This window comes from Rhodovarius sp., from assembly GCF_040399605.1.
Lineage (GTDB): Bacteria > Pseudomonadota > Alphaproteobacteria > Acetobacterales > Acetobacteraceae > Rhodovarius > Rhodovarius crocodyli_A.
In genome coordinates this window covers 1-53,978 of sequence record NZ_JBBARU010000005.1, presented here as the reverse complement: position 1 = coordinate 53,978, position 53,978 = coordinate 1, and the positions used below count along the sequence as shown (strand labels likewise).

Sequence of the window (53,978 nt, the reverse complement as noted above, 5' to 3'; positions counted from 1 at the left end):
TTGCGTCATCACCGGCCGCACCCAGGGCGGGCTGGAGGAGAGCGATGACGCGATCCGCGCCGTGGGCGGCAGTGCCAGCCTGGTGCCGCTCGACCTGATCGAGGGTGCGGAGCAGATCGATCTGCTGGGGCCCAGTATTGTTGAGCGGTTTGGGCGGCTGGATATTGTGGTCCATGCGGCGGGCTGGCTGGGCAAGCTCACGCCGGTTGCGCATATCGAGCCCAGGGATTTCATCACCTCCATGGCGGTCAATCTGACCGCGACATGGCGGTTGATTCGCAGTGTGGAGCCGCCTTTGCGCGCCGCCCCGGCCGGACGCGCGGTGGTGTTGACGGATCGGCGGGCGGCGGCGCCTTCGGCCTATTTCGGCCTTTACAGCGCCGCCAAGGCTGGGCAGCGCCATATGGTGCAATGCTGGGCCGAGGAATTGGCGCAGACCAATCTGCGGGTGAATTTGGCCGAGCCGGGCCCGGTAGGCACCAGACTGCGCCGGGCGGCCTATCCCGGTGAGGATCAGGCGGTGCTGCCCAGCCCCGCCGATGTGGCGCCGGCCATCGCTGCGCTGTGCCTGCCCGGCGAGATGCGGCAGGGCGCGATCATCGCCATCGGCTGATCACGGTTGCGGGCGCGGCGGGAATGATCCACACGCATCCAATGCCTCGCACCCCGCACATCAATTGGCAGAGCCTGGCCGAACAGGCCATGACGCATCGCCGCCGCGGCGATCATGCCGCCGCCATTGTCGCCTATCGGGCCGCTTTGGCACTGCCCGGCGCCCCGGCTGAGTTGCATTTCAACCTGGGCAATGCGCTGTGCCAGCAGGGAAGCTGGGCCGAGGCCGAGGCGCCGTTGGCCCAGGCATTGGCCGCCAACCCGGCACTGACCGTGGCCGCGCTGCAACTGGCACGCTGCCGGGCGCGGCTGGGCCGTTATGAGGCGGCGGCGGCCGGCTTTGCCGCCGTGCTGCGCGGCGAGCCGGGCAATTTCAACGCAGCGTTAGAGGGCGGCCATGCGCTGCGCCGGCTGGGCCGTGAGGCCGAGGCGTTGGGCTGCTATGCCATGGCGATCCAGGCTGCGCCGGCGCGCTGGGAGGGGCATTTGGCGATGGCCCGGGCGCTGGAGGAGGGCGGGCGCGCCGATGAGGGTGCGGCGCATTACCACCAGGCCCTGTCACTGGCCGGCGATGACAGGCCGCGCCGGCTGCATCTGCATATGACGCAATACCGGCTGGAGCGCGGCGCTGCCGCCCTGGCCTTGGAATCGCTGCGCCAGGCGATGCTCTGCGCCGCTTTGGAACAGCCACCGCCCAGCGCGGATGAGCGGGCGCTGATGCAGCTGGACCTTGCTGCCATCCTGCTGCGGCTGGGCTTGGGGGAAGAGGCGGAGCGGCGGCTGGGCGAGGCCAGTGAGGCTTCCGAGAACGAAGCCATTTTGGTGCGGGCGGCAGAATTGGCGCTGCGCCACAATCTCTGGCAGCAGGCGCTGACCATTTTGCGGCGCAATGTGGCGCTGCGGCCCGAGAATGGCTCGGCGCATTGGAACCTCGCCCATATGCTCTCCGAGGCCTGGTACATGGAGGAGGCGCTGGAGGCGCTCGCCCGGGCCGAGGCGCTGGCGCCACAGCCTGGCGCGGGGCCGATGCGCGCTTCCATCGCCTCCCGCCAGGGCGAGGCCGATACCGCCTTGCAGCTGTTTTTGGCGCAGGTGGAGGCGGGGGACACCGCCCTGGCCTCGGGTGCGGCGATGAGCGCGCTATATGCCGATAGTATCGATGCGGCCGAGGTGGCGGCGCTGCATCGGCGGCTCTTTGCCCGGCTGGGCGAGGGGGCGCGGGCGGTGGCCAGTTTTCGCAATGGCCGCGAGCCGGGGCGGCGCCTGCGCGTGGGCATGATCACGCCGGATCTGCACCACCAGCACCCGGTCAATATCTTCATGCAGCCGGTGCTGGCCCGCTGGGATGGGGCGGCGATGCCCATCAGCCTCTATTTCACTGGCATCAGCCATGATGAGGAAACCCGCCAGGCGCGCGGCCGGGTGGCGCATTGGGTGGAATGCGCGAGTTGGACGGATGGCCAATTGGCGCGGCGGATCGAGGCCGATGGCATCGATATTTTGATCGACCTCTCCGGCCATACCCAGCGCGGCAAGATGCCGCTTTTCGGCAATCGGGCAGCGCCGGTGCAGGTGACGTTTTTGGGGTATCCCGGCTCCACCGGCGTGCCGAATATCGATTGGATCATCACCGATTCCGTGGTGGCGCCGGAGGGTTCGGAGGGGTTGTTCAGCGAGCGGGTGATGCGGCTGCCAAACACCGTGTTCTGCTTCGCCCCGGCGCCCGATTCGTATTATCCCGATTTCGGCCCGGCGCATGCCGCGCGGCCGCTCACCTTTGGCTCCTTCAACAACCTGCCCAAGCTGACGCCGCGCACGCTGGGCCTCTGGGCGGAAATTTTGCATCGGCTGCCGCAATCGCGCCTGCTGGTGAAGGCGCCGAGCTTCCGCGACCCTGGCGCCATGGCCGGTTTTACCCGCCGCATGGCGGCACTGGGCATTGCCGCCGATCGGCTGGAACTGCGCGGCCCCACCGGCATGGCCGAGATGATGGCGGAATATGCTGACATCGATATCGCGCTCGACCCCGTGCCCTATAATGGCGGCACCACCACGCTGCAGGCGATGTGGATGGGGGCGCCGGTGCTGGCGCGGCGTGGTGAGGCTTTTGTCTCCCGCATGGGGGCGAGTTTCATGGCCGCCGCTGCCCTTAGCGATTGGGTGGCCGATAGCGATGCGGATTATGTCGAGACGGCGGTGCGCCATGGGTCGGACCGCGCGGGGCTTTTGGCGCTGAAGCAGGGCATGCGCGCGAGGCTGCTGGCCACGCCCGCATGGGATATTGACCGCTACACGCAGGACCTGCAGGCGGCGCTGCGCAAGATCTGGCAGGAATTCTGCGCCTCTACGGGGGGCTAGGCGGCGGGGCGGCAAGCCGCGATAGGGGGGGCATGAACTATCGTCACGCCTTTCATGCCGGCAATTTCGCTGATTGCATGAAGCACGCGCTGCTCGTGTGGCTGCTGCGCGCCATGCAGCAAAAACCCACGCCGCTTCGGGTATTGGACACTCATGCGGGGCGGGGGGTGTATCCGCTCGATTCGGAGGAGGCCCGCCGCAGCGGCGAATGGTGGGAGGGTGTGGGGCGGCTGATGGCGCTCGAGGATGGCCCGCTGGCGGATTATATTGGGCTGCTGCGGGCCTTGGGTATGCCGCAGCACTATCCGGGCAGCCCGGCGCTGATCCAGGCGCTGTTGCGGGCTGAGGATCATCTCGTGCTGAATGAACTCCATCCGGAGGATCATGCGGCGCTGCGCAAGACCATGCGCGGCACGCCGGCCCATATGCGCGATGCCTATGAATGCGCCCGGGCGCTGACCCCCTTCCCGGAGCGGAGGGGGTTGGTGCTGTTCGACCCGCCTTTTGAGGCGGGGGATGAGTTTGGCCGGCTGGCCCGGGGGATGGCTGAGGTTTGGGGGCGGGCGCGGGGGCATGTGCAGGCGGCGTGGTATCCCATCAAGCATATGGCGCCTGTGCTGGCCTTTCATGATGCCATTCGTGCCGCTGGTATTCGCGATGTGCTGGCGGCGGAATTGTGGCTGCGCGAGCCGCTGGATGCCTCGCGCCTCAATGGCTGCGGGCTGTTGGTGGTGAATGCGCCGTGGCGGTTTGAGGCCGAGGGCGGTGCCATTCTGGCGGCCTTGCTGGAGCGGCTGAGCGATGGTGAGGCGGGCTGCGGGGTGCGGATAGTGAGGGTTGCCGATGAGTAGGATTGCGGTGCTGGGTGCGGGGGCCTGGGGCACGGCGCTGGCGCTGCATGCGGCGCGGCAGGGCCATAATGTGGCGCTTTGGGCCCGCAGCGGGGCGGCGGAGATGGCGCTGAGCCGGCGCAATCCGCGGCTGCCTGATGCGGCGCTGCCGGCCAGTATGCGGCTGAGCGATTCGCCTGCCATGGCCATGGAGCGGGCCGATTTCGCCATTTTGGCGGTGCCGGTGCAGCATATGCGCGCGGCGCTGGCTGGGCTGCCGGCAATTCCGATGCTGGTGGCCTCCAAGGGGGTGGAAGCGGGCAGCGGGTTGTTTCCGACGGAAATTCTGGACCGGGCGGGGCTGGGGGTGATTTCGGGGCCGAATTTCGCGGCCGAGGTGGCCGCCGGATTGCCCGCCGCTGGCGTGCTGGCCAGCAGCGATGCGGGGCTGCGGCAGGCGGGGCTGGCGGCGCTGGGTGGGGCCACGCTCAGGCTCTATTCCAGCGAGGATGTGCTGGGGGTGCAGGCCGGCGGCGCGGCGAAGAATGTGCTGGCGATTGCCGCTGGCGCCGCCATGGGGGCGGGGCTGGGCGAGAATGCCCGTGCGGCGCTGATCACCCGGGGGCTGGCGGAGTTGGGAAGGCTGGTGCTGGCGCTGGGTGGCCGGGCGGAGACGGCATCGGGGCTTTCGGGCCTCGGCGATTTGTTGCTGACCGCCTGTTCCAGTACCAGCCGCAACACCGCGCTGGGCGAAAGGCTGGGCCGTGGCCTGAGCCTGGAGCAGGCGTTGGCGGAAAGCCGCGGCGTGGCGGAGGGCGTGGCCACTGCCCCTGCCCTGCTGCTGCGGGCGACAACATTGGGGGTGGATATGCCGATTTGTACTGCGGTGGCGGAGATTTTGGCCGGGCGGGCCTCGGTGCGTGAGGCGATGGTGGCGCTGCTCGCGCGGCCGTCTCGGGCGGAGTAGCGGGCATGCGGCGTCGTTGTTTTCTGTTTGCACTCGCGGCCCCGGCACTGGCGCAGCCACGGCCGGTGCTGGTGGCCTCCTTTTCGATTTTGGGCGATATGCTAGCCGAGGTGGCGCCACAGGGCGCCGATATCCGGGTGCTGGCCGGACCGAATGTGGATGCGCATCATTTTCAGCCCCGCCCCTCCCAGGCCGAGGCGCTGCGCGGCGCCACCCTGGCCTTACGCAATGGGCTGGGATTCGATGCCTGGTTTGACCGTGCGGCGCGTGGTGCGGGTTTTCGCGGGGTGATGGTGACGGCGAGTGAGGGCCTCACCGCCCGACAGGCGCCCAGCCATGCTGGCCATCGGCATGAGGGGCCGGACCCGCATGCCTGGCAGGATGTGAGCCTGGCACGGCATTATGTCCGGCAGATCGCCGCCGGGCTGGGGGCTGCGGGGCTGGCGGGGCGGGCCGAGGGGTATGATGCGCGGCTGGCCGCACTTGATGGCTGGATTCGCGCCGAGATCGCCCGGGTGCCGGAGGCGCGGCGGGTGGTGCTGACCAGCCATGATTCCTTTGGTTATTTCGGCGCGGCCTATGGGGTGCGTTTCCTGGCGCCCGTGGGGGTTTCGGCCAGTGCCGAGCCTTCTGCCCAAGCCGTGGCCCGGCTGATTCAGCAGGTTCGGGCGCAGAATGTCTCGGCGGTGTTCATGGAGAATATTGGCAACCCGGCCACGCTGCGCCGCCTGGCCAGCGAGGCGGGGGTGCAGGTGCGCGGAAGGCTTTACGCCGATGCGCTCTCAGCGCCCGATGGGGTGGCGGCGAGTTATGAGGCGATGATGCGGCATAATGTGGGGCTGCTGGTGGCGGGAATGTTGGGGTAGAGCATTTTCAAGCCTTGCGACGTCGCAAACCGACTCGGAAAATGCGGCAAAACAAATGCTAGAGCCGTCTCGCCGTCTTGGCTTGCGGTGAAGCGGCTCTGGCCACCCTCAGATGAATTGCCCGCGCAGAAAACCCAGCGCGGGGAGAGGTTTCCATTGCCGTGGCAGGTCTGTACGCTTGATCGGCGCCAGGGAGTAATGCGGCACGGGCTGCTCGTTGCGGCGCAGGAAATCGACATAGGCCTGCACCTGCTGGGTGCGCCAGGCCATATCGGCGGCGGCGGCGGCGTGGCTGCGAAACACCTCGGCCACGCGGTGGCGCTTGCCCATGGAGGCGACAACCGCCCAGAGCGTATCCTCGCCCCCGCTCTCGCGGCGATGCAGGCTGACCAGCTTGGCCGATGTCATATCCACAGGGCCATGCTGGGCCGGGGCGAGGGGAGAGGTCAAGCGGGATTGCCGCCAGCGCCGGTTGGGGTAAGCCTGTGGAAACCCTATGGAGCCCATCATGCTGACCGCGCGCGAAAACATCACCATCGGCTTTGCCCATGTGGCCTATAACTGCAAGGCGCGGCTGGCGCTGCGCAACACCTCCATGCGGGCGATTGAGGCGCGCAGCCAGGCCGAGTTGGAGGCCATGCTGCCGGAGATCGACGTGCTCAGCCTCTCGGGCATGTGGCGCAATGACATTCCCGCCCGGGCGCCAAAGCTGCGATTCGTGCAGTCGATGAGCGCGGGGACGGATCAGTATGATCGTGCGGTCTTCGCCGCCCATGGCATTCGCCTGGCCAGTGCCGCGGGGGTCAATGCCAAGGCGGTGAGTGAGCACGCCATGGCGCTGATGCTCGCCATGACCCGCCGGCTGGTGGAGGCGCGGGACAATCAGCAGCAAAAGACCTGGCGCGGGATGATGAGCGATTTCGAAAAGCGCGAGGATGAGTTGGCCGGCAAGACACTGCTGGTGGTGGGGATGGGGCGGATTGGTGGGCGGCTGATCCGCCTCGCCAAGGCGTTTGAGATGCGCGTCATTGGCGTGCGGGCCAATCCGGGCGCGGGCGCTGAGGGGGCGGATGAGGTGCATGGCATCGCAGCCCTGCCCACTTTGCTGCCCCAGGCCGATATGGTGGTGCTGGTCTGCCCGCTGACGGCGCAGACCACCGGGCTGATCGGTGCGGCCGCGCTGGCGGCGATGAAGCCCAGCGCCTATCTCATCAATTGCGCCCGTGGGAAGGTGTGTGATGAGGCGGCGCTGATTGCGGCGCTGAGCGCTGGCCAGATCAAGGGTGCGGCGCTGGATGTGACAGCGGAGGAGCCGCTGCCGGCAGCATCACCGCTCTGGACCCTGCCCAATGTCTTCATCACCCCACATACCGCAGGCGAGACCTGCGCCTATGAGGATAATGTGATCGATCTGCTGCTGGAGAATCTCGAGCGACTGTGGCGGGGTGAGACGGCGCTGGTCAACCAGATCGTGTGAGCCAGGCGCGGCCATCCTGCCGCGGCAGCTTATAGAGGTGCCGCCCGAATTGGGCGGCACCTGGGAGTATCGAGCCTGAAGGCGGCCGATCAATCGTCGCGGTGGACACGCTCCATACGCTCATGGCGCTCCTGCGCCTCGATGGAGAGGATGGCAACGGGGCGAGCCTCGAGGCGGCGCAGGCCGATGGGCTCGCCGGTCTCTTCGCAATAGCCATAGGAGCCATTGTCGATCCGATCGAGCGCCTGGTCGATCTTATTGATCAGTTTCCGGGCGCGGTCGCGGGTGCGCAATTCGAGCGCACGGTCGGTTTCGACACTGGCCCTGTCGGTCAGGTCGGCTTCGGTGATACCACCGGCTGAGAGGCTATTGAGAGTTTCCCCGGCTTCGCGGAGTAATTCGTGCCGCCAGCGCAGGAGCTTCTGCCGGAAATATTCCAGCTGAAGCGCGTTCATGAATTCTTCGTCTTCTTTTGGACGATAATCCGGCGGGATTGTAACCAACATGGAAGAACTTCCCCTGCCACAGACGAGTCTAGCCCGGCGCCAGCCCGTCTTCGGCGGGGCGCACCATAGTGCCCTGTCATGGAGAAGCCAAGGGCTTAGGCCTTACATGGCTGATTTTCGCGTAATTTTCACCAAGTGTATCGGGGTCTGCACGCAACATCATCTTGAATCATCGGGTTGATCCTCCCGTAGGATGCCACGCCGGGCAAGCTCGATTCGCGCCCGCAACGCCAGGGCGCGCAGGGCTTCGGCCAGGTCCGGGTCATCGCCATCCTCTCCTTCCAGCAATCCGGCCAGGGCGCGCATGACATCGGGGTTGGCTGTGCCGGCCAGCAAATCGCGCTGCAGCTCATCCAGCCCACGCAGCAGGGCCCGGCCACGGCGGCGCGCCACATGGTCACGCGGTGAGGCGGTGGCGGCGAGCACACCTGCCACTTCGATGCCCGGCACAGCGGCCGGGGCGATGGGCGCGGCAAGCTGCGATATGCGGAAGCCGCCAGCCGGGGCTGCGCCCTGCCCGGCGCCACGGGAGGCTTTCAGCGCCTGATAAGGTGCCGCCTGTCCCGTTCTGATCCGATGCTCCATCGCCATCTCTCCTGCCCTGCATCCATAATTGCCCAGCGGGGCCCGGCTATTTGCCCGGTTCCGGCAGATCCTGCCGGGCCCAGCGGCGCCAAAGCCTGGCACGCCATTTGCGATACCCATCAGCGCGGGGTTTGCCCCCGAAGCTGATCGGAACCGGGTGATGTTACTGGGAAATTCTTGCCGATTGCCGAAGATGGCCGCGCTGGCGGGGCTGCTATGCCTGCTCGCGGGGCTGGCTGCGGCGCAGCCGGTGCGCATCAAGGACATCGCCGATATCGAGGGTGTGCGCGACAACCAGCTCGTGGGTTACGGCCTTGTGGTCGGGCTGAATGGCACGGGTGACAGGCTGCGCACCGCCATCTTCACCCGCCAATCCCTGGTGGGGATGCTGGAGCGGCTGGGGGTGAATACCCGCGACAATGAGCAGCGGCTTGATACCCGCAATGTCGCCGCCGTGATGGTCACCACCAATCTGCCCGCCTTCGCCCAGCCTGGCAGCCGCATCGATGTGGCGGTGAGTGCGCTGGGCGATGCCACCAACCTCACCGGCGGCACGCTGCTGGTCACGCCCCTGCTGGGCGCGGATGGCGAGGTTTACGCCGTGGCCCAGGGTGCGGTGGCCACGGGTGCCATTGCCGCGCGCGGTGCCGGGGGCTCGGTCAACCGCGGCGTGCCGACCTCGGCGCGGATATCCTCGGGCGCCATTGTGGAGCGCGGCGTGCCATTCGCGCTGGCCGGGCGGGAGCAGATGCGCCTCTCGCTGCGCAACCCCGATCTGACCACGGCCCGGCGGATGGCGGCTGCCATCAACCGCGCCGCTGGCGATGGCACGGCGCGCGCCACTGACCCGCGCACGGTGCTTCTGGCGCTGCGCGGGCGCGAGGCGGTGAGCCTGCTGACCGATATCGAGCAATTGCGCGTGGAGCCCGACCAGGTGGCCCGGGTGATTGTCGAGGAGGCCTCAGGCACCATCGTGATGGGGGCCAATGTGCGGGTTTCCACGGTGGCCATCGCCCAGGGCAATTTGACCATTCGCGTCACTGAAACGCCGCAGGTCAGCCAGCCGGCAGCCCTCTCCAATGGCCAGACGGTGACGGTGCCGCGCACCCAGATCGAGGTGGATGACCAGGCCGAGCGGCGGCTGGGGGTGCTGAGTGGCGGCGTCACTCTGCAGGAATTGGTGCGCGGGCTGAACAGCCTCGGCGTTGGCCCGCGGGAGCTGATCACGATCCTGCAAAGCATCAAGGCGGCTGGCGCCTTGCAAGCCGAATTGGAACTCCGATGAGCATAGTGCCCATGGCCACCAACCTCGCCAGCGCGACGCCGCGGATGCGCCAGGCCGCGCAGCAATTCGAGGGCCAAGTGCTGGGGCTGCTGCTCCAGCCCATCTTTGCCAGCGCGAGCAATCCGCGCGGGGGGTTCGGCGGTGGTGCGGCCGAGGCGCAGTGGCGGCCCATGATGACCGAGGCCTATGCCAACCGCATGGCCCAGGCCGGCGGATTTGGCCTGCGCGACATGGTGCTCGCGCACATGATCCGCATCCAGGAAGCCCAACAGACCAACCAGGAGAATAACCGATGATGGACGCTGTGATTGAGGCAGGCACCCGCCTGGCCGAGGCGCTGCGGGCCGAGAATGAGGCGCTCGCCGCCCTCGATCTGGGCCGGGCCGCCACCATGGCCACCGCCAAGATGCAGGCCTCGGAGGCTTTGGCAGCCGCCACCGCCGCTGCGACCCGCAGCGGCATGAGGGCTGTGGGCGAAGAGCGTGGCACCACCGCCGCCCTGGCCGAGCGGCTGCAATCGCTGGGCTCGGAAAACCGGCGGCTGCTGGAACACGCCATCGCGCTGCAGAGCCGGGTGATCGAGACCATCGCCAGCGCCGCACTGCCACGCGCCGCAGCCCCGGGCTATGGCGCGATGGGCCGCGCGCGCATGCTGCGCCAGCCGCCGCCGCTGGCGATTTCTGCCCGCGCCTGATTCTGGCGGATTATTGCGCGCCCGCTTACGCGGTTGATGGGCGAGGCCCCTTCCTGTCGCCACATTCCACAGGCATAGGCAGGGCATGAATCACGGCGGCGACAGCGAATGGATGGCCTTGCTGGCGGGCGGCACTGCTGGCGGCAGCCTCGGCGCGCTGTTTGGCCCGATTCTCGCGCCCCCTGGCGCAGCCGATGGCTGCATGCTGGTGGGGCGGCTGGCGCAGACGCTGGATGGGCGCATCGCCACACGCGGTGGTGTGTCGCAATGGATCGGCGGTGCGGGTGATCTGCGCCACACCCATCGGCTGCGCGCCTTATGCGATGCGGTGGTGGTGGGCGGGGGCACGGTGGCGGCCGATGACCCGCTGCTGACCACGCGGCTGGTGCCCGGCCCCAATCCGCTGCGGGTGGTGCTGGATACCGAGGCGCGGCTGCCGGTTGGGCATAAGCTCTTTCAGGCTGGCCCGGCGACGCTGCTGGTGGTGGCGCAGGATCGCGCCCCTGGCCCCACCCCTGGCCCCACCCCTGGCCCCACCCCTGGCCCCACCCCTGGCCGACTGCATGGCTTGGCGGAGGTGTTGGCGCTGCCGCGCGGGGCCGATGGCGGGCTGGATCTGACGGCGCTGGTTGGCGCGCTGGCGGCGAGGGGGTGCCGGAAAATCTTTATCGAGGGCGGTGGTGTGACCGTCTCGCGCTTTCTCATGGCCGGCTTGCTGGACCGGCTGCATGTGACCATCGCGCCCATCATCCTGGGCTCCGGCCGCCCCGCCTTCGCCCTGCCCGAGGCGCAGAGCATTGCCGATGGGCTGCGCTTTGGCTGGACCATGCATGACATCGCCCCTGATATGCTCTGCGACATAGCGCTCAACCGCGCCCGGCCGCCGCTATGCCGATGAGCGCGCGCGCATTGTGGGTGGTAGCACCCGGCGAGGTGGCGCTGCGTGACACGCCGCTGCCCGAACGCGGGCCGGAGGATGTGCTGGTGCGGATGCTGGCCAGCGGTATTTCACGCGGGACGGAGCGGCTGGTGCTGCATCACCGCGTGCCCGTGAACCAGCATGCGGTGATGCGCGCCCCCTTGCAGGAGGGGGATTTCGCCGGGCCGGTGAAATATGGCTATTGCGCCGTGGGGATGGTGGAGGCGGGGCGGCTGGCCGGGCAGCGGGTTTTCGCCCTCGCCCCGCATCAGGCGCGTTTTGTCGCACCCATCGGCCTATGCGCGGTGCTGCCCGATGCGCTGCCCACCGCCCGCGCGGTGTTGGGCGCCAATATGGAAACCGCGCTGAATATTGTCTGGGATGCGCGGCCCCTGGCGGGTGAGCGTGCGCTGGTGGTGGGGGCTGGCGTGGTGGGGCTGCTCACCGCCTTTCTGCTGGCGCAAATCCCTGGGCTGGAGGTGGTGGTGACGGATCGTGACCTCTCACGTGCCGCGATTGCCGAGGCGATGGGCGCGCGCTTTGCCGCCCCGGATGCGGTGCCGGGCGAGCGGGAATTGATCATCCATGCCTCGGCCAGCGAGGCTGGCCTTTGCCTCGCCTTGGACCGGGCGGGGTTCGAGGGGCGGATCATTGAGGCCAGTTGGTTCGGTGCCACCCGCCCTGCCCTGCCGCTGGGCGAGAATTTTCACCAAAAACGGCTCGCGCTGATCTCCACCCAGGTGGGCAGCGTGGCGCCGGCCATGCGCGGCCGGCGCAGCCATGCCGAGCGCATGGCGCTGGCCCTGCGCCTGCTCTGCGATGCGCGGCTGGATGCGCTGCTGGAAGCCCCGGTGGCGTTTGATGATCTGCCGGCGCGCTATGCCGCGCTGCTGGACCAACCCGCCCTTTGCCCTGTCATTTCCTATGGAGAACCACTCTGATGTACAGCCTGACCGTTGTTGACCACATCATGGTCGCGCATAGCTTTCGTGGTGCCGAATTCGGCCCGGCCCAGCGGCTGCATGGCGCGACTTTTGTGGTGGAGGCCGAGTTTCGTGCGGCGACCATCGACCATTTGCACCTGCTGATCGATATCGGCCTGGCCAAGGATGAACTGCGGAAAATTCTCGCGGCGATGGATTATCGCAATCTTGATGCCGAGCCGGAATTCGCCGGCAAGAACACCACCACGGAATATCTGGCCTTTCACATTCATGGGCTGCTGGCCGCGGCCTGCCGGGATGGCCGCATGGGCCCAGGCGCGGGCCAGGTGCATGGCATCAAGGTGCTGCTGCGCGAGAGCCATATCGCCTGGGCCGCTTTTGAGGGGCCGGTTGCTTGAGCCTGGCCGGCAAGAGTCTGGCGCTGCTCGTCCCGGCGCCCTTCAGCACGCTTTCGGGCGGGTATTTGTATGACCGGCGCATGGTCGAAGGGCTGCGGGGCTTGGGGCATGCGGTGGAGGTGATCGAGCTGGCCGGGCAGCACCCGCTGGCCGATACCGCCGCCGAGGCTGCGGCCGGGGCGGCACTGGCGGCGGTGCCGGAGGAGAGCATTGTGGTGATCGATGGGCTGGGGCTGCCGGCCTTCGCGCCCTTGGCCGGGGAACTCAGCCGGCGGCGCGCCATTGGGCTCATCCACCACCCTACCGCGCTGGAAACCGGCCAGGATGCGGAGGCGCTGCGGGCGCGGGAAATGGCGCTGTTTCCGGCCATGGGGCGGCTCATCGCCACCTCGCGGCTGACTGCCGAGCGGCTGGTTGCGGATTTTGCCGTGCCGGCTGGCTCGGTTGGCGTGGTGGAGCCCGGCACCGATCCGGCTGGGCGCGCCCGGGGCGGTGAGAGTGGCGGCACGGTGGGTATTATCAGCGTGGGCACGCTCACCCCGCGCAAGGGGCATGATGTGCTGCTGCGCGCTTTGGCCCGGCTGACCGATCTGGATTGGCGGCTGAGCATTGTGGGCGGCGCGCGCGATGCCGTGCATGCCCATGGCCTGGCGGCGCTGGCTGAGGAGCTGGGCCTGGGGCAGCGCGTCACCTTCACCGGCGAATTGGATGGCGCGGCGCTGGAGGCCGCCTATGCGGCGGCCGATATCTTCGCCCTGGCCACCTGGTGGGAGGGCTATGGCATGGCCGCCGCCGAGGCCCTGGCGCGTGGCCTGCCCTGTGCCATCACCGAAGGTGGGGCGATTGCCGATGTGGTGCCCAAGCCCGCCTGCATCATAGCCGCACCGGGCGACCATAACTCGTTCAGCCGGGCGCTGCGCCGGGTGATTTTCGACCCAGCGCTGCGGGCGGAGATGGCCGAGGCGGCCTGGGCCGCCGGCCAGGCCCTGCCGCGCTGGGAAGACCGCGCGGCGAAATTCGCTGCCGAATTGGAGCTTGCGCATGGCTGAATATTTTTCCGGCGATTGGCTGGAGCTGCGCGAGCCGCATGATGCCGCGGCGCGCGATGAGATGCTGGCGGTGAAGCTCTCGGCGGCGCTGCCGGCGCGGCCGCGTATCATGGATTTGGGGGCGGGCACGGGCGCGCTGCTGCGCTGGCTCGGGCTTTATATCGGCCGGCCGCAGGCTTGGATTCTGGTCGATGCCGACCCGCAACTGATCGAGCGCGCCTTTGACACCATCGCCGAGCGGGCCGAGCAGATGGGCTGGAAGGTGACCAGCCCGGGGCGGGGCGTTCTTTTGGTGCATACCCCGCGCGGTGCCTGGCGGGTGGAGGGGCTGGTGGCTGATCTGCGCGACGCGCCGGCCAATCTGCCGCTGCACAGCGTGGATGCGGTGGTGAATACGGCGCTGTGCGATCTGGTGAGTGAGCCCTGGCTGGAGCGAATGGCGGCGGCCTGTGTGGCGCGCAAAATTCCCTTTTATGCCGCGCTGAATGTGACGGGCCCGGCGCGCTTCATCCCGCCGCATCGCGCCGATGCCTGGGTGACGCGCGGCTTCCTGCGTGACCAGGCGCGCGATAAGGGCTTTGGCGGCCGCGCATTGGGCCATGCGGCGCCGGCGGCGATTGCCCGGGCCTTTACCGCCCAGGGCTATGTTGTGGAACACAGCCCCTCACCGTGGAAAATCCCGCGCGCCTTTGACATGATGGTGGGCGAATTGGCGATGGGCTGCGCCGAGGCGGCGCTGCGCCAGGAGCGGCGCGAGGCCTGGCGCATCGAGGATTGGGCCGATGCCCGTGCCGCGCAGGCCGAGCAGCAGCGCCTGAGCGCCAGCGTGCCGCATATGGATGTGCTGGCGCTGCCCGGCGGCTGAGAGGCCTATTCCGCCGGCTTGGGCATATGGCCGAGTGTGCCCTCGTATTTGGTTGCACTCTCGGCCGGCAGCCATGCGGCCTCCATCTCGCGGATGCGGTCGAAGCCCGAGAAGACATGCAGATTGCCGACCGGGTGCTGCTGGAAGCGGCGGTCGAATTCTGCCTCGGCCATGGGGCCGTGCTCCTTGAGGGCGGTGGCGAAATCATGCACGGCCATGAGGGTGGCGCGCATGGCGGCGCCGGGCAGGATGCAGACGGCGATGCCGAGTTCGGCCATCTCGCTTTCTGACATGCGCGGCGAGATGCCGGTCATGTTGTAGAAGACCGGCCCGCGCACGGCAGCGCAGATTTCGGCCACTTCGGCCTTGCTGGCCGGGCCTTCGACAAAGGCCAGATCGGCGCCGGCCGCCAGATAGGCATTGGCGCGCCAGATCGCCTCCTCCATCGAGCCACCATGGGCGCCGCGGGCATCGGTGCGGGCGATCAGCACGAAGCTGGGGTCGATCGCATCGCGCACCGCGGCGGCGGCGCGGATTTTGCCGACGGCCTCGTCACGGTCGATCACTTCGCGCCCGGCGACATGGCCGCAGCGCTTGGGCGCCACCTGATCTTCCAGATGCATGCCGGCCACGCCGCTGCGGATGTATTCCTCCACCGTGCGGGCGACGTTGATGGCATTGCCAAAGCCGGTATCGGCATCGGCGATCAGCGGCAGGCGCACGGCGGAGGCGATGAGGCGGGCGTTCAGCGCCATTTCCGTCTGCGTCACGAGGCCCGCATCGGGCAGGCCGAGCAGGGAGAGCGAGGTGCCATAGCCCGACATATAGAGCGCGGGAAAACCCACATCCTCCAGCACCCTGGCCGACATGGCATTGTAGCAGCCAGGGATGATCAGCGGCTTATGCGCTGCCATTGCTGCGCGCAGCCGCGCCCCCGGCCGTGCCGATTCACCTTCGCCCAAACGCATTTTTATCTCCCTTGGGGCGCTCATCATCGCCCAATATGGTGGTCGAATAGCTTATCACCCTCCGGGCGGTGTCGCTCTACGGGTTATGGGTCACCATGACACGGTAAGGCCCGTTTGCATCCTCCTCGGCTTGGTGCGGCTAGGCTAGGCTAGGCTAGGCTAGGCCAAGGCAAGGCAAGGCAAGGCAAGGCAAGGCAAGGATTGCGCAGGACGCTGCCTGAGCAACACGCATTCAATGGAAAAATAAACGCGGCTGGTTGGGGTGCTAGGATTCGAACCTAGGAATGGCGGTACCAAAAACCGCTGCCTTACCACTTGGCTACACCCCAGTGCCGGCGCCGATGGGAAGTGCCATCAGGCGGGCGGTTCGTAAAGGGGGCCTGCATGCGACCACCAATTGGCAGGCATGGCGCTGGCCGCTGCCTCGGCCTCTGCCGTGGTGGCGAAGAGGCCAAAACAGGTGGCGCCCGAGCCGCTCATCCGCGCCAGCAGGCAGCCCGGCTGCGCGCCAATGGCCGCCAGCACCGTGGCGATGGCGGGGCAGAGGCTGATCGCCGCCGCCTGCAGATCATTGCCGCAGCGTGCCAGATTCGCCGCCATGGCGGTGGCATCTGCCCAGGCGGGGGGCAGCGGCGCGGGGCCGGAAAACCCGCCCTGCCGGGCGCGAAACACCGCCGGGGTGGCCAGGGCCTCACCCGGATTGACCAGCAGCAGCGCAACAGGTGGCAGCGCGGGCGCGGCCATCATCACCTCCCCCACCCCGCCCATCCGCGCCGGCCGGCTTTCGACACAGACCGGGATATCGGCCCCCAGCGGGAGGGCGATGGCCCGCAGCCGCTCCGGGGGAAATTCCAGGCCCCAGGCGCGGTTGAGCAGGCGCAGCGCGGCTGCGGCATCGGCCGAGCCACCGCCAATGCCCGAAGCCACGGGCAGGTTTTTTTCGAGCACCAGCCCGCCCTTGGGGGCCGCCATGCCAGCCGCCCCAGCCAGGGCATGGGCGGCGCGCAGCACCAAATTATCGGATTCGGTGATCAAGCCGGGGGCGAATTTGCCCTCCAGCCGCAGTGACAGCGCGCCCGGGCCCTCGAGGCGCAGCACATCCTGCGCCGGGCCAAACACCGCCAGGCTGTCGAGCAGGTGATAGCCATCGCCGCGCCGCCCCAGCACATGCAGGCAGAGATTGACCTTGGCGGGGGCGGGCTCGAACATCGGCGGCCGTCTCAGCGCCGCAATGCCGCCGGAACCGCCTCACGCGGCAGGCCGTTTTGCAGTTTCAGTTCGATGCGCGGCCCCTCACCGGGTTCGAGTTCCATGGTCAATGCCCGACGCCACTGGAACTCCGCCTCACGCTCGCGCCCGGCCACCCAATAGGCATCGCCCAGATGGTCATTGATGGTGCTGTTGCGCACCTCCAACTCCACCGCCTTTTCCAGCCATTCGATGGCGCCTGGCAGGTCGCCCAGGCGGAACAGCGCCCAACCCAGGCTATCGGCGATATTGCCATCCTGCGGGCGAAGTTCCACCGCACGGGCGAGCATGGCGCGTGCACGTTCAAGGTTCAGCCCTTGGTCAGCCCAGGAATAACCCAGGTAATTCAGCACATAAGGCTGATCAGGCGCGAGTTCCAGGGCGCGCAGGAAATCGCCCTCGGCACCGGGGAAATCGCCGCTGCGCTCCCGCGCGATGCCCCGCGCATAGAGCAGCGGCCAGTCCCGCACGGTCAGGCTGGGGATGCGCGCCGCGGCCTCGCCATACGCCGCCGCCGCCTCGGCGAAGCGGCGGGCATTGCGCAGCACATCGCCCATGCGGATGAGCGGCTGGGGCTGGCCGGCCATGCTGGCGGCCTGTTCGCGCAGCAGGGCCAGCGCCTCATCGCGACGCTCCATCCGCTCCAGCAGCCCGGCACGGCGCAGCGCTGCCACGCCGTGTAAGGGATCATCGGGCCGGATCAGCCGGAGCAGTTCCATCGCCTGTGGCAGTTCCTCGCCTTCGGTCAGCACATCGCTCACCAGCACCATGGCGGGGCCGAAGGCGGGGCGCAGCCGCAGGGCCAAGCGGGAGAGCAGCATGGCCTCATCATTGGCGCCCTGGGCGCGCAGCGCGCCGGCCATGGCGACATAGGCCTCGGCAATGCCCTCCACCGGAGAGGTCACCCCGCGGCCGGCGAGCACGAGGCTGCGGGCAGGTTCGATCGCCGCCAGCGAGATTTCATCGCCATTGCCGGCCAATTGATCGAGCAGGCGGTCGGCCTCGGCCGGCCGCCCGGCACGATGGAGGATGGAGGCGCCAAGCAGCGCCAGGCGCAAGGTGGGGTCTGGCTGGTCGGCCAGGGCCAGGCGCACCAGGCGCTCCGCCTCGCGCATGCGGCCTGAGAGGTCGGCGATCATGGCGGCATGCAGGGCATTGAGGGCGCGAAAACGGCCCTGCTCAATGATCGGCCGCAGCCCGGCCAGGGCCTGGTCACTCTGGCCACGGCCGGCCTGGGTCCAGGCCAGCAGCACCGGCAGCAAGGGCGCCGTGGCGCCATTGCGTGGCAGGGCACGCACGCGTTGCTCAACACGGTCCCAACGGCCAGCCAGCGCATCGCTGCCCAGTTGCAGCAGCATGGCCAAGGGGTTGTCCGGCAGCCGCCGGGCCAGCCGCAGCGCCTCGGCACGGCCATCCATCACGCTGGCCCTGAAGGCGCGGATGAGCAATTCGGGATTATCCGGGTCACCATGCAGCGCGGCGAGGAGTTGGTCGGCGGCGGTGGCGGTATCAATCTGGGCGGCGGCGAAGCGGCCGGCGAGGAAGGCGCCGATGGTGCCCGATGCCGCCTGCGGGGCGCGCGGCGGGCGGGTGGAGGCACGATCAGCCGGCGCCGCGCCCGCCGCGCAGAGGCAAAGCAGGGCGGTTGCCAGCAAGGCGGCGCGCATCGTGGGTTGAGGGCTGATCATTGCAGTGAGATATAAGCCCCTGCGGCATGGCCACCAGAAGCTGTGGCCTCATGGGCACATCAAAGGGGCGGTGTTACATCAAAAGCACGATTACACCGGCCTGCCATAGCCGCGAAACTGTGCCGCCACCGCTTCCATCTCAGCGCCATCGAGCAGCACGGGCGAAAGCCCCGCCGCGAGCAGCAGCAGGTATTGCCGGGCCAGATTCTCGACCTCACGCGCCAGGGTTTCAGCGCCGGCCAAAGTAGCGCCCAGGGCAACGACGCCATGATTGGCGAGCAGGCAGGCGCGGCGGCCCTCCAGCGCGGCCACCGCCTCGCTTGCCAATTCGGGCGTGCCGAAGGTGGCATAGGCTGAGCAGCGAATGTCATCGCCGCCGGCAAAGGCGATCATGTAATGCAGCGCGGGGATGGGCCGCCTCGCACAACTCAACGCCGTGGCATGGGGGCTGTGGGTGTGGATAATGGCCTGGGCATCGGGCCGGGCGGCGTAAAGATCGGCATGCAGCCGCCATTCGCTGGAGGGGCGGCGGTGGCCGGTCAGCGTGGTGCCATCGGCGGCGAGTTCCACCAGGTCATCGGCCGTGGCCTGGGCATAGGGCAGGCCCGAGGGGGTGATGAGAAAGCCGCGTGGGGTGCGGAGGGAGATATTGCCGGATTTGCTGGGCATGAAGCCTGCGGTGTCGAGCGCTTGGGCGGCGGCGATGAGGTCGGCGGCCTCGCTCATGGGGTTTTACCGGCCAGGGATTTGGCATGGGCCAGCACGGCCTGCTGGAAGAGCCGCAGCAGGGCTACCCAGATCAGCACGGCGAGGAAGGCCCAGAGGAAGCCATGGCGCTGCCAGAGCAGCGCGGCGAGGGCGAGCCAGCCGGTGGAGGCGAGAACGCCCAGGCGCATGATTTGGATGAGGGGCAAGGCGGTTCAGGCCTCCGGATAGCGGCCAGCCCCTGACCGGGCGGGCAAAGCCAGGGCGGGCAGAGCCAGGGCAGACAGGCCGCGCTCCGACGCGGCCATGGCAGCGGGTTGGGCGTGGCACCCCTGCATCATCACATCCCGCCGATGTAATTCGGCCCCCCCGCCCCCTCCGGCGTGCACCAGTCGATATTCTGCGTCGGGTCCTTGATGTCGCAGGTTTTGCAATGCACGCAGTTTTGCGCATTGATCTGCAGCCGGTGGCCGCCCTGGCCATCTTCGATCGCCTCATAGACCCCGGCGGGGCAATAGCGGCTCTCGGGGCTGGCGTATTTCACAAAATTCTCGGCCAGCCACTTGCCCGGGTCGCGCAGTTTCAGATGCGCCGGCTGGTCTTCCTCATGATTGGTGTTGGAGAGAAAGACCGAGGAATTGCGGTCAAAGCTCAGCACGCCATCGGGCTTGGGGTAGTCGATTTTAGGCGCCTCGGCGGCGGGTTTGAGGCTCGCATGGTCGGCATGGTGGCCCATGGTCCAGGGCGCGCGGCCCTTGAAGACGTAGGTGTCGAGTGCGGCATTCACCAGCCCGCCCCACATGCCCCATTTGGCGAAGGCGGGGCGGATATTGCGCACGGCCTTCAATTCTTCCCACAGCCAGCTTTGTTCCAGCATGGCGGGGTATTCGGCCAGCACCGGGGCGCGCTCCTCGCTGGCCAAGGCGGCCACCAACGCCTCGGCCGCCACCATGCCGCTCTTCATCGCGGTGTGGGTGCCCTTGATCTTGGGCACGTTGAGGAAGCCGGCCGTATCGCCGATCAGCGCACCGCCGGGGAAGACCAGCTTGGGGATGGACTGGAAGCCGCCCTCATTCAGCGCCCGCGCGCCATAGGAAATGCGCTTGCCGCCTTCGAGGAATTTGCGGACCTCGGGATGGGTCTTGAAGCGCTGGAACTCATCGAAGGGGCTGAGCCAGGGGTTGGGGTAATCGAGGCCCACCACGAAGCCCACGCTCACCAGATCCTCGCCCAGCATGTAGAGCCAGGAGCCGCCATAGGTGTCGCTCTTCAACGGCCAGCCGGTGGAATGCCACACGAGGCCGGGCGTGTGCTTTTCCTTGGGGATCTGCCACAGCTCTTTGAGGCCGATCGCATAGGTTTGCTCCTGCACGCCATCGCGCAGGCCATAGGTCTCGAAGAGTTTCTTGGTAAGCGATCCGCGGCAGCCCTCGGCGAAGAGGGTGTAGCTGGCGCGCAGCTCCATCCCCGGCTGGTAGTTCGGCCCCTCGCTGCCATCGCGCGAAATGCCCATCACCCCGGCCACGACGCCCTTGACCACGCCATCCTCGATGATGGTCTCGGAGGCGGCGAAGCCTGGGTAGATTTCCACCCCCAGCGCCTCGGCGCGGGCACCCAGCCAGCGGGCGACATTGCCGAGCGAGACAATGTAATTGCCGTGATTGTTCATCTGCGGCGGCGTGGGCAGTTTGATCGCGCGCGTCTCAGTCAACATCATGAAGCGGTCATCGCCGGCCGGGGTGGCCAGGGCCGGCGGGTCCTCGCGCCAATCGGGGATCAGCTCATCGAGGGCGCGCGGCTCCAGCACCGCGCCGCTGAGGATATGCGCGCCAACCTCGCCGCCCTTCTCAACGATGCAGACCGCCGCATCGGGCGAGAGCTGCTTGATACGGATCGCCGCTGCCAGGCCAGCCGGCCCCGCCCCAACGATCAATACGTCGAATTCCATCGCTTCGCGCTCGGCCATCGCTTTCTCCCGCATTTCCGGCATAAGCTATGTAGCGAAGGGTGCGGGACTGCGTAAGAGTCTGTCTGCGGATGCAGGCGTGCCAGGTTCACAAGCAAGCTCCAGGGGCAATGGGTGATGGATGAGCATGCGGCGCTGCTGGCCGCGCTGAGGCTGCAGCTGGATTGGGGAGCCGATGAGGCGCTGGAGGCCGCGCCGCTCGGCCTCGCGGCGCCGCGGCCTGTGCGACCGCCGCCGGAGGTTCTGCCCGCCACGCCGCGCCTGGCGGCAAGCGCCCAGCCTCGTCCGGTGCCCCCCGCCGCCACCGAGGCCTCGGCGCTGGCCGCCGGCGCTGCCAGCCTTGATGCGCTGCGCGAGGCCATGGCCGGCTTCACCGGCAGCAACCTGCGCGAGACGGCAACCCAGCTGGTCTTCGCCGATGGCATTCCCGGCAGCCCGATCATGGCGATTGGCGAGGCGCCGGGCGCCGATGAGGACCGCCAGGGCAAGCCCTTCGTTGGCGCATCCGGCCAATTGCTGGACCGGATGCTGGCCAGCATCGGCCTCTCGCGGGCCGACAATATTTACATCACCAATATCCTGCCCTGGCGGCCGCCGGGCAATCGCACGCCGACAGACGCTGAGATGCAGCTCTTCCTGCCCTTCGTTCGGCGGCATATCGCGCTGGCCCGGCCGCGATTGCTGGTGCTGCTGGGCGGTACGGCCGCCAAGGCATTGCTCGGCGGGCGCGAAGGCATCACCCGCATGCGCGGCGAATGGCACCAAGTCATATTGGAGGATGGGCAAGTCATTCCAGCCCTGGCCACCTTGCATCCGGCGTATCTTTTGCGCAGCCCGCTGTCCAAAAAAGACGCATGGCATGATTGGCTGATGCTGAGCCGCCGCCGTGATGAAGGCTGAATTGTGGCACAGCAAAATGGGTGGTTACATATAACGCTAAAACGTTGATTTCATGAAATCTATGGTCTGAACTCTCGATTTATTCATCACAGCAATTGGTGAATTTGTCACTGTTGGATTGCTTTATCGGCCCAGCCCGACTAACGAACTCCCAGCCATGGAAGTTTCACTCCCACAGGCCCGCACTCGCCCCCGCGCAACGCTGGGTGGCGTGGCCTTGGCAGCAGCCCTTAGTTGGGGTTGCTCCGCCTCAGCCCAGCAGGCCACCGACACCATTGCCCATGCGGCACGCGCGCCCCAGCGCATGGCACAGCCCATGGCGGTGATGGGCGCGGCCGATGCCGCACGCATGCGCCGTGCCTTCGAGGCCCAGGCCCGTGGGGACCTGCTGGCCGCCGGGCGCGTGAGCGAGCAGCTTGATGACCGCCGGCTGATGGGCCACCTGCTGGCCGATCGCTACCTGCGCGCCACGGCCGATACGCCCATCCATGCGCTGCAGGCCTGGCTCGCCGATCATTCCGACCATCCGGACGCGATATCGCTGCATACCCACCTCGCCTCCCGTCTGCCGCGCGGTGCCGCCCTGCCGCCGCCGCCCGCGCAGCCCGATATGCCCGCGCATGCGCTCGAAGTCCCGCCCGAGGAACGCCCCGCAGGCCCCGCACTGGCGCGCAACAGCACGCTCGACCGCCAGGTGCGAGACCGCGTGGCGGAGGGCCAGCCGGCCCAGGCGCTGCTTGCCATCGCGCGGGCCGATATCAGCCCCGCCTATGCCGGGCAGTTGAAGGCCGAGATTGCCCAGGCGCTGTTCCGCATGGGCCAGGATGAGGATGCGCTGCGCATCGCCGGCGAGGCGTTGCGGGTTTCGGCGCATAACCCCAATGCCGCATTCCAGGCCGGCCTCGCCGCCTGGGCCCTGGAGAGCTACGAGCTGGCGCTGGGGTTCTTCGAGCGCGCCGCGCGCTCGCCGATGGCGGCCCCCGCCCTGCGCTCGGCCGCCGCCTTCTGGACGGCGCGCGCCGCGGTGCGGGCCCGCCGGCCGCAGGCCTATGTGGGCTGGATGCTGCAGGCGGCGCAGGAGCCGCGCACCTTTTATGGCATGCTGGCCCGGCGCACCCTCGGCCTGCCCAATGGTTTCGCCTGGGAAAACCCCGCCGCCGATGCTTCCGCACTGGCCGAGACCGCCGGGGGCTGGCGCGCCATGGCGCTGCTGCAAATCGGCCAGCGCCAGCGCGCCGAGGCCGAATTGCGGCTGCTCTACCGCCGCGGCCGGGGCAATCCGCTGCTCACTCAGGCCATTCTCACCTTCGCCGGCCAGGCGGGGATGAATGCGCTTGTCACCCAGGTGGCAGCGGCCAGCCAGAGCGAGGATGGCCGCCCGCGCGATTTCGCCCGCTTCCCGCTGCCCACCCTGCTGCCCTCGGGCGGCTACCGGGTGGACCCGGCCTTGCTCTACGCGCTGGCGTTGCAGGAAAGCCGCTTTGACCCCATGGCGCTGTCGCGCGCCGGCGCGCGCGGCATTCTCCAAATCATGCCGGCCACGGCCAGCTATATCGCCAATGACCCAAGCCTGAGCGGAGCCAATGCCGAGCAGCTGCATGAGCCCGGCTTTGGCCTGGAACTCGGCCAGCGCTACCTGCATTACCTGGCGCGGCATGACACGGTGGGCGGTGACCTGATCCGCCTGCTCGCCGCCTATAATGCGGGGCCGGGGAACCTCTCGCGCTGGCTGCCCTCGGCGCAGCATCGGCAGGACCCGCTGCTGTTCATCGAGAGCATTCCTGTCACCGAAACCCGCGCCTATGTGCAGCGGGTGCTGGGATTTTCCTGGATCTATGCCTCGCGCCTCGGCCTGCCGGCGGCGAGCCTGGATGCGCTGGCGAGCGGCAGCTTCCCCCGCTTCGCCCAGCCTGGGGATGTGACGGCGATGCTGCGGGTGGGACGACAGCCGCGGCTGAACTGAGGCATAGTGTTGCTATGCCGATCAACGAAGCCCTCACCTTCCTGCCCATCCAGATCGCCGTGCTGACGGTGAGCGACACGCGCGACCTGGCCAGTGATACATCCGGCGCCACGCTGGCCGCGCGCATTGCGGCAGCGAGGCATGGGATGATCGAGCGCCGCATCGTGAAAGATGATGCGACCCTGATCGAGGCGATTCTGCGCGAATGGATCGCCAACCGCGAGGTGGATTGCGTGATCACCACCGGCGGCACCGGCATCACCGGCCGCGACGTGACGCCAGAGGCATTCTCCCGGGTGCTGGAGAAGGAAATTCAGGGCTTTGGCGAGTTGTTCAGGATGCTGAGCTACCAGAAGATCGGCACCTCCACGATTCAGTCCCGCGCGATTGGCGGCGTGGCGGGGGGGACCTATCTCTTCGCCCTGCCCGGCAGCAATGGCGCGGTGAAGGATGCCTGGGATGATATCCTGGTGCATCAGCTCGATAGCCGGTTTCGCCCCTGCAATCTGGTGGAGTTGATGCCGCGCTTGCAGGAACATCTGCGCTGAGGCGGCGCAACGCCCCTAGGCCTTGCGAGAGGTATTGGCACCATGTCATGACACCTTCGGCTTGGTCCTTGCCATAAGGCCACGGCCCGCCGGTTTTCGCAGCCAAGGAGCGGCCATGTCGGAGCGCGCCATTATCCACCACCATAGGCACCCCCATAGGCGCCCCATGCGGCTGACCGGTGAGGTGCAGGTGGCGCTGCGCCGGCTGGAACGCGCCCTCAGCCGCCGCGGCGGCGATGCTCCGCCGCGCCGTGCTGCGGCGAATGGCGGGCTCATCGCCGCCTCTTACAATATCCATAAATGCATCGGTGTGGATCACCGCTTTGACCCCGGCCGCATCGCCGATGTGATTGCCGAGCTTGATGCCGATATTCTGGCCTTGCAGGAGGTGGATCGCCGCTTTGGCCGGCGCACCGGGCTGCTGGATATGGCCGATATAGCGGCGCGCTGTGGCCTTACTCTTATTGCCGCACCGCAGCACAAGGGCGGGCATGGCTGGCATGGCAATGCGCTGCTGGTGCGCGGCGCCACGGCCAGCCGGGTGCGCTGCCTGTCGCTTCCGGGGGCGGAGCCGCGCGGCGCGCTGGTGGTTGATCTGAGCTTTCCCCATGGCAGGCTGCGGGTGGTGGCGGCGCATCTGGGGCTGCTGCGCCGCCACCGCCTGCTGCAGACCAGCGCCATTCTGGCGGCGGTGGCAGAGGGGCCGGCCATGCCCACCCTGCTGCTGGGCGATTTCAATGAATGGCGCGCGGGCGCGGCCTCTGCCTTGGCGGTTCTGGAGCCGCGCTTTGGTCCCTTCGGGCCGCATCGCGCCAGCTTTCCCTCCCGCCTGCCTTTTCTGGCGCTGGACCGCATTCTGGGCCAACCGCATGGGCTGGTGCGTGGCCCGCAGGTGCATGACACAGTGCTGGCGCGCGTGGCCTCTGACCATTTGCCGATCCGCGCCCGGATCGACCTCGCGGCCGCTGCGCTGGCGCCTCGGGCGGCGGCGTGACAATCCTTCCGCCATTGCCGGTGCGCGAGGCGCTGCCAGCGCTGCTGGACGCGCTGCGCGCCGGCGCCTCGGCCGTGCTGGTTGCCCCCCCAGGTGCGGGCAAAACCACCCTTGTGCCGCTGGTGCTGATGGATGAGCCCTGGGCTGCGGGGCAGAAAATTCTGCTGCTGGAGCCACGCCGCGTCGCCGCCCGCGCCGCCGCCCGCCGCATGGCCGAATTGCTGGGCGAGGCGCTGGGCGAGCGCATCGGCCTGGCCACCAGGCTGGACCGTGTGGCCGGCCCGGCCATGCGGGTGGAGGTGGTGACCGAGGGGCTGCTGGTGCGCCGCCTGCAATCCGACCCGGGGTTGGATGGCGTGGCGGCGGTGCTGTTCGACGAGGCGCATGAGCGCAATCTCGACACCGATATCGCCATCGCGCTCTGCCTTGATGTGCAGCGCAATTTGCGGCCGGAGCTGCGCCTGCTGGCAATGAGCGCCACGCTGGATGGCGCGGCCTTCGCCACCCTACTGGGCGCGCCGGTGATCGAGAGCATGGGCCGGGCCTATCCCGTTGCCATCTCCCATCGCGCGCGGGAATTGGCCGATGCGCGGGAATTGCCCGAGGCGATGGCCAATACCATCCGCGATGCGCTGCGCGCCCATCCGGGCGATGTATTGGCCTTTCTGCCGGGGTGGGGTGAGATACGCCGAACGGCCGAGCGCCTTTCGGGGCTGGATGTGGATGTGCTGCCGCTGCATGGCGAATTGCCCCCGGCGGAGCAGGACCGGGCGCTGGCACCCTCCGCCCGGCGCAAAGTTGTGTTGGCAACCTCTATTGCCGAGACATCGCTCACCGTGCCCGGGGTGCGTATCGTTATCGATGGTGGGTTTCGCCGCGCGCCGCGGCTTGATGCCAGTTCGGGGCTGAGCCGGCTGACCACCCAGCGGATCAGCCGGGCGGCGGCCGAACAGCGGGCGGGGCGCGCCGGGCGCACCGAAGCCGGTGTCGCCATCCGGCTGTGGACCGAGGCGCTGCATCGTGGCCTGCCATTGCAGGACAGGCCGGAGATTTTGGAGGCCGAGCTGGCCTCCTTCGCGCTGGACTGCGCGGCCTGGGGGGCGGCGCCGGCCTCGCTCGCGCTGCTCGATGCGCCGCCCGCCGGCGCGCTCGCGGCCGCCCATGCCCTGCTGCGCGCGCTGGACGCGCTGGATAGCGACAACCGCATCACCGAGACCGGCCGGCGCATGGCGCGGCTTGGCACCCATCCCCGCTTTGCGAGGATGATGCTGGCCGCGCGCGATGCGGGCGAGCAGGCCCTCGCCGCCGATCTCGCCGCCCTGCTGGAAGAGCGCGACCCTATCCGCGACCGCGAGGCGCCGGCCGATATCAATCTCCGCCTGGGCCTGCTGCATGGCGCCGACCATGCGCAGGCCGACCGGCCGACGGTGGCGCGCATCGCCCGCAGCGCCGCGCAGCATCGCCGCCGGCTGGGGTTGAGCGCCAAATCCCTCCCCGGCGGTGATGCAGGCCCCCTGCTGGCGGCGGGTTTTCCTGACCGCATCGCCGCCCGGCGCGGCGCGCTGGAGGGTGCCTTCCGCCTGGCCGGGCTGGAGGGGGCGGGGCCGGGTGCGCGCACCGCCGCCACCGACCCGCTGCGCCGCGCGCCGCTGCTGGCGGTGGCGCAACTCGACCTCATCGGCACCGAGGCGCGCATCCGCATGGCAGCGCCGCTGGAGCTGGCGCTGCTGGAGGCGCGCTTCCCGGACCGGATGCGCTGGGTGGAGGGTGCTGTGTTCGATGCCCGCACCGGCACCGTCACCGCCCGGCGGCGCAAAATGTTCGGCCCGCTGATTCTGGAAGAGGCCGCGCCGCAAAACCCTGATCCTGAGGCGCTGGCCCAGGCGCTGGCTCAGGCCGCCGCCGAGCGCGATTGGCGCGACCTGGACTGGACGGAGGCGGCGAAACAGGCGCAGGCGCGCATCGGCTGGATGCGCCGCTCCGACCCGAGCTGGCCCGATGCCACGCTCACCACCATTGCTTTGGCAACCCAACTCTATGGCCGCAGCAAGCTTTCGGAACTGCGCGCGATCGACACCCACGCGCTCATCATGGGGCTGCTGACGCATGAGCAGCGCCGCGCGCTGGAGGCCGCCCTGCCCGCACGGCTGCCCTTGCCCAAGGGCCGCAGCGCGGCGGTGGATTACACCGCAGAGGTGCCCCGGTTCGAGGCACGGGCGCAGCACCTCTATGGCGTTACCACCACGCCGCGCCTGGCGGGGGGCGCTCTGCCGCTGCATATCGCCCTGCTCTCACCCGCCGGGCGGCCCATTGCGATCACCGCTGATCTGGCCGGGTTCTGGGCCGGCGGTTGGCGCGATGCGCGCAAAGATATGCGCGGGCGCTACCCCAAGCATGACTGGCCGGAGAACCCAGCCATGGCGGAGGCGCCGGCGGAGCGGGTGCGCGGTTAGAGCATTTTCAAGCCTTGCGGCTTCCCAAGGCGACTCGGAAAATTCGGGAAAACAGAATCCTAGAGCCGTTTCGGCGTCTTCGCTTGCGGTAAAATGGCTCCTAGAGTTGTTTCACCACCCCATGCAGCGGAGGCATCCGCACCATGCGCGACGCCCCCTCGCCCAGCGGCACAGCGCCCAGCACGTCCTTCACCGCCTCGGCCATCACCACGCCCGATAGGCGCGGCAGGGCCACGCGGCCCATACCCTCCCAAAGGCCAGCGCCAGTCAGCGCCCAGCGCCAGGGCAGCGGTGGCGCGAAGAGTGCTGGGCGCATCTGCGCCACGCGGAATAGCCGCCCCTCCAGCAGCCGCCACAACTGCCCGCGCGACCAGGGGCGGCCCTGGCCGAAGGGCGTATGGTCGAAGAGCGACCAGGCGCCGAGGCGATTGGGCACGACCACGATCAACCTTCCATCATCGCGCAGCACCCGCCAGCATTCGCGCAGCAGCGCCTCGGGCGCCTGCACCATCTCCAGCGCATGCACCAGGATAATGCGATCCATCGAAAGATCGGGCAGCGGCAGCAGCGCCTCGGGCATCACCGCGGCCGGGGGCGGCGGCGCGGGGCTGGCAATGGGTGCCGGCACCAGGGCCAGGCTGCGCGTCACCTGCCCCGACCACAGCGGCAGATAGGGTATGGCCCAGCCCAGGCCCAGCAGATTCATACCATGCAAATGCGGCCATATCCCGCGCAGCCCCTGCCGCAGCATGCGCTGTGCGACAAGGCCAGGAGCGCTGGCATAGAATGCTTCAAGACCGTGGACCTCGTGCCTCATCAGGAGGATATAGGGGCTGACCCGCGGCTGCGGGAGTGATCCATCGGAGACGCGCATGACCATCGCCATCAAGGCCATTCCTTGCCTCAGTGACAATTACGCCTGGTGGCTGCGTGACCCCGCGACCGGCCAGACCGCGGTGGTTGATCCCGGCGAGGCCCGGCCGATATCGGCCATGATCCGCGCCGAGGGCACTGGCCTCGACTGGATTTTGCTCACCCACCATCATGGTGACCATGTGGCCGGCGTGGTGGCACTGGCGGCCGAATTTGGTGCCAGGGTGGCCGGTGCCGCGGCGGATGCGCATCGCCTGCCCGCGCTCGATGAGGCGCTGCGCCCGGGCGACAGCTTCACCCTCGGCCAATCCGCCGCCCTGGTGCTGGACAGCCCGGGCCATACGCTGGGCCATATCGCTTTTTCCTTCCCCGAGGCGGTGTTTTGCGGCGATACCTTGTTCTCTGCCGGCTGCGGCAGGCTACTGGAGGGGACGGCTGCGGATATGTTCGCATCCCTCGCCACCCTGGCCGCACTGCCTGATTACACCCTTGTGTGCTGCGGCCATGAATACACCGAGAGCAATATCCGCTTCGCCCTCACCGTGGAGCCGGATAATGCGGCGCTGCGCGACTGGGCGGAGAAAGCCCATGCCATGCGCGAGGCCGGCGCACCCACCCTGCCCACCACCTTGGGTTTGGAGCGCGCGGTCAATCCCTTCCTGCGGGCGAAAACCGTGGAGGATCTGGCGCGCATCCGCGCCGCCAAGGACAGCTTTCGCTGATGCAGCCGGGGCTGGATTGAAGCAGGCGCCCTGGCGCGGCATGGTGGTGCCGTTCAACGCCAGGAAAATCCGATGAAACTGCATCACAGCCCAGCCAGCCCCTATGTCCGCAAGGTGATGGCCTGCGCCATCATCCGTGGGCTCGATGGGCGCATCGAACAGATTCGCTCCAACCCCCATCTCAGCCCGGCCGAATTGCTGGCCGACAACCCGCTCAGCCGCATCCCCGCTTTGGTGACCGATAGCGGCGACACGCTGTATGACAGCCCGGTCATCGTCGAATATCTCGATACGCTGGGCGATGCGGCACCGATGGTGCCCCCGGCCGGGCCGGCGCGCATTGCCGCGCTGAAGCTCCAGGCGCTGGGTGATGGCATTATGGATGCCGCCATTGCGCGCCGCATGCAGCTTGCCTTGCCGCAGGATGAGGGCCGCGTGGCCTTCACCTCCCGCCAGGCCGGCGTTGTTGAGCGCGCGCTGGCGGTGCTGGAGAATACTGATCTCTCCGGGGAGATGGATGTGGGCCGCATCACCATTGCCTGCGCGCTGGGCTATCTCGATTTCCGCTTCCCCCATGAGCCCTGGAAGGCGGCGCATCCCAAGCTCGCAGCCTGGTACGCCACGGCGCTGAGCAATCCGGGCCTGGCCGGGACCATGCCGGTTGGCTGAAACGGCTGAAAGCCTGATCACCCGCCTCGGGCTGCAGCCGCATCCCGAGGGCGGGTTTTTCCGTGAGACATGGCGCGACCGGCCAGCAGATGGCGGCCGCGGTGTGGGCACGGCCATTCTTTTTCTGCTGCGCGCGGGGGAGGCCTCGCACTGGCATCGGGTGGATGCGGTGGAGTGCTGGCATTGGCATGCCGGGCTGCCCTTGCGGCTGCGGCTGGCAGCGCCGGGCGGTGCGGCCTCCGAGGTGATATTGGGGGTGGATTTCGCCGCCGGGCAGTCGCCTTTCGCCCTGGTGCCCAAGGGCTGGTGGCAGGCGGCAGCGCCCATGGGCGGCCTGGGCGCCGATTACTCCCTGGTGGGCTGCACCGTCTCGCCCGCCTTTGAATTTGCCGGCTTCGAGATGGCGCCACCGGGTTGGGAACCCCAGGCGGGAGGGCAGGCATGAGCGACAGCAACGCCTGGAATGCCCGCTATGGCGAAACCCCCGGCATGTTCGGCGAGGCGGCGAATGAGTTCCTTATGGAACAGGCGCATCGGCTGCGCCCTGGCATGGCGGCGCTGGCGCTGGGCGATGGCGAGGGGCGCAATGGCGTTTGGCTTGCCGGCCAGGGGCTGGATGTCACCGCGCTGGACTGGTCGGCCACCGGCATGGCGCGCGCCGCTGCCCTGGCCGCCGCGCGCGGTGTGGCGCTGCGCGCCGTGGTGGCGGATGCAACCATCTGGGACTGGCCGCTCGGGCAATTTGACCTGGTGGCGTGGATTTTTGTGCATTTGCCACCGGCGGACCGTGCGGCTGTCTCGGCTGGGTTGCGGCATGCGCTGAAGCCGGGCGGGTTGCTGGTGCTGGAATGCTTCTCCCCGGCGCAGGAGGGCAGGCGTTCGGGCGGGCCGCGCATGGCGGAACTGCTCTTCACCCGGGCGATTGTGGAGCAGGAATTCGCCGGTTTCGAGGTGCTGGTGCTGCTGGAAGGCGCGGTCAGGCTCGATGAGGGCCCCAAGCATCAGGGCCTGGCTGAGGTGGTGCGCGCGGTGCTGCGCAAGCCGGCTATCTGAGGGCGAGGAGAGGCCCGCGCGGCCTGTGGCAGGCGCCGGGCACCCTGCGGGCCTGGGACATCAGCACCTCCCCGGTCTGTCCCGGCAGGACCAGAAAGGGCAGCCCCGCCCGGGCCAGCGCATCGGCCAGCCAGGTGTTGCAATTATAGGCGAGGGTATAGAGATAGGCGGCTGGGTGGAAGCTGCGGCCCGCACGGGCGCCATCGGCGACCTCCTGCTCATCGGCGGCCATGGCCTCGCGCAGGAAGGCCAGCAGCGGTGCCCGGCCGGCCTCGGGCAGATGCAGCCGCACCGCCTCATCTGGCACGGCGGTGATGCTGGTGATCTCAACCACCGCCGGGCCCGGCAGGGGGGAGGCCAGGATGGCCAGAATGCTGGGCTCATCCACCCCCACCACACCCTGCTTGCCGAAGCCGAAAGCGATGGTGGTGGCCGCGGGGTGGCGCTGGGCGATAGCGGGCAGGCCCTGCTCAACCAGGGTGCGGGGCAGCATCAATTCGGTGTGGATGCCACGCTGGATGAGGGCGATGGGCTCTCCCTCCTCGCCGCAGATGGGCGGGATGGGTGCCGCGCAGCCGCCGACCAGCAGCGCCAGCAGCATGAGAGTATGGCGAAGAGGGCTCATTGGTTCAATCATCATGCTGGGGCGCCATCCGTCCAGCAATTGGCGAATCATCCCGGAAAGTCAACGCGGTGCGGTGAGGCCATCACGCAAAGACGACACCCTCGCCATGATGCGCCCACATGCCGGCCCGGGCCTCGGCCAGCAGCGCCTCGGGGCTTGCCCAGGGCGATGGCCCATGCAGCGCGGCCTCGGCGCTATAGAGGAAGCCGGCCGAGAGCGCGATGTCGGACAGCCCGGCATCGCAATCCGCCATCCAGGATTGATAGCCGGTCGGGTCCGGGTTGCGGCCCAGGCAGACGGCGTAGAGTTGCGCCACCAATAGGCCTTCCACATCGGGCAGCCACAGGCCTTGGGCGAACAAGGCGGTGGTATCGGCCCGGCTGGCCAGCCCGGCCAGGGCATCAGCGTCGAGCAAGGCGGGTGGCGTCTCGCCGCGCAGTTGGAAGCGGGCGCCAAGACCGGGGCCGGCCTGGAATTCGGCACTGTCCAGGAAACCCTGGGCGATGCTGCCCAGGCTTGCACCGCCCTGCATGGTGTTCCACCAGAAGGCTAGGCCGCCGGGATCAGGCGCACGGCCCAGCGCGGCGGCATAAAGCCCGACCAATGAGGCCAGCCCGTCCGGCGCCTGGAGATAGGTGGTGCCATCGAGGCTGCGCAGCGCCTCGATATCGGAAAACCTGTCCCGCCCCTCGGCGCTTTCCACCGCACCGGCGGGGTTGAAAGCCATGGCGGCGCGGGTGACGCCCAGGGCCAGGGTATCAAAGCCCGCGCCACCCTCCACCACATCATCGCCCAGGCCGGGGGTGAGCAGGTCATTGCCCGCAGCGCCGCGCAGCATGTCGGTGCCGGCGCCGCCGAACAAGGCGTCGCGATGGGCAGTGCCGGTCATCACATCATCGCCGGGGGTGCCCTCGCCGCGCACCGCGCCCAGGGAGGCATCCCACGACCAGCGCAGCGTCTCGGCTTCCTGGGTGCCATAGAGGCTTTGGATCGCCGCGCGATCCCAGGCGAGGGGAGCATTGACCGGCTGGGTCTGGCCCAGCGTCGCCACCATGACGGTGTTCTGGGCGGCACCGGGGATGGTGGCATCGGGATGGGCGAGGCCCAGCCCATGGCCGATCTCGTGCAGCAGGGTCTGGTAGCCGATGCGGGTGGCGCTGGGGGCCAGGGAGTCGGTGCGGAAGAGGGCGATGTTCAGCGCCACATCGCCATCGGGCGGCAGCTCCGCCTGGCCGAGGATGGCGACTGAATTCATCGCCTCCAGCCGGAAGCGTAGGTCGATGCCGGCGCCGCCGGGCGTATCGGGAAGTTCAACGAAGGACAGGCCCGAGATTCTGTCCCAGGCGGCGAGCGCGCTGCGGGCGGAGGCCTGCTGCTGCGCCGAGAAGGGCGCGAAGCCGGCCGGGCCATCGGCGGCGAAGCTGTAGGTCACGACAGCGGGCTTGCCCGCCAGATCGTTCCAGCTGGTGAAATGGGAGAGGAGGGTGGTGAATGCATCGGCGGGCATGAACCAAGGATTAATTGCAACCCAAGGTTGAGTCAATATATTTTTTAGATCGCGTTAAGGTTTCATGCCGATTTACTCGGGTTGGAAATTCGCCAGCCGCAACAAGGCCTCCGAGCGGGCAAAATCCGCCTGAATAAAGCGGGTGAATTCCGCCGCCGGCTCAGCCGCTGGCTCCACGCCCATATTATTCACCCGCGGCGCGATATCGGCATCGAACATACCGGTGCTGAGCACCTGGCCGATGCGGGCGGCGACCTCGGCGGGCAGGCCCCGCGGGCCCCAAAGCCCCCACCAGGATTGGATATCAAGGCTGGGGAAACCCTGTTCGGCGGCGGTGGCAAGCTCGGGTGCCGCGGCATTGCGGGCGGCGGCGGTGATGGCCATGCCCCGCAGCGTGCCCGCCCGCAGCGGGGGCAGCGTGGCCAGAATCGGGTCGATCATCATGGCGGTGTTGTTGGCGATCACATCGGTCAGCGCCGGTGCGGTGCCGCGATAGGGGATGATGGGGATATCCGCGCCGATCAGGCGGATCAACTCGATGGTGGCGATATGGCCGGCGGAGCCCAGGCTGGAGGTGGCGATGTTCCAGGCGCGCGGATTGGCCCGCACGGCGGCGACGAGCTCGGCCAGATTGGCTGGGCCGCGCGTGGGGTTCATCACCAGGAGCAACGGCCCGCGCCCCACCCGCATGATGGGCGTGAGGTCCACCAGCGGATCATAGCCCGGGTTGCGCATCACCAGCCGCGCCATGGCCTGGATCGAGGCCGAGAAGCACAGCGTATAGCCATCCGGCGCTGCATTCGCCACCGCCTGGCCGCCCACCGCGCCATTGGCGCCGGCGCGGTTCTCGACAATGAAGCTCTGGCCCAGTTTCTCGGACAATTTGCCGGCGGTGACGCGGGCCATGCCATCGGTCGAGCCGCCTGGTGTGAAGGGCACGATCACCCGCACCGGGCCGCGCGACGGCCAGGGCGGCGTTTGCGCCGCGGCGGGGGCGGCGAGGGCGGCAGCCTGCAGGATTGTGCGCCTGAGCATGACAATGGGTCCCGGATACTCCCGGGATAGAAGGACAATTCATGGCCATTGCGCAAGTTTTTTCGGCAGAGCGAAAATTGGCGCCAAGGCCCGGCGCATTATACACATACAGATAAACATGGGGCGATCGACGGGGCTCGAACCCGCGACATCCAAGACCACAACCTGGCGCTCTACCAGCTGAGCTACGACCGCCGCACGCAGAATGCTTTACGGGCAGGCGGGCGCGCTGGTCAACCGCCCCGCAGAAAATGCCTGGGCGATCGCCGCCAGGCGCGCCCCTGCGGGGCGGCGGTGTTTACCGGCCGGCGCGCGCCTGCAGCCAGGCCTCGATCCGCAGCAATGCCTCGGCCAGCAGCGCCTCATTCTTGCAGAAGGCAAAGCGCACATAATGCGCCGGTGCGCCGGATGCGGCATAAAATGCGGTATTGGGAATGGCGGTCACCCGCGCCTCTTCGGTCAGCACCCGGCAAAAGGCCACATCATCCTCCATCCAGCCCAGCGGGCGGATATCAGTGGTGATGAAGTAGCTGCCACGGCTCTCCAGCACGCCAAAGCCCAAGCGGGCCAGGCCCGCCCCCAGCAGGTCCCGCTTGGCTTGCAGGCTGGCCGAGAGGTTGGCGAAATAGGCGTCATCCTTCAGCAGCCCAACCGCCACGCCGCGCTGCAAATTGGGCGCTGTGGTGAAGGTGAGGTTCTGGTGCGCCTTGGCCACATTGGGCTGCAAGGAACGATCACAGGTGACATAGCCCACCTTCCAGCCGGTCAGGTTGAAGGTTTTACCGGCCGAGCCGATTCGCATGCAGCGTTCCCGCATGCCGGGCAGCGTCATCAGCGGGATATGCTTCCAGCCATCAAAGGTCAGATGCTCATAAACCTCATCACAAATCGCATAGGTGTCATGGCGCTGGACGAGTTCGGCGATGAAGGCGAGGTCGTCGGGGGTGAAGACCTTGCCCGTGGGGTTCATCGGCGTGTTGAACAGGACGGCCTTGGTGCGCGCGGTGAAGGCGGCGGCCAGTTCGGCGCGCGGTAAATCCCAGCCCGGCGGGCTGAGGCGCACCAGCTTGGGAATGCCGCCCAGCAATTTCACCGTGGGCACATAGGTGTCGTAAAGCGGTTCGAGCAGCACGACCTCATCGCCGGGATTGATCACCGCCATGAGGCAGGCGGTGATCGCCTCGGTCGCGCCGGAGGTCACCACCACCTCGGCATTGGGGTCGATATCAATGCCGTAGAAGCGCTTATTATGGGCGGCGACGGCGCTGCGTAGCTCGGGCACGCCGGTCAAGGGCGGGTATTGGTTGCGGCCATCCTTAAGGGCTGCGGCTGCGGCCTCGATCACATCTTCGGGACCATCATAATCGGGAAAGCCCTGGCCGAGATTGATCGCGCCATGCTGATTGGCCAGTGCCGACATCACGGTGAAAATGGTGGTGCCGGTGGCGCTCAGCAATTCATTCTGCGGGCGGCCAGGGCGGCTGGTGTTCTGGGCAGGCAGCACGGCTTGGGACATGGCGGCGGATCCGTCGATGAGATAGGGGTTGGAGTGGTTGTATGGTTGCCTGCCCCGCTCGTGCAAGGCCATGGAAATGCCCCGCCATTGGGCGGATTGCCCGCCCGGCGGGCGAAAACCTACATCATTGTGCCATTGTATGGCTCTGGAAGGATTGTGGCGAGCCGCCAAGCCGTGGCATTAGGCCCCTCTGGGTTGGCATGTGTCGCCCAGGGCCAATGCCGGGAACGCCCAAGGGGCGCACAAAGCAGATTGGATGCGATGAAAAAGATCGAGGCGATCATCAAGCCCTTCAAGCTCGACGAGGTGAAGGACGCCCTGCATGAGATCGGCCTGCAGGGCCTTACCGTGCTCGAGGCCAAGGGCTTCGGGCGCCAGAAAGGCCACACCGAACTCTACCGCGGCGCTGAATACGTGGTCGACTTCCTGCCCAAGGTGAAGATCGAGGTGGTGTGCGACGATGCGCTGCTCGACCGCGCCATTGAGGCCATCATGGCCGCCGCCCGCACCGGGCGGATCGGCGATGGCAAGATTTTCGTCAGTGACATCCAAGATGTCATTCGCATCCGCACCGGCGAACGCGGCGAGGACGCCGTCTAGCCGGCACAAGGTTTCGCCGTGCAGCGCCTGGGCAGAGCGTCCCGGGGCGGCAGCGCGGTGGCGGTGGAGCCATCTCCGCCGGAATTTCCAACCGGGACGCTGATTGAAGGAACCCATTCATGGCGAAGAAGCCTAACGACGCTGTCGCGAAAGTGTTTGAGATGGTGAAGGAGAACAGCGTTGAATACGTTGATTTCCGTTTCACCGATCCTCGTGGCAAGTGGCATCACACCGCCCAGCATATCTCCACCCTCGAGCCCGACACCTTCGCCGAAGGTATCATGTTCGACGGCTCCTCGATCGCCGGCTGGAAGGCGATCAACGAGTCCGACATGATCCTGATGCCCGATGCGACGACCGCGGTGATGGATCCCTTCTCGGCCAAGCCGCAGATGATCCTGTTCTGCGACATCTTCGAGCCCTCGACCGGCCAGCGCTACAACCGTGACCCGCGCGGCACGGCCAAGAAGGCCGAGGAATATCTGAAGTCCACCGGGATTGGCGACACCGCCTTCTTCGGCCCCGAAGCTGAGTTCTTCATCTTCGACAGCGTGAAGTTCGGCACCGGCGGCACCTATGGCATCTATGAGCTCGACAGCATCGAGGGCCCTAAGGCCAGCCTGAAGGACTACCCGGAAGGCAATATGGGCCACCGCCCCGTGGTCAAGGGCGGCTATTTCCCCGTCGCCCCCGTCGATAGCGAGCAGGATCTGCGCGCCGAGATGCTGAGCACCATGGGCGAGATGGGCCTGGCGATCGAAAAGCACCACCATGAGGTGGCGCAGAGCCAGCATGAACTCGGCACCAAGTTCGGCCCGATGGTCATGCAGGCCGACCACATGCAGATTTACAAGTACTGCGTGCACAATGTGGCCCATAGCTACGGCAAGACCGCCACCTTCATGCCCAAGCCCGTCTATGGCGATAATGGCTCGGGCATGCATGTCCACCAGTCGATCTGGAAGGCCGGCAAGCCGATGTTCGCCGGCAATGCCTATGCCGATCTGTCGGAAATGGCGCTGTACTATATCGGTGGCATCATCAAGCACGCGAAGTCGCTGAACGCATTCACCAATGCGTCCACCAACAGCTACAAGCGGCTGATCCCGGGCTTTGAGGCGCCTGTGCTGCTGGCCTATTCGGCCCGCAACCGCTCCGCCTCCTGCCGTATCCCCTACGCGACGAGCCCGAAAGCCAAGCGCGTGGAGGTTCGCTTCCCCGACCCGACGGCGAACCCTTACCTCGCCTTCGCCGCCATGCTGATGGCCGGCCTCGACGGCATCAAGAACAAGATCCACCCGGGCGATGCCATGGACAAGGATCTCTACGACCTGCCGCCCGAGGAGCTGAAGGGCATTCCGACCGTGTGCGGTTCGCTGCGCGAAGCCCTGGGCGCGCTGGCCGCCGATCATGACTACCTGCTGGCCGGTGACGTGTTCAGCAAGGACCAGATCGAGAGCTACATCGAACTGAAGTGGACGGAAGTGTACAAGTTCGAACACACCCCGCACCCGGTTGAGTTCGAGATGTACTACTCGGTCTAAGCCTGTGTATGTCGAGCATCTTCATCCGCTCAAACGATGCCGTTTGAACGGATAATGCTCTAAGATCGTTGATTCTGGCGGCAGGGAACAATGTGCTCCCAGCCGCCGGTAGGATAAGGCTTTCGCCTGGGCCTTTAGCGCATTGTCAGGTGAACCACAGCAGACCGGTAAACTCCAAGGGCTTAGGCAAAGCATCCTGGCTGGCCATTCCGGCCCAGGTGACGCTGGTTTCAATATCACCATTGCCATCGAGATCGGCATGCAGGGTCAGTCCCCTGAAGCCATCCGCTCCCGCATTGGGTACCCAAGTCAGGCGACTGACGCCCGGCAGGTAGCCGAAAAGGCTCAGTTGCTCGCCCTGCTGCCAGTCGGCGATTGTGCTCCAGCTGCGTTTAAGGGGCCGGCCATCCAGAAAGAACGTGTCCCTATCCGCCCCGCCGGTCAGGAAATTGGAACCCGTGCCACCATCCAGCACATCGGCCCCACCGCCGCCCTGCGCTGCATCATCGCCACCCGCCAAATTGATAAAATCCGCGCCATCCGTTCCAGCCAGGGCTTCAGCCGCATCCGAGCCGATGAACTGATAGCGCAGGCCGACCACCGGCCCGCGATAGACTTCCGCCATGATGTTTGAGGCGCTCCCTCCCCTCGTCATCGCCATGACGCCCCCGCTCCAGGGCGCGAAGTCATTCGCCAGCACCCGAAGCTCATTGCCTATGACGGCCAGGAATTCGGGTAGCCCGTCGCCATTCATATCTGCCGCGGTGATGCTGAGGTAATCTAAGGCTGGCGCGGGGCTGAAACGTCCAAAACCGTCATTGATCTCCACTGTGGCAGCACCGGTTGACGGATAGGTCCGGAATACGATCAGGTCCTTGTCGCCATCGGCATCGATATCGATGTCCTGGATGAATTTCGGCCAACTGCCAGAGGAGTTGGCGATGGGCGTCATGGATTGCGGAAGCCTTTGCGCAGTCTCATCGACAAAGCGACCATTGCCGTTATTGACCAAAAACTGCAGATAGCTGGCATTGTAGAAATCCTCGCCTTCGGTGCCGCCATTGGTGACCGCCAGAATCAGATCCTGCAGATTGTCACCATTCAGATCGAAAGGCGTTGCCTGCAGGATGACGGCCTTGGGGATGCCTGACCCAGGCAGGTCCCAAGGGGCTGCATTGGCAAATGAGCCAGCGCCGTTATTGGCGAAGATCTGGCTTGGCAGTGGCGAGACGTTCCAGCTCCCCACCATCAGGTCCAGATCGCTATCGCCATCGGCATCGAACAATGCTCCCCAGGTCGATCCCGCGCGCATGGTGATGCTCTGGTAATAGGCGGGCGCCAGATCGGGCCGATCATCCATCGTGCCCGCTCCGTCATTAACCAGAATTTGGACGGCATGACCGGAGGCATCATTGAGGTTGAACAGCACCGCATCCAGGTCACCGTCGCGATCAATGTCGCCAACAGCACCGCCATGGGTGAAGCGCTGGCCATCGGCGAGGTTCGTATCCGCGAGGTGGAGGCCCTTTGGCCCACTGAGGATGAGCTGGCTGAAACCGCCAGGGAAAGGCGGTTTATCGTAGCCATGATCCAGCAGAAGGACATCTGGGCGGCCATCATTGTTGAAATCGGCGGTCCGCGCGCGCTGTGGGTTGACCGCCATCGGCGCCGAACCGTTAAAGACGGCGGCGCCATCTGCCAGGCCACCTTTTCCGTCGCCAATATACAGTTTCAGCGGCACCGGGGCGTCACCCCAGCCGATGGTCACCGGGAAAAGAGCGTCTATATGCCCGTCAGAATTAAAGTCTTTTGCAATTATTTGATTGGGATTTGCCTCAATGGCAAGGCGGGAGATCACACGATCGAACATGGCAGGATCCGAAATTCCTAGGCTCGTCCATAACTTGGTCTCGGTGGAGGGAATAGGGCAACCGCAGAAGCAGATTGCGCCCTTGTCTGTTTGGCGCCCCACCCGTCAGGCCAAGCGGCTAACCCAGCTTACGTGGCGGCGGTGACATCGCTTGGTCAGGCAGGCCGCGCGCCATTCATCTGCCACAGCGTCCAGTTCAGCAGCCCAGCGAAACTCACCCAGGCCAGATAGGGCACCATCAGCCACATCGCCGTGGCGCTGACCGGCGCGAAGACGATAATGCAGCCAAGGATCGACAGCCACAGCGCCACGAGCCCGTAAAATCCGATATCCGGCCGCCGCAGGCCAAAAAACAGCCCAGACCAGGCGGCATTGAGCAGCAATTGCACCGCATAGACCACCAGCGCCAAACCCACGCCCTCAGCCTGCCAGACGTAAAATCCCGCGGTGGCGATCATGATGTAGAGCACCGCCCAGGCCGGCCCGAACAGCCAATTGGGCGGCCGCCAGCGGGGTTTGCGTAGCCTTGCATACCACTCCCCGGGTTTGAATACCGCGCCCGAGAGCGACACCAAAAAGCAGATGCCAATGAAAGCCCACCAGCTTGTAGAGCCCATCCTTGTGCAATCCCTTGTCCGAAGAGGGTATCATAGCACACCACCCTTCATTTGGCCTGCCTGTCATGCGACAAACCAGTGACGTCCAGGACAATGGAGAAAAACAGTGCAACGTCGCAGCCTCATTGCCACGGGCCTTTCGGCCCCCATGATCATCACGCGCCCGCTGCGCGCCCAGGCGATGCCGCGCAACATCACCATCATCTGCCCCTTTGCCCCGGGCGGGCCGACGGATCTGATCTCCAGGCTCATGGCCGAAAGCATGGGCCCCTTCCTCGACGCCCAGATGGTGGTGGAGAATGTGACCGGCGCGGGCGGCACCATCGGCGCGGCGCGGGTGGCCAATGCCCGGCCCGATGGCGCGGTGCTGCTGATGCATCATATCGGCCATGCCGGGGCGGCCAGCCTCTATCGCCGCCTGCCCTATAATGTGGAGGAAAGCTTCGCCACCATTGGCCTCGTGACCGAGGTGCCGCAAATGATCGTGGCGCGGCCGGATTTCCCGGCGAATACGGTGGCTGAGTTGCTCGCCGCACTGCGCGCCGGGGGGGAGCGGATTTCCATCGGCAATTCCGGCCTGGGCTCGAGCGACCATCTGGCGGGGATGCTGCTGCAGCGCGCGGCCGCCACCACGCTAAACACCATTGGCTTCCGCGGCTCGGCGCCGATCTCCACCGAGTTGATGGCCAGCCGCCTCGATGTCTATGCCGGCCAGGGCACCATCCTGGCGCCACTGGCGCGTGATGGCCGGATCAAGGCCTTTGCCGTTACCAGCGAGACCCGCCTGCCCGGCCCCGTGCTTGATGCGGTGCCGACGGTGATCGAGGCCGGGCATCGGGACCTGTTGATGAGCGTCTGGCATGGCATGTATGCGCCGCGCGCCACGCCGGGCGAATTCGTGGAGCGGCTATCCGTGGCCCTGCGCCAGGCCATCCAGCAGCCGCGCGTCGTGGCCCGCTTCGCCGAATTGGTGACCGAACCGGTGCCGCAGGCCCGCGCCACGCCGGCCTATCACAAGCAGTTCCTGGCTTCCGAGGTGGCGCGGTGGCGGCCGATGATCCAGTCGGCAGGGGCTTTTGCCGATTGAGCGGCGGGCCTAGCCCTTGAAGCCGGTGGCCACCACATAAAGCTCCGAGGAATCCTTGCGGCTGGCCGCCGGCTTGGCATGTTTCACCGTGGTAAAACGCTGCCGCAGGCGCAGCAGCATCGCCGCCTCGCTGCCGCCCTGAAACACCTTGGCCACGAAGCCGCCGCCGGGCTTGAGCACCCGCTCGGCGAAATCAAGCGCGATCTCGGCCAGGCCCATGATGCGCAGATGGTCCGTCGGGCCATGGCCGGTGGTATTGGGCGCCATATCGCTCAGCACCAAGTCGGCCGGGCCATCGAGGGCGGCCAGCACCGCCTGTTCCACCGCCTCATCCTGAAAATCGCCCTGCAGGATGATGGTGCCGGGAATGGCGTCGATCTCCAGCAGATCGAGCCCCACAATCCGGCCGCGCTCGCCCAGAACCTTGGCGGCAACCTGCATCCACCCGCCCGGCGCGGCGCCCAGATCGACGAGGCGCATGCCTGGCTTGAGCAGCGCGAATTTCTCATCCAACTGCAGCAGCTTGAAGGCGGCGCGCGAGCGATAGCCGGCCTTTTGCGCTGCCTGCACCCAGGGGTCATTTAGCTGGCGCTGCAACCAGGCCCGGCTGCCGGTGCTGCGGCCGGCCACTTTTCGGACCTGGGTGGTCAGGCCGCGTTGGCCGCCTTTGGTTGTGTCGGGGGTTTTCGCCATGCGTTGGGATAGCAGGCCCGAGCCGGCGAGGGTAGCTCAGGCGCCCTGGCGTGCCGCGCGGTCAGCCTGGATGAGGCGCATCAGCATGCCCTCGCGCAAGCCACGATCGGCCACCGTCAGGCGATCCACCGGCCAGACCTGGCGGATGGCGGCATAGACGGCGCAGCCGGGCAGCACGAAATCCGCCCGCTCGGGCCCGATGCAGGGGTGGCTGGCGAGGCCGGCGCGGCCCATGGCAAAGAGCTTTTCCAGCGCCTCATCCGCCTCATGCGCATCAAGGCAGACGCCATCCACCCATTGCCGGCGGTAGCGCGGCAGGTCGAGCACGGTGCCGGCCAGGGTGGTGACGGTGCCCGAGGTGCCGATCAGCCGCACGCCGCCCTGGCGAATTTCCTGGCCAATGCAATGCACCGCATCAAAGGCGCGCAGCCGGGCCGCCACCTCATCGCGCACGGCGGCAAAGCCCTCGCGGGTGAAGCAGCTCTCGCCCGCACGCTCGGCCAGGGTGACCACGCCCACCGGGATGGAGATGGTGCCCGACAAAATGGGCTCGGCCGTGCTGCCCGGGGGCGCGAGGCGCACCCAGGTGATTTCCGTGCTGCCGCCGCCGATATCGAAGAGGATGGCGCGGCGGTCACCCTGGTTGAGCAGCGGCGCGCAACTGGCGAGTGCCAATTGTGCCTCCTCCCGCCCGCCGATCACCCGGGGGGCGATGCCCGTTTCGTGCGTCACCCGGGCCAGGAATTCGCGGCCATTGCTGGCCTGGCGGCAGGCCTCGGTGGCCACCGCGGCGAAGCTGCGAACCGGGCGGCGGGCCAGTTTATCGGCACAGGCGGCGAGCGCGGCGATGGCGCGCTCCATAGCCGCCTCGCCCAGCCGGCCGGTAGCGGCCAGGCCTTCGCCCAGGCGGACGATACGGCTGAAACTATCCACCACGCGAAAGCCGCCCGGGGTGGGCGCGCCGATCAGCAGGCGGCAATTATTCGTGCCCAAATCGAGGGCGGCATAATACTGCACCTCACGCCGGGGGGCGCGCTGGACGGCGGGCATGGCAGGGACGCTGTCGGCGAGCGTGGCCTCCAGGGGGAGAGCGCCATCGGCCATGAAAGGGCAACACCTCCTGCAAACCTTGGGCCACGCGGGATAGCGCTGCCACAGCTTCGTCATGTTCGGGCAGCATGCCCTGGCGGGCAAGGAAAAACTTGCGGCGGGGGGCGGTTGCGGCCTGAACGGTGGGGGGTTATACCCGCGCTCAGCCGTTGGGGAATAGTTTAACGGTAGAACTTCCGACTCTGACTCGGACAGTCTTGGTTCGAATCCAGGTTCCCCAGCCAGCGCTGCCGATATTGCGGCAGATCAGGCCACGGCTCACACCAGCCCCACCTCCCGCGCCTTAATCTGCATCGCCAAGTAATGCGAATAAATCCGGCACTGCGCCAAGCTTCCAGCCGTGAACCACAGCCCAGGCTGCGCGGTGGGGCGCCACATGTTGCGCAACTCGCCCCCGGCATCAAAACCCCAAACCGGGCCCACGCGCTCCGCCACCGCATCGCTCAGGCAGGCGCGCACCGTCTCCTGCTGGTTGAGATAGCCGGTGGCCAGCACCAAAAGTTCGGCCGGCACCAACCGGCCATCGCGCAGCCGCGCGCCCTCGGCCTCGAAGCCGGCGATGTCGGCGTATTGCACCAGGCCGATATCGCCCGCGGCGATCAAATCCGAACAGCCGACATTGAAATAATACCCGCCGCCCTGCTGCATGTATTTCATCTGAAAGCCGCAGCCCTCCGGCCCGTCATCCAGCCGAAAGCCGCGCGCTGCCAGCGCCGCATGCAGCGGCGCATCCACCCGCTTGGACATGGCGGTGGCGTGCTGATAGGCGCGTTTGAGCACCGGGAAGGGGGTGGCCGTGGCCAGCAGGTCGCAATCCTCGGTGGGAATGCCCTCGGCATAGATCGAATAGACCCGCTGCGCCTCGGCCAGGCTGACGATATGGGTGGTGCCGCGCTGGACGATGCTGACAGCAGCACCGCTGGCATGCAGGTCATGCGCCACATCATGGCCGGAATTGCCGCTGCCCAGCACCAAGGCGGGCCGTCCCTTCCAGGCCGAGCCCTCAGTATAGGCGCCTGAATGCATCACCGTGCCGCGGAAATTCTCCAGCCCCGGCAGTTTCGGCCGCTGCGGAATGGAGGAGACGCCGGTAGCAAAAATGATATGCCGTGGGCGAAGCCGTCGCACCTCGCCCGCCCGCCGCAGCACCACATCCCAGGCGCCATCGGTGTATTCGCCGCTCTCCAGCGCGGTGTCGCACCAGATATTCAGCTCCATCGCCTCGGCATAGGCCTCGAACCAATTGGCCAGCTTGTCCTTGGGGATGAAGACCGGCCAGGTGGGCGGGAAGGGCATATAGGGCAGGTGGTTCACATGCACTTCATTGTGCAGGGTGAGCGCGTGGTAGCGCCGGCGCCAATTGTCGCCAGTGCGGGCCTGGCGGTCGATCACCAAGGTATCAATGCCGAGTTGGCCCAATCGGGCGGCGATGGAGAGCCCCGCTTGCCCGGCCCCCACCACCAGCACAGCAGGCTCCCGCCCGGCATAGGAGAGGGTCTTGGCGCGGTGGTCGGCCCAATTGGGGCCGCCGAATTCGCGGGAAAAATCCTCGCCGGTTGGCCGGCGCGGGCCGCTGGCATCGGGGTGGTCGGCCAATTCGGCCAGGGCCAGCAGCAGGGTCCAGCCGCGCGGGCCATGTTCGGTCTGCACCAGGCGCAGCACGCCCTGGCCGGGGCCGTGCAGCGCCTCGAATTCCAACAGCACCTCGATGCATTCCTGCCCGGCGCGGGTGACCCGGCGGGGGGGCGTGCGCCCGGCGGCAAAGCGCAGCGCCCCAGGCAGCCCGGCCAGCAGCGCCACCACGGCATCAGCGCCGGAGCTGGTGCGAATCTCCCAGCCCAGCGCCAGCACATCGCGCGCATGCGCATCGGCGAGGAAAAGCGCGGCGCGGGAAGGCGCCGGAGCCGCGGCATTGAAGGCATCCAGCCATTGCGCCGCCACAGCCTCGGCCGGCGGTTTGTCGATGGCGTTCATGTTGCCCCTCCCCATTTTATGGGAGCAGCCCAGAGCGGATGCGCCGCGCTGTCAACCGGCTTTTGTTGGCTGCTGAAAGACGCTGGTGGCAGAGGAAAAAAGAGCGAAAGGGCTTTGCCCCTCGATCTTCTTTAACCTCGCTATCTGTTTCAGCAGCCTTTTAATACAGCTTAGGCGCCACCCAGGCCAGAAAGCCGGGCCGTTGGCCAATCCGGTCATACCAGGCGCGGGTGATCGGGAATTGCGGCATATCCGGCACCCGCACCTCCTCGCCAAACCAGCGCCGGGCGAAAACACCCAGGCAGATATCGGCAATGGTGAAGCCATCACCCTCTATATAGGGGCGGCCATCGGAGAGTTGGTCCTCGATGATGGTCCAGCACACCGCTGAATTCCGCACGGCGGCATGGACCTTGGCCATGTCGCGGCTTTCGGCGGGGGTGCGCACCATGGTCCAGAACAGGTCCCGCTCGGCCGGCAGCAGGGTGGAAAGCTGCCAATCCAGCCAGCGATCCACCCGCGCCCGCGCCATGGCGGCGGTGGGGTAAAGCCCTCGCGCATCGCCGCCCGCCTTGAGGCAAAGGTAGCGCATGCAGGAATTGCTCTCCCACAGCACCTCGCCATCCGCCTCGATGGTGGGAATGCGGCCATTGGGGTTTTTCGCGCGGTAGGCCGGCGTGTCCACCACGCCATGCTCCATGCCCACATCCTGGCGGGTATAGGGTATGTCCAATTCCTGGGCACACCACAGCACCTTCATGACGTTGCTGCTGTTGACCCTGCCCAGAAGATGGAACATCGCCTTACCCTTTCGCGCACCGCCAGCACCTGGCGGTATCCTTGTTCGGGCTGAGTTTGGGCCGGTGTTCGAGCGGCGGGAAGGCCCGGCGGCGACAATCTCGCCGACGGTGCTGCCGCTCAGGCCAGATGCTTGGCCAAAAACGCCAGGCTGCGCGCCTGTGCCGTGTCGGCGTCGGCGGCGACATAGCTGCCGCGCTCCTCACAGCCAAAGCCATGGCCCGCGCCTTGGTAGATGAAGATCTCGGTCTCCGGCCGGGCGGCGCGGATCGCCTCGACATCGGCGAGAGGGATGGAGGCGTCGGTCTCGCCGAAATGCAGCTGCGTCGGGCAGCCGGGCACCTCGCCCTTCGCCGCGGCTATGCCGCCGCCATACCAGCCCACACTGGCGGCAAAGGCGGAAGAGCGGGTGGCGCCGTGCCAGGCCACCGTACCACCCCAGCAATAGCCGATAATGCCGCGCTTGGCGCCCAGCGGCAGGGCGGCCGCGGCGGCCAGAACATCGAGCAGCGTCTTGCCCGCATCGATGGTGCCGCGCAGGTCACGCCCACGCGCCACATCGCCCGCATCATAGCCCAGCTCCACGCCGCGCTCGGTGCGGTCGAACAGCGCGGGGAGGATCACGGCATAGCCCTCGGCCGCGAAGGCATCGGCCACGCGGCGCATATGGCGGTTCACGCCGAAAATCTCCTGTACGACGACCAGCGCGCGGGTCGCATCGGCCGGCCCTGCGGTATAGGCGGCGAATTGATGGCCATCAGCCGCGGTGAGAGTGACATTGCCCATGGTGGAAGCCCCTATTGGCAGGTTATGAACGCTCCATGGCCGAGATCGTCAATCTGAACAAGGCGCGCAAGCAACGCGAGCGTGCCGAGCGCATGCGCCAGGCGGCGGAAAACCGTGCCGCCTTCGGCCGCAGCGCCGAGGAGCGCGCGCTGGAGGCAGCGCGGCGTGAGGCGGCGCGAAAACTGCTCGATGGTGCGCGCAAGGAATGACCATCACCCGCCACATTCTGCCCGGCTTTCCGCCCAGCGCATTGCCCTCGCCGCATGCGGTGGGGGTGGATGGCTGAATGTAGCTCACCGGCCAATTCCCGCGCGACCTCGAAGCCCCAGCTTCGCCGCTGCCCGCAGGCATCCCCGCCCAAACCAGGGTGACGCTGCGCAATATGGAGCGGGTGCTAAAGGCCCTGGGGCTGGGCCAGCTGGTGCGGGGCGGGCTGACCGAGATGGATTGCGTGGCGCTACGGCGGTAACCCAGAACTGCTTCCGGTCGAGCAAAGATAAGATCGAGGGGCTTTGCCCCTCGAGCCTGGTGGGCGAGCGCGAAAGGGCAAAGCCCTTTCGCGCTCGCCCATCGCCATCAGTGTCTTTCAGCGGCCTGCTCACCGCCCAGGGCCCGCGCAATCCGCTCCAGCCCGGCATCGCGCAGGCCAAAGCCGGCCAGATGGTCCAAGGTGTTCAGCAGGTAGTCGCGGTTGCTGCCGGCCGCCCCTTGGGCCTGGGCGATAGCCTCGGCCACCGTCTCCGCGCCGGGCCGGGCATAGGCGGGGTGCCGCCGGTCGGCCACATAGGTCACCGCCTGCACCACATAGCCGCCTTCGCCGCGCAAACGCACCGGCAATTGGCGGCGGTGATACACTTGCTCGCCCAGGAGATTTTCCCGCGCATCGAGGTATTCCAGCACCGCCGCCGCCGCCTCGGCCGCCACCTCGAACACCACGCCCTGGCAGGCGCCGCCACGGTCCAGCCCCAGCACCAGCCCCGGCCGCTCCGGCGTGCCGCGATAATGCCGCGACCAGATGCAGAAGCGGCGGTGATAGCCCCGCAGCAGCGCTGGCCGAGCCCCCAGATGGGCAAAGCCGGGGCGCCAAATCAGCGAGCCATAGGCAAAGACGAACATCGCCATGGTATATCGGCCGGGCCGCCCGCCGACTATAGCGTAACCGTGATGACCCGCTTCTTCCGCTCCCGCTGGTGGTTGCTACCCCCGCTCGCCCTTGCGGTGCTGGCGGCGCTGCATACCGGGCTTTGGCGCAGCGCCTCCTCGGCGCTGGCGCAAGGCTTTGAGGATTGGGCGGCGCAGCGGAGGGCGCTGGGCTGGGTGGTGCAGCATGGCATGCCGGTGCGCGGCGGCTGGCCCTTCGCCGTGACCCTGATGGTGCCGGGCATCGAGATTGCCGGCTCACCCCGCACCACCCCGGCGGAACTGCGCTGGCAGGCCGAGGCGCTGGAGCTGCGCATCGCCCTGTCAGAATGGGAGGAGCTGCGCGTGGGCCCGCGTGGCAGGCAGCTTCTCGCCCTGCCCGGGCTGGAATTGCCCTTCGCGGCCGACCGGCTGGAGTTGGCCTTGCCGCTCGATGGTGGTGCCACCCCGCGCGAGGCACGGCTGGTGGCGGAGCGGCTGCGGATGAACACGCCGCTGGGCGGCTTTGAGATGCGCCAGGGCGGGCTCACCCTGCGCGCGCGGCTCAGCGCCACCGAGGGCGAGCCGGCATTCAGCATCGACCTCGATGTGACTGGTCTGACTTTGCCACCCCATGCAGGCCCGCTCGGCCAGCGGCTGGAAAGGCTGGCGCTGGAGGGCATGCTGAGCGGCCCCCTGCCCCTACAGCGCCACCCCACGCAACGCGCCGAGGCCTGGCGGGATGCTGGCGGCACCATCGAATTGCGCCGGGCAGTGCTGCAATGGGGCCCGGTGGGCGCCAGCCTCTCCGCCACGGGCACGCTGGATGATGCGCTGCAGCCCATGGGTGCGGGGCAGCTTGCGGTGACCGGGGCGGCCGAGGCGGTGGACGCATTATTGGCGGTGGGCTGGCTATCGGCGCGGGCCGCGGGGCCGGCACGGGCGATAGCAGCGCTGCTCTCGCGCCGCGGCGAGGATGGCGGCCCACCGGTGCTGGAACTGCCCATCACCCTCACCGAGCGGCGCATTGGCCTTGCCCGCCTGCCCCTGGCCAGGCTGCCGGCATTGCAATGGCCCCCCCCGCCCGAATTGCCCGATGCGGCGCGCGACCCCTCGCTGCCCCGCAGTGACTAGAGCCGTTTGGCCGCGAGCGAAGGCGGTGAAACCAGGGTCGAGATACATCTCGACCTTGGTTCAGCAGCATGCTCAGCTCTGCCTGAGCGCATTTTCCGGGCCGCCTTGTGAAGCCGCAAGGCTTGAAAATGCTCCGGACAGGGCCGGGCTGCGGCTACCGCCGGCGCCAGATCATCACCAGCACGCTCAGCACCGCGATGATGCAGATCAATGCGAATATCGCCTGCAACAGCATGTGATTGGGCGTATCAGGCGATACCAGCAGCGCGGCCAGAGCGCCGGATACGGCCAGAAGAACGCGCATCAGCAGAGCCATGATATATCCTTGCCCAGGTAACGCCCCGGTATGGCCAGCGCGGCGGAGCGCATGCGATGTTAGACCATTCCTGCAGGAGAAACCAATGCCTCTCGTTCAAATTCGCTGGTTCCCCGGCCGCAGCGCCGAACAAAAACAGGCGCTCGCCACGCGCATCACCCAGGCCTTTGGCGAGGTTGTGGGTAGCGCGCCCGACCATGTCAGCATCATTTTCGAGGAGGTGGCGCGCGAGGATTGGTATGAGGCCGGCCAGCCGGGCTCAGCGCCGCTCAAGCCTGCATCACAGTAAGGCCTGCGATTTCGCAGATCAGCTTGCGGCGCACGGCGGTGCCGAAGGCATCGAAATCTTCGGCCACCACCAAGAAACTACCCAAGCCGCCGATGACGCTTTGCTGGAAATACTGATCCAGCGGCATGGGCGGCGCGCGGCCGAAGGTTGGCCGGTCATTGATGATCGGCAGGCCATTGATGATGATGCCATCGGCCACCGCCTCATCCCGCGCGCGCTCCACGCGGCGGCCGGAATTATTCACCCCATCGCCCGAGATATCGATGACCCGGCGGGTGGCCTCGAAAGGCGCCTCGGCCAGGACCCAGCGGGAGAAGTCGATACCGCCCGAAATACTGGTCCAGGAGAGCGAGGCGCGCGGGGCCTCGGCCAGTGTTTCGGCCCAGCGATTGGCATCCGCCTGGCCTCCGATGCGCTGCCAGGGCAAGACTAGGCGCTGATACTCAGAGCCGGCCCATTCCACATAGGCGATGGCGATGGCGCCGAGCATGCCGCGGGTGATGGCCTCCACCACCCGGCCATCGCTCACCCCGGCGCGATAGCCCTCGCGCTGCAACCGGGCCTCATCCTCATCGATCGAGCGGCTGACATCGACGGCGAGCACCAGCAGCATATCCACCGGCTCGGCCAATTCGGCTTTGGCCGGGATGGCCAGGCCCGCCGCCGCGGCGCTGAGCAGTTCCCGACGACGCATGGCTTCCCTCCTGATCGCACCACAGCATGCAAGCGCGCCCTGGTGTGGGGATGCAATAGAAACGTGAAAAGCCGGCCAGTGCTTAGCGCCTGTTCCGTTCGCCTCGGCTCACTGCACAGGCTCTAAGTTTTTGTTTGTCGAGCATCTTTATCCGCTCAAACGATTCCGTTTGAACGGATGATGCTCTAGCTCAGAAGGCGCTGGGCCTCAGCCGCGAGTTGATGGGCGGCGGCGAGCCCCCCGGCCAGATTGTCGAGCGTGCCGCCATAGGCCTCGAGGCTGTGCTGCAGCCCGCCGATGCTCACGCCCAACAGGGCCATGTTCAGGCGAAATTCCTGGAAGGCCAGTGCCTGATCGTCCAGCGCCAATTCCAGCTTGCGCAGCGCCACCCGCAGCCGGGCCTCACCCTGGCAGGAAAATGCAATAATGGCTCCTGCTGCCTGGTTCATCTGACCACCACTCGCGCTGACCGGCGGCACCGCATGGCGCCGCGACTTCCGTTAACGCAGTGTTAATCAGTCTCAAAAATATTTTCAAGTCATATTCTCAGGATAATATTGCTGCTGACACCAACGCCACGCTGGCCACGCCGGTCAGCAGCCAGCGCAGCGGCATATAGCTGCGGGGCAGCAGGGAGCGTGTGGCGGCCAGGGTCTCCACGCCGGCCAGGCCCAGCAGGCCCAGCGCCAGGATGGTCAGCCCCACCGGCAATGGCAGCAGCAGCGCCACCCATGCCACAAGCGAGGGGATGACACCGCCGATCAACCGCGCCCGCGGCGCCACATCGGGCGCGGCCAAGGCCAGCCCCCAATGCACCGCGCCCAGGAAGGAGAGAATGGCGGCACCATAGGCCGCCAGCGCATGGCCACCCCAACCCGGCCAGAGCCAGGTTGCGGCCAGGCCACCCAGGAATGGCAAAAGACCGGCAAGCCCAAGCGGCCAGGCCAGGGCGGGAAGGGGCGTGTTCATGCCGCCTTTTGCCATGCGCGCCGGGCGGAAACAAACCTGATGCGGCTGGGCGGCATCGCGTTCTGATTGTCTTCAGGTATCGAATATCCATCTGATTTCTTCGGATGGCGGATTCAACATCCATAGCGAACACCATCGATGCCCTGAGAGGTTTACGGTGGTGCGATGGCAGTTCAGAGATTTCGGCTGACGGTGGTTGATCGTACAATCATCGAGTTACGGCGGCGAGACGGCTGCAGCATCCGCATGATTGCGCGGGAGCTGGGCCGCTCCTCGGGCACGGTCTGCGATGAGATCAATCGGCACGGCAAAGTCACGGGCTACCGGGCAGCAACAGCTCTACACGTCGCATCAGTTGTGACACCGACAAAGGCCAGAGCCAGGGAGCCCGCTGCCTGCCTGTATGTGGTAGCAGCACGCCGAGCGTCAGCCGCAGCGTCGAGCCTTCTGCATTGCCCCGATAATGATAGGTGATGCGTTTGCGCAGATTTTGGCTGCTGCTCTCGTTCTTCGGCGAGATGCCGACGTACAGGAGCGTGTGACCATTGACCGACAGGCAGCCATCGGTCGGTACGCCGTCCGGGATAGATGAGAAGTACCAGGCATAAACGCCACGCTTCGCGGGTATCGGACAAGGGCGCGATAGCGCCTCAGCTCGGGAGAATAGCCGCTCTGGGTTCAGCAGTGGGTGTCCTGGTGCGAAGGACACCTCAAAGGACTTGGACGACCAGGGTTACCACAGCCGCTATGGCTGAAAGGATAAGTGCTGCCGTCTCCAGGGTGCGGATGCGGTCCCGCCGTCGGTCGTGTTCTTCGCGGGGGTTATGGCTTGTTGGCATATGATAAGCCTACCGCGTTCATCACCTCCCCCGACAGTACCCAGAACCGGCACTGGTCGTGCCCGAGGGACAGGACCCACGATTGGCTGGCACGTAGGTTGTGCTCCCATCCGTCGCACAATAGCCCGCGCCGGCACTCGACGTTCCCGATGGGCAGGCGCCACGGTCAGATTGGATGAAGCCTCTACCAGAGGTCGAACGGCAGTAGCCTGAACCCGCATTGGTCGATCCAGACGGACAGGAGCCATTTTGAGACGGCACCATTGTCTGCGCATCGGCAACCAAAGGCAGTGTCAGCAGGATCGCTGCCATCCAAACGAAGCCACGGCTTCCCATTTGGCACCCCTCAAAGTTCATCCTGGTGATGATATTCGCCGACCATCGCGGCTAAACAATGGCGTATTGCGGGACCAATCAGGGGCAGGTTGAGCCTACCTTGTACTGCATCTACGCGGATATCGTTGAAAGATAGCAATAATTCAGTATCGGAATTCAATTCAGTCAAAAAATTATCCTTGCGGACTCTGAAATTCTGTATAGAATCGATCTTGGTGCGGACCTTGTTCGCCTGTAAGTTCGCCAATAAACATCACGGTGCTAGGTACATTACATATAGGTACGTTTCTACGCTCGAATCGATGAAGTGTATTTTCAATTCGAAATATTATCATAATATCGAAATACGGAGCCGATGGAAGCATTATACGAGTACCAGAATCGGCATTAATGCTAATTGAGTTGCGGCGATTGTCAGTATTAGATCTGCTTCTGCTCGGGTATATATAAAATTCTTCGATTTTATATGATGTCAAATTTCCAACATTCATAGATCGACTTGGCTCGACGCAACGCCTTCTAGCTGCTAAGGAAATGAATTGATCGCTAACAATATTTTGATCTAGATTTGCCCCATCGATATACCATCCGCGAAAATGAATGGCGTTGATTCGGCAAAATTCTAATCCGCTCCGAAGCAGGCGTCGAACACCTTTTGCGTCATTCCAGACCAATTCAATGTTATAAATCGTGCCGGGTCTGATTTCAAAATTTACGGCTTCTCTGGGGCGCAATCCGATTGAACCAAGACGATTTGATCCTTTATTTAGAGAATCACTGTAGACGTAAAATTCACTGATAGTCACATCTGCGCCAGTATGTATTAGAGCAACACTTCTGGTTGTACATTGCTGGGCAAGCGCGTTCATTGGAAGACATACTGCCGCGAGAGCCAAAATAATAACGATTCGATAAAATGTATTAGGAATCCACCGCGATAAACGGGTTTTGGTCGCGCCCAGATTTTTTTCAGCAGAGCACTTTTCCATAGATGCTTAGCTCCCCGTTGACCGCAGCAAACTCAGCGCCACCCGATTGTCGCTCGACCCTGACCGCCTGTTCGCAATCCGCACAACCCTAACAAGATTACAATCGTTCTCACAACCGCGCCTGCAACGCGCTCACGTACCCTCCGGATGCCCTTCAAACCTCGAATCTGACCGCTGCGGTGATGCCGCCTGCAGCATCCCGACCCAGATTTTTTAGCATTCGAGACGAAAAACCGGGCGGCATCCGACCGCGCAGCAGCCCGAATCCACCACCTATAAACCCCACCGAAACAGTTTATAGGTGTTTATAGGTTTTTCGACCCCGGAGCGCGCTTATCACGACACCAGTAAAGCACTGATTTTAGGGGAGGAAATGGTGCCGATTCGGGGAATTGAACCCCGGACCTACTGATTACGAATCAGTTG

The 53,978-nt window shown here is 66.6% G+C and carries 57 protein-coding genes, 3 tRNA genes and 1 pseudogene (1 of these 61 running past the window's edge); 31 read left to right on the top strand and 30 right to left on the bottom strand.

Translation table 11 applies throughout. The features are described from left to right. The 5 genes in view from ABWP84_RS03005 to ABWP84_RS02985 are tightly spaced (at most 41 nt apart) and all read left to right on the top strand, a layout consistent with a single transcriptional unit that may run on beyond the window. Positions 1-613, top strand: partial view of an SDR family NAD(P)-dependent oxidoreductase gene (locus tag ABWP84_RS03005; RefSeq protein WP_353210512.1) — the 3' portion only. It extends 95 nt beyond the left edge of the window; the window shows 613 of its 708 coding nt (coding positions 96-708); its start codon lies beyond the left edge, outside the window; it ends in the stop codon at positions 611-613. 41 nt (positions 614-654) lie between these two features. Beyond that, on the top strand, positions 655-2,970 hold the full coding sequence (locus ABWP84_RS03000) for a hypothetical protein (protein WP_353210511.1): 2,316 nt from the start codon (positions 655-657) through the stop codon (positions 2,968-2,970). Positions 2,971-3,002: 32 nt separating this feature from the next. Beyond that, a complete protein-coding gene (locus ABWP84_RS02995) occupies positions 3,003-3,821 on the top strand; it encodes a 23S rRNA (adenine(2030)-N(6))-methyltransferase RlmJ (protein ID WP_353210510.1) in 819 nt (272 codons plus the stop codon). Continuing rightward, positions 3,814-4,767: an NAD(P)H-dependent glycerol-3-phosphate dehydrogenase gene (locus tag ABWP84_RS02990; protein ID WP_353210509.1), complete on the top strand. Its 954-nt coding sequence runs from the start codon at positions 3,814-3,816 to the stop codon at positions 4,765-4,767. Before ABWP84_RS02995 ends, ABWP84_RS02990 begins: the two co-directional genes overlap by 8 nt. Before the next feature lie 5 nt (positions 4,768-4,772). Continuing rightward, on the top strand, positions 4,773-5,633 hold the full coding sequence (locus tag ABWP84_RS02985; RefSeq protein ID WP_353210508.1) for a metal ABC transporter solute-binding protein, Zn/Mn family: 861 nt from the start codon (positions 4,773-4,775) through the stop codon (positions 5,631-5,633). Positions 5,634-5,741: 108 nt separating this feature from the next. On the opposite strand, the gene ABWP84_RS02980 is transcribed toward ABWP84_RS02985, so the two are convergent. Next, positions 5,742-6,041: a hypothetical protein gene (locus ABWP84_RS02980; protein ID WP_353210507.1), complete on the bottom strand. Its 300-nt coding sequence runs from the start codon at positions 6,039-6,041 to the stop codon at positions 5,742-5,744. A gap of 100 nt (positions 6,042-6,141) precedes the next feature. On the opposite strand from ABWP84_RS02980, the gene ABWP84_RS02975 reads away from it, so the two are divergent. Beyond that, positions 6,142-7,110, top strand: coding sequence for a D-2-hydroxyacid dehydrogenase (locus tag ABWP84_RS02975; RefSeq protein WP_353210506.1), 969 nt, complete (start codon positions 6,142-6,144; stop codon positions 7,108-7,110). Between the two features lie 89 nt (positions 7,111-7,199). Here the strand turns inward: ABWP84_RS02975 and dksA are convergent, their stop codons facing one another. Continuing rightward, positions 7,200-7,613 (bottom strand): RNA polymerase-binding protein DksA, encoded by a 414-nt coding sequence (gene dksA / locus ABWP84_RS02970; protein WP_353210559.1) that lies wholly within the window; start codon positions 7,611-7,613, stop codon positions 7,200-7,202. A gap of 162 nt (positions 7,614-7,775) precedes the next feature. Then, the gene (locus ABWP84_RS02965) at positions 7,776-8,201 is read right to left on the bottom strand and encodes a flagellar assembly protein FliX (RefSeq protein ID WP_353210505.1); all 426 of its coding nucleotides are present in this window, start codon (positions 8,199-8,201) and stop codon (positions 7,776-7,778) included. Positions 8,202-8,394: 193 nt separating this feature from the next. Between ABWP84_RS02965 and ABWP84_RS02960 the strand changes: the two genes are divergently transcribed. The 8 genes from ABWP84_RS02960 to ABWP84_RS02925 all read left to right on the top strand — a co-directional run bounded on the left by ABWP84_RS02960 (position 8,395) and on the right by ABWP84_RS02925 (position 14,355). Beyond that, positions 8,395-9,486 (top strand): flagellar basal body P-ring protein FlgI, encoded by a 1,092-nt coding sequence (locus tag ABWP84_RS02960; RefSeq protein WP_353210558.1) that lies wholly within the window; start codon positions 8,395-8,397, stop codon positions 9,484-9,486. After that, complete coding sequence (locus ABWP84_RS02955) at positions 9,483-9,782, top strand: rod-binding protein (RefSeq protein WP_353210504.1); 300 nt, start codon at positions 9,483-9,485, stop codon at positions 9,780-9,782. Before ABWP84_RS02960 ends, ABWP84_RS02955 begins: the two co-directional genes overlap by 4 nt. Next, complete coding sequence (locus tag ABWP84_RS02950; protein ID WP_353210503.1) at positions 9,779-10,180, top strand: hypothetical protein; 402 nt, start codon at positions 9,779-9,781, stop codon at positions 10,178-10,180. The genes ABWP84_RS02955 and ABWP84_RS02950 overlap by 4 nt, the downstream gene beginning before the upstream one ends. A gap of 85 nt (positions 10,181-10,265) precedes the next feature. Beyond that, positions 10,266-11,078 carry a RibD family protein gene (locus tag ABWP84_RS02945; RefSeq protein ID WP_353210502.1) on the top strand — a complete coding sequence of 271 codons (813 nt, stop codon included), beginning with the start codon at positions 10,266-10,268 and terminating at the stop codon, positions 11,076-11,078. Beyond that, complete coding sequence (locus ABWP84_RS02940) at positions 11,075-12,040, top strand: zinc-binding alcohol dehydrogenase (RefSeq protein ID WP_353210501.1); 966 nt, start codon at positions 11,075-11,077, stop codon at positions 12,038-12,040. The genes ABWP84_RS02945 and ABWP84_RS02940 overlap by 4 nt, the downstream gene beginning before the upstream one ends. Next, complete coding sequence (locus tag ABWP84_RS02935; RefSeq protein WP_353210500.1) at positions 12,040-12,441, top strand: 6-carboxytetrahydropterin synthase; 402 nt, start codon at positions 12,040-12,042, stop codon at positions 12,439-12,441. The genes ABWP84_RS02940 and ABWP84_RS02935 overlap by 1 nt, the downstream gene beginning before the upstream one ends. Then, positions 12,438-13,490, top strand: a complete 1,053-nt coding sequence (locus ABWP84_RS02930; protein ID WP_353210499.1) for a glycosyltransferase family 4 protein — start codon at positions 12,438-12,440, stop codon at positions 13,488-13,490. The genes ABWP84_RS02935 and ABWP84_RS02930 overlap by 4 nt, the downstream gene beginning before the upstream one ends. Continuing rightward, positions 13,483-14,355, top strand: coding sequence for a class I SAM-dependent methyltransferase (locus ABWP84_RS02925; RefSeq protein WP_353210498.1), 873 nt, complete (start codon positions 13,483-13,485; stop codon positions 14,353-14,355). The genes ABWP84_RS02930 and ABWP84_RS02925 overlap by 8 nt, the downstream gene beginning before the upstream one ends. 5 nt (positions 14,356-14,360) lie before the next feature. Here ABWP84_RS02925 and ABWP84_RS02920 read toward each other — a convergent pair whose 3' ends face one another. The 7 genes from ABWP84_RS02920 to ABWP84_RS02890 all read right to left on the bottom strand — a co-directional run bounded on the left by ABWP84_RS02920 (position 14,361) and on the right by ABWP84_RS02890 (position 20,930). After that, positions 14,361-15,323, bottom strand: coding sequence for an isocitrate lyase/PEP mutase family protein (locus ABWP84_RS02920; protein ID WP_353210497.1), 963 nt, complete (start codon positions 15,321-15,323; stop codon positions 14,361-14,363). Between the two features lie 254 nt (positions 15,324-15,577). Continuing rightward, positions 15,578-15,652, bottom strand: a tRNA-Gln gene (locus ABWP84_RS02915). Positions 15,653-15,677: 25 nt separating this feature from the next. Continuing rightward, the gene (locus ABWP84_RS02910; protein ID WP_353210496.1) at positions 15,678-16,532 is read right to left on the bottom strand and encodes a 4-(cytidine 5'-diphospho)-2-C-methyl-D-erythritol kinase; all 855 of its coding nucleotides are present in this window, start codon (positions 16,530-16,532) and stop codon (positions 15,678-15,680) included. An 11-nt stretch (positions 16,533-16,543) separates the two neighbouring features. Next, positions 16,544-18,259: a tetratricopeptide repeat protein gene (locus ABWP84_RS02905; protein WP_353210495.1), complete on the bottom strand. Its 1,716-nt coding sequence runs from the start codon at positions 18,257-18,259 to the stop codon at positions 16,544-16,546. A gap of 90 nt (positions 18,260-18,349) precedes the next feature. Next, positions 18,350-18,985, bottom strand: coding sequence for a class II aldolase/adducin family protein (locus ABWP84_RS02900; protein WP_353210494.1), 636 nt, complete (start codon positions 18,983-18,985; stop codon positions 18,350-18,352). Further along, positions 18,982-19,155, bottom strand: coding sequence for a hypothetical protein (locus tag ABWP84_RS02895; RefSeq protein ID WP_353210493.1), 174 nt, complete (start codon positions 19,153-19,155; stop codon positions 18,982-18,984). The genes ABWP84_RS02900 and ABWP84_RS02895 overlap by 4 nt, the downstream gene beginning before the upstream one ends. Positions 19,156-19,304: 149 nt before the next feature. After that, positions 19,305-20,930, bottom strand: coding sequence for an electron transfer flavoprotein-ubiquinone oxidoreductase (locus ABWP84_RS02890; protein WP_353210492.1), 1,626 nt, complete (start codon positions 20,928-20,930; stop codon positions 19,305-19,307). A gap of 117 nt (positions 20,931-21,047) precedes the next feature. Here ABWP84_RS02890 and ABWP84_RS02885 point away from each other — a divergent pair, with 117 nt between their 5' ends. From ABWP84_RS02885 to hrpB, 5 genes are all read left to right on the top strand, one after another. After that, positions 21,048-21,830: a uracil-DNA glycosylase gene (locus ABWP84_RS02885; protein WP_353210491.1), complete on the top strand. Its 783-nt coding sequence runs from the start codon at positions 21,048-21,050 to the stop codon at positions 21,828-21,830. A 157-nt stretch (positions 21,831-21,987) separates the two neighbouring features. Then, positions 21,988-23,793, top strand: coding sequence for a lytic transglycosylase domain-containing protein (locus tag ABWP84_RS02880; RefSeq protein ID WP_353210490.1), 1,806 nt, complete (start codon positions 21,988-21,990; stop codon positions 23,791-23,793). 14 nt (positions 23,794-23,807) lie between these two features. After that, entirely contained in the window at positions 23,808-24,341 is a 534-nt protein-coding gene (gene moaB / locus ABWP84_RS02875; RefSeq protein WP_353210489.1) for a molybdenum cofactor biosynthesis protein B, read from the top strand. 166 nt (positions 24,342-24,507) lie between these two features. Further along, positions 24,508-25,335 (top strand): endonuclease/exonuclease/phosphatase family protein, encoded by an 828-nt coding sequence (locus tag ABWP84_RS02870; RefSeq protein WP_353210488.1) that lies wholly within the window; start codon positions 24,508-24,510, stop codon positions 25,333-25,335. Beyond that, positions 25,332-27,788, top strand: coding sequence for an ATP-dependent helicase HrpB (gene hrpB / locus ABWP84_RS02865; RefSeq protein WP_353210487.1), 2,457 nt, complete (start codon positions 25,332-25,334; stop codon positions 27,786-27,788). The genes ABWP84_RS02870 and hrpB overlap by 4 nt, the downstream gene beginning before the upstream one ends. Before the next feature lie 100 nt (positions 27,789-27,888). Here hrpB and ABWP84_RS02860 read toward each other — a convergent pair whose 3' ends face one another. After that, a complete protein-coding gene (locus tag ABWP84_RS02860; protein WP_353210486.1) occupies positions 27,889-28,605 on the bottom strand; it encodes a methyltransferase domain-containing protein in 717 nt (238 codons plus the stop codon). A 55-nt stretch (positions 28,606-28,660) separates the two neighbouring features. Here ABWP84_RS02860 and gloB point away from each other — a divergent pair, with 55 nt between their 5' ends. The 4 genes from gloB to ABWP84_RS02840 all read left to right on the top strand — a co-directional run bounded on the left by gloB (position 28,661) and on the right by ABWP84_RS02840 (position 31,105). Then, on the top strand, positions 28,661-29,383 hold the full coding sequence (gloB, locus tag ABWP84_RS02855; protein ID WP_353210485.1) for a hydroxyacylglutathione hydrolase: 723 nt from the start codon (positions 28,661-28,663) through the stop codon (positions 29,381-29,383). A 72-nt stretch (positions 29,384-29,455) separates the two neighbouring features. Continuing rightward, complete coding sequence (locus tag ABWP84_RS02850) at positions 29,456-30,052, top strand: glutathione S-transferase N-terminal domain-containing protein (protein ID WP_353210484.1); 597 nt, start codon at positions 29,456-29,458, stop codon at positions 30,050-30,052. After that, positions 30,045-30,497, top strand: a complete 453-nt coding sequence (locus ABWP84_RS02845) for a cupin domain-containing protein (RefSeq protein WP_353210483.1) — start codon at positions 30,045-30,047, stop codon at positions 30,495-30,497. The genes ABWP84_RS02850 and ABWP84_RS02845 overlap by 8 nt, the downstream gene beginning before the upstream one ends. Then, on the top strand, positions 30,494-31,105 hold the full coding sequence (locus ABWP84_RS02840) for a methyltransferase domain-containing protein (protein ID WP_353210482.1): 612 nt from the start codon (positions 30,494-30,496) through the stop codon (positions 31,103-31,105). Before ABWP84_RS02845 ends, ABWP84_RS02840 begins: the two co-directional genes overlap by 4 nt. On the opposite strand, the gene ABWP84_RS02835 is transcribed toward ABWP84_RS02840, so the two are convergent. The 5 genes from ABWP84_RS02835 to ABWP84_RS02815 all read right to left on the bottom strand — a co-directional run bounded on the left by ABWP84_RS02835 (position 31,098) and on the right by ABWP84_RS02815 (position 35,788). Next, positions 31,098-31,730 (bottom strand): DUF2459 domain-containing protein, encoded by a 633-nt coding sequence (locus ABWP84_RS02835; protein WP_353210481.1) that lies wholly within the window; start codon positions 31,728-31,730, stop codon positions 31,098-31,100. The genes ABWP84_RS02840 and ABWP84_RS02835 overlap by 8 nt on opposite strands. Positions 31,731-31,812: 82 nt before the next feature. Then, positions 31,813-33,237, bottom strand: coding sequence for a DUF4214 domain-containing protein (locus ABWP84_RS02830; RefSeq protein WP_353210480.1), 1,425 nt, complete (start codon positions 33,235-33,237; stop codon positions 31,813-31,815). Between the two features lie 72 nt (positions 33,238-33,309). Further along, positions 33,310-34,272, bottom strand: a complete 963-nt coding sequence (locus tag ABWP84_RS02825) for a tripartite tricarboxylate transporter substrate binding protein (RefSeq protein ID WP_353210479.1) — start codon at positions 34,270-34,272, stop codon at positions 33,310-33,312. Positions 34,273-34,391: 119 nt separating this feature from the next. After that, positions 34,392-34,467, bottom strand: a tRNA-His gene (locus ABWP84_RS02820). A gap of 103 nt (positions 34,468-34,570) precedes the next feature. Continuing rightward, on the bottom strand, positions 34,571-35,788 hold the full coding sequence (locus ABWP84_RS02815) for an aminotransferase (RefSeq protein WP_353210478.1): 1,218 nt from the start codon (positions 35,786-35,788) through the stop codon (positions 34,571-34,573). Between the two features lie 261 nt (positions 35,789-36,049). Between ABWP84_RS02815 and ABWP84_RS02810 the strand changes: the two genes are divergently transcribed. Together ABWP84_RS02810 and glnA are read left to right on the top strand one after the other, a co-directional pair. After that, positions 36,050-36,388, top strand: a complete 339-nt coding sequence (locus ABWP84_RS02810; protein ID WP_353210477.1) for a P-II family nitrogen regulator — start codon at positions 36,050-36,052, stop codon at positions 36,386-36,388. A gap of 119 nt (positions 36,389-36,507) precedes the next feature. Beyond that, positions 36,508-37,932: a type I glutamate--ammonia ligase gene (gene glnA / locus ABWP84_RS02805; protein ID WP_353210476.1), complete on the top strand. Its 1,425-nt coding sequence runs from the start codon at positions 36,508-36,510 to the stop codon at positions 37,930-37,932. A gap of 145 nt (positions 37,933-38,077) precedes the next feature. Here glnA and ABWP84_RS02800 read toward each other — a convergent pair whose 3' ends face one another. Both ABWP84_RS02800 and ABWP84_RS02795 read right to left on the bottom strand, forming a co-directional pair. Next, a complete protein-coding gene (locus ABWP84_RS02800) occupies positions 38,078-39,802 on the bottom strand; it encodes a VCBS repeat-containing protein (RefSeq protein ID WP_353210475.1) in 1,725 nt (574 codons plus the stop codon). A gap of 155 nt (positions 39,803-39,957) precedes the next feature. Then, on the bottom strand, positions 39,958-40,419 hold the full coding sequence (locus ABWP84_RS02795) for a TspO/MBR family protein (protein ID WP_353210474.1): 462 nt from the start codon (positions 40,417-40,419) through the stop codon (positions 39,958-39,960). 106 nt (positions 40,420-40,525) lie between these two features. Between ABWP84_RS02795 and ABWP84_RS02790 the strand changes: the two genes are divergently transcribed. Continuing rightward, the gene (locus ABWP84_RS02790) at positions 40,526-41,506 is read left to right on the top strand and encodes a tripartite tricarboxylate transporter substrate-binding protein (RefSeq protein WP_353210473.1); all 981 of its coding nucleotides are present in this window, start codon (positions 40,526-40,528) and stop codon (positions 41,504-41,506) included. Between the two features lie 9 nt (positions 41,507-41,515). Here the strand turns inward: ABWP84_RS02790 and ABWP84_RS02785 are convergent, their stop codons facing one another. After that, positions 41,516-42,199 carry an RlmE family RNA methyltransferase gene (locus ABWP84_RS02785; RefSeq protein WP_353210472.1) on the bottom strand — a complete coding sequence of 228 codons (684 nt, stop codon included), beginning with the start codon at positions 42,197-42,199 and terminating at the stop codon, positions 41,516-41,518. 36 nt (positions 42,200-42,235) lie between these two features. Further along, the gene (locus ABWP84_RS02780) at positions 42,236-43,303 is read right to left on the bottom strand and encodes a Ppx/GppA phosphatase family protein (protein WP_353210471.1); all 1,068 of its coding nucleotides are present in this window, start codon (positions 43,301-43,303) and stop codon (positions 42,236-42,238) included. Positions 43,304-43,459: 156 nt separating this feature from the next. On the opposite strand from ABWP84_RS02780, the gene ABWP84_RS02775 reads away from it, so the two are divergent. Continuing rightward, positions 43,460-43,533 (top strand) — tRNA-Gln (locus ABWP84_RS02775). A 34-nt stretch (positions 43,534-43,567) separates the two neighbouring features. On the opposite strand, the gene ABWP84_RS02770 is transcribed toward ABWP84_RS02775, so the two are convergent. The 3 genes from ABWP84_RS02770 to ABWP84_RS02760 form a co-directional block, all read right to left on the bottom strand. Further along, positions 43,568-45,283 carry an NAD(P)/FAD-dependent oxidoreductase gene (locus ABWP84_RS02770; protein ID WP_353210470.1) on the bottom strand — a complete coding sequence of 572 codons (1,716 nt, stop codon included), beginning with the start codon at positions 45,281-45,283 and terminating at the stop codon, positions 43,568-43,570. 160 nt (positions 45,284-45,443) lie between these two features. Then, positions 45,444-46,082, bottom strand: a complete 639-nt coding sequence (locus ABWP84_RS02765; RefSeq protein ID WP_353210469.1) for a glutathione S-transferase family protein — start codon at positions 46,080-46,082, stop codon at positions 45,444-45,446. 119 nt (positions 46,083-46,201) lie between these two features. Beyond that, entirely contained in the window at positions 46,202-46,867 is a 666-nt protein-coding gene (locus ABWP84_RS02760) for a dienelactone hydrolase family protein (protein WP_353210468.1), read from the bottom strand. Positions 46,868-46,902: 35 nt separating this feature from the next. On the opposite strand from ABWP84_RS02760, the gene ABWP84_RS02755 reads away from it, so the two are divergent. After that, entirely contained in the window at positions 46,903-47,076 is a 174-nt protein-coding gene (locus ABWP84_RS02755; protein ID WP_353210467.1) for a DUF4169 family protein, read from the top strand. Positions 47,077-47,443: 367 nt separating this feature from the next. Here the strand turns inward: ABWP84_RS02755 and ABWP84_RS02750 are convergent, their stop codons facing one another. Further along, positions 47,444-47,983: a gamma-glutamylcyclotransferase gene (locus ABWP84_RS02750; RefSeq protein WP_353210466.1), complete on the bottom strand. Its 540-nt coding sequence runs from the start codon at positions 47,981-47,983 to the stop codon at positions 47,444-47,446. Between the two features lie 48 nt (positions 47,984-48,031). Between ABWP84_RS02750 and ABWP84_RS02745 the strand changes: the two genes are divergently transcribed. Beyond that, positions 48,032-49,120 (top strand): DUF2125 domain-containing protein, encoded by a 1,089-nt coding sequence (locus ABWP84_RS02745; RefSeq protein WP_353210465.1) that lies wholly within the window; start codon positions 48,032-48,034, stop codon positions 49,118-49,120. A gap of 154 nt (positions 49,121-49,274) precedes the next feature. Here ABWP84_RS02745 and ABWP84_RS02740 read toward each other — a convergent pair whose 3' ends face one another. Continuing rightward, positions 49,275-49,436, bottom strand: coding sequence for a hypothetical protein (locus tag ABWP84_RS02740; RefSeq protein WP_353210464.1), 162 nt, complete (start codon positions 49,434-49,436; stop codon positions 49,275-49,277). Between the two features lie 85 nt (positions 49,437-49,521). On the opposite strand from ABWP84_RS02740, the gene ABWP84_RS02735 reads away from it, so the two are divergent. Further along, positions 49,522-49,725, top strand: a complete 204-nt coding sequence (locus tag ABWP84_RS02735; protein ID WP_353210463.1) for a 4-oxalocrotonate tautomerase family protein — start codon at positions 49,522-49,524, stop codon at positions 49,723-49,725. Here the strand turns inward: ABWP84_RS02735 and ABWP84_RS02730 are convergent. The 3 genes from ABWP84_RS02730 to ABWP84_RS02720 form a co-directional block, all read right to left on the bottom strand. After that, complete coding sequence (locus ABWP84_RS02730) at positions 49,706-50,419, bottom strand: DUF1194 domain-containing protein (protein WP_353210462.1); 714 nt, start codon at positions 50,417-50,419, stop codon at positions 49,706-49,708. The genes ABWP84_RS02735 and ABWP84_RS02730 overlap by 20 nt on opposite strands. A gap of 185 nt (positions 50,420-50,604) precedes the next feature. Next, positions 50,605-50,868 carry a hypothetical protein gene (locus tag ABWP84_RS02725; RefSeq protein WP_353210461.1) on the bottom strand — a complete coding sequence of 88 codons (264 nt, stop codon included), beginning with the start codon at positions 50,866-50,868 and terminating at the stop codon, positions 50,605-50,607. A 97-nt stretch (positions 50,869-50,965) separates the two neighbouring features. Further along, positions 50,966-51,388, bottom strand: coding sequence for a DUF3429 domain-containing protein (locus ABWP84_RS02720; RefSeq protein WP_353210460.1), 423 nt, complete (start codon positions 51,386-51,388; stop codon positions 50,966-50,968). 165 nt (positions 51,389-51,553) lie between these two features. Between ABWP84_RS02720 and ABWP84_RS02715 the strand changes: the two are divergent. Beyond that, positions 51,554-51,682: pseudogene (locus ABWP84_RS02715) on the top strand (helix-turn-helix domain-containing protein); the annotation flags it as partial. A 19-nt stretch (positions 51,683-51,701) separates the two neighbouring features. On the opposite strand, the gene ABWP84_RS02710 reads toward ABWP84_RS02715, so the two are convergent. Together ABWP84_RS02710 and ABWP84_RS02705 are read right to left on the bottom strand one after the other, a co-directional pair. Continuing rightward, on the bottom strand, positions 51,702-52,097 hold the full coding sequence (locus ABWP84_RS02710) for a GIY-YIG nuclease family protein (protein WP_353210459.1): 396 nt from the start codon (positions 52,095-52,097) through the stop codon (positions 51,702-51,704). A gap of 639 nt (positions 52,098-52,736) precedes the next feature. Further along, positions 52,737-53,432, bottom strand: coding sequence for a hypothetical protein (locus ABWP84_RS02705; RefSeq protein WP_353210458.1), 696 nt, complete (start codon positions 53,430-53,432; stop codon positions 52,737-52,739). Between the last annotated feature and the right edge of the window lie 546 nt (positions 53,433-53,978).

Coding starts and splice junctions, on each gene's coding strand:
- ABWP84_RS02720 (WP_353210460.1), bottom strand. CDS start 51,388: ATGAACACGCCCCTTCCCGCCCTGGCCTGGCCGCTTGGGCTTGCCGGT.
- ABWP84_RS02910 (WP_353210496.1), bottom strand. CDS start 16,532: ATGTTCGAGCCCGCCCCCGCCAAGGTCAATCTCTGCCTGCATGTGCTG.
- ABWP84_RS02800 (WP_353210475.1), bottom strand. CDS start 39,802: ATGTTCGATCGTGTGATCTCCCGCCTTGCCATTGAGGCAAATCCCAAT.
- ABWP84_RS02860 (WP_353210486.1), bottom strand. CDS start 28,605: ATGAGGCACGAGGTCCACGGTCTTGAAGCATTCTATGCCAGCGCTCCT.
- ABWP84_RS02785 (WP_353210472.1), bottom strand. CDS start 42,199: ATGGCGAAAACCCCCGACACAACCAAAGGCGGCCAACGCGGCCTGACC.
- ABWP84_RS02870 (WP_353210488.1), top strand. CDS start 24,508: ATGCGGCTGACCGGTGAGGTGCAGGTGGCGCTGCGCCGGCTGGAACGC.
- ABWP84_RS02960 (WP_353210558.1), top strand. CDS start 8,395: ATGGCCGCGCTGGCGGGGCTGCTATGCCTGCTCGCGGGGCTGGCTGCG.
- ABWP84_RS02765 (WP_353210469.1), bottom strand. CDS start 46,082: ATGTTCCATCTTCTGGGCAGGGTCAACAGCAGCAACGTCATGAAGGTG.
- ABWP84_RS02980 (WP_353210507.1), bottom strand. CDS start 6,041: ATGACATCGGCCAAGCTGGTCAGCCTGCATCGCCGCGAGAGCGGGGGC.
- ABWP84_RS02965 (WP_353210505.1), bottom strand. CDS start 8,201: ATGGAGCATCGGATCAGAACGGGACAGGCGGCACCTTATCAGGCGCTG.
- ABWP84_RS02900 (WP_353210494.1), bottom strand. CDS start 18,985: ATGAGCGAGGCCGCCGACCTCATCGCCGCCGCCCAAGCGCTCGACACC.
- ABWP84_RS02945 (WP_353210502.1), top strand. CDS start 10,266: ATGAATCACGGCGGCGACAGCGAATGGATGGCCTTGCTGGCGGGCGGC.
- ABWP84_RS02905 (WP_353210495.1), bottom strand. CDS start 18,259: ATGATCAGCCCTCAACCCACGATGCGCGCCGCCTTGCTGGCAACCGCC.
- ABWP84_RS02815 (WP_353210478.1), bottom strand. CDS start 35,788: ATGTCCCAAGCCGTGCTGCCTGCCCAGAACACCAGCCGCCCTGGCCGC.
- ABWP84_RS02885 (WP_353210491.1), top strand. CDS start 21,048: ATGGATGAGCATGCGGCGCTGCTGGCCGCGCTGAGGCTGCAGCTGGAT.
- ABWP84_RS02940 (WP_353210501.1), top strand. CDS start 11,075: ATGAGCGCGCGCGCATTGTGGGTGGTAGCACCCGGCGAGGTGGCGCTG.
- ABWP84_RS02735 (WP_353210463.1), top strand. CDS start 49,522: ATGCCTCTCGTTCAAATTCGCTGGTTCCCCGGCCGCAGCGCCGAACAA.
- ABWP84_RS03000 (WP_353210511.1), top strand. CDS start 655: ATGCCTCGCACCCCGCACATCAATTGGCAGAGCCTGGCCGAACAGGCC.
- ABWP84_RS02890 (WP_353210492.1), bottom strand. CDS start 20,930: ATGGCCGAGCGCGAAGCGATGGAATTCGACGTATTGATCGTTGGGGCG.
- ABWP84_RS02850 (WP_353210484.1), top strand. CDS start 29,456: ATGAAACTGCATCACAGCCCAGCCAGCCCCTATGTCCGCAAGGTGATG.
- ABWP84_RS02745 (WP_353210465.1), top strand. CDS start 48,032: ATGACCCGCTTCTTCCGCTCCCGCTGGTGGTTGCTACCCCCGCTCGCC.
- ABWP84_RS02810 (WP_353210477.1), top strand. CDS start 36,050: ATGAAAAAGATCGAGGCGATCATCAAGCCCTTCAAGCTCGACGAGGTG.
- ABWP84_RS02880 (WP_353210490.1), top strand. CDS start 21,988: ATGGAAGTTTCACTCCCACAGGCCCGCACTCGCCCCCGCGCAACGCTG.
- ABWP84_RS02995 (WP_353210510.1), top strand. CDS start 3,003: ATGAACTATCGTCACGCCTTTCATGCCGGCAATTTCGCTGATTGCATG.
- ABWP84_RS02830 (WP_353210480.1), bottom strand. CDS start 33,237: ATGCCCGCCGATGCATTCACCACCCTCCTCTCCCATTTCACCAGCTGG.
- ABWP84_RS02895 (WP_353210493.1), bottom strand. CDS start 19,155: ATGCGCCTGGGCGTTCTCGCCTCCACCGGCTGGCTCGCCCTCGCCGCG.
- ABWP84_RS02840 (WP_353210482.1), top strand. CDS start 30,494: ATGAGCGACAGCAACGCCTGGAATGCCCGCTATGGCGAAACCCCCGGC.
- ABWP84_RS02920 (WP_353210497.1), bottom strand. CDS start 15,323: ATGCGTTTGGGCGAAGGTGAATCGGCACGGCCGGGGGCGCGGCTGCGC.
- ABWP84_RS02825 (WP_353210479.1), bottom strand. CDS start 34,272: ATGCTCAGGCGCACAATCCTGCAGGCTGCCGCCCTCGCCGCCCCCGCC.
- ABWP84_RS02975 (WP_353210506.1), top strand. CDS start 6,142: ATGCTGACCGCGCGCGAAAACATCACCATCGGCTTTGCCCATGTGGCC.
- ABWP84_RS02925 (WP_353210498.1), top strand. CDS start 13,483: ATGGCTGAATATTTTTCCGGCGATTGGCTGGAGCTGCGCGAGCCGCAT.
- glnA (WP_353210476.1), top strand. CDS start 36,508: ATGGCGAAGAAGCCTAACGACGCTGTCGCGAAAGTGTTTGAGATGGTG.
- ABWP84_RS02990 (WP_353210509.1), top strand. CDS start 3,814: ATGAGTAGGATTGCGGTGCTGGGTGCGGGGGCCTGGGGCACGGCGCTG.
- gloB (WP_353210485.1), top strand. CDS start 28,661: ATGACCATCGCCATCAAGGCCATTCCTTGCCTCAGTGACAATTACGCC.
- ABWP84_RS02935 (WP_353210500.1), top strand. CDS start 12,040: ATGTACAGCCTGACCGTTGTTGACCACATCATGGTCGCGCATAGCTTT.
- ABWP84_RS02705 (WP_353210458.1), bottom strand. CDS start 53,432: ATGAACGCGCTTGCCCAGCAATGTACAACCAGAAGTGTTGCTCTAATA.
- ABWP84_RS02730 (WP_353210462.1), bottom strand. CDS start 50,419: ATGCGTCGTCGGGAACTGCTCAGCGCCGCGGCGGCGGGCCTGGCCATC.
- ABWP84_RS02725 (WP_353210461.1), bottom strand. CDS start 50,868: ATGAACCAGGCAGCAGGAGCCATTATTGCATTTTCCTGCCAGGGTGAG.
- moaB (WP_353210489.1), top strand. CDS start 23,808: ATGCCGATCAACGAAGCCCTCACCTTCCTGCCCATCCAGATCGCCGTG.
- ABWP84_RS02755 (WP_353210467.1), top strand. CDS start 46,903: ATGGCCGAGATCGTCAATCTGAACAAGGCGCGCAAGCAACGCGAGCGT.
- ABWP84_RS02985 (WP_353210508.1), top strand. CDS start 4,773: ATGCGGCGTCGTTGTTTTCTGTTTGCACTCGCGGCCCCGGCACTGGCG.
- ABWP84_RS02780 (WP_353210471.1), bottom strand. CDS start 43,303: ATGGCCGATGGCGCTCTCCCCCTGGAGGCCACGCTCGCCGACAGCGTC.
- ABWP84_RS02750 (WP_353210466.1), bottom strand. CDS start 47,983: ATGTTCGTCTTTGCCTATGGCTCGCTGATTTGGCGCCCCGGCTTTGCC.
- ABWP84_RS02760 (WP_353210468.1), bottom strand. CDS start 46,867: ATGGGCAATGTCACTCTCACCGCGGCTGATGGCCATCAATTCGCCGCC.
- ABWP84_RS02835 (WP_353210481.1), bottom strand. CDS start 31,730: ATGAGCCCTCTTCGCCATACTCTCATGCTGCTGGCGCTGCTGGTCGGC.
- ABWP84_RS02950 (WP_353210503.1), top strand. CDS start 9,779: ATGATGGACGCTGTGATTGAGGCAGGCACCCGCCTGGCCGAGGCGCTG.
- ABWP84_RS02795 (WP_353210474.1), bottom strand. CDS start 40,419: ATGGGCTCTACAAGCTGGTGGGCTTTCATTGGCATCTGCTTTTTGGTG.
- ABWP84_RS02740 (WP_353210464.1), bottom strand. CDS start 49,436: ATGGCTCTGCTGATGCGCGTTCTTCTGGCCGTATCCGGCGCTCTGGCC.
- ABWP84_RS02770 (WP_353210470.1), bottom strand. CDS start 45,283: ATGAACGCCATCGACAAACCGCCGGCCGAGGCTGTGGCGGCGCAATGG.
- ABWP84_RS02955 (WP_353210504.1), top strand. CDS start 9,483: ATGAGCATAGTGCCCATGGCCACCAACCTCGCCAGCGCGACGCCGCGG.